A 56,210-nucleotide genomic window follows, 5' to 3' on the forward strand; every position below is an offset into this window, starting at 1 on the left:
GCGCGCCCGCGTTACCGGTTCGGGGCGGATTCCGCCGGTCGGGGCGAGAAATTCCCGCCCCAACCGGCCGCACTCGCCCCAAACCCGGTGCCGACCCCGCCCCGCCCCAATCGGGGCGCGGAATGTGCACCGGGGCGGACGCCGGCCGCCCCACCGCACGAATCCCGCCCCGCGCGCCATGGCATCCGCTCCGGTCGCTGCGCCCGCGCGCCCGCGTTACCGGTTCGGGGCGGATTCCGCCGGTCGGGGCGAGAAATTCCCGCCCCAACCGGCCGCACTCGCCCCAAACCCGGTGCCGACCTTGCCCCGCCCCAATCGGGGCGCGGAATGTGCACCGGGGCGGACGCCGGCCGCCCCACCGCACGAAACCCGCCCCGAACGCCAGACCCCGACCACACCGGCCGAGCCACCCCGCGCCCGGCCGAGCCACCCCACCCGCGGCGGAGCCACCGCAGCCAAGGCACCCCACCCCCGGCCGAGCCACCCCGGCGGAGCTGCGCCTCACCGCACGACGAGACGCGGCTCCACCAGCACGTGCGCCGTGCCCGCGGCCGCCGCCCGCGGCGCGACGACCGTGCCGTCGCCCATCAGCAGGTCGAGGGCTCCGGATGCCACCCGCTCGGGCAACTGCTCGACGCTCGAGAGTCCGAGGGCCTCGGCGGCGGGGGTGTTGTCGAACCCGACGACGGTGATGTCGGGGCGCCCGGCGAGCGAGGTCGCGAGGTGCGCGCCGATGGCGAGGGAGTCGCTCGCGCAGACGATGCCGGTGACGCCCGGGTCGGCGACGAGGCCGGCCGCCACGACGTCGCGCGCCGCCGACACGTTCTCTTCGACGACCCAACGCGGTCCCGCGCTCGCCGTCTCGCGCCAGCCGCGCTCGCGCTCGTCCCCCGTGCCCGACCCCGAGGGCCAGCCGAGGAAAGCCACGTGTCCGCGGCCGTGCGCGAGCGCGTGCGCGGTCGCGGCCCGCGTCCCCGCCGCACCGTCGACGTCGACCCACAGGTGCGCCGGCGCTTCGACGTCGTCTTCGCCCCACGGCCGACCGAACGACACGAACGGCAGGTTCCGCGCCGTCAGCCACCCGGTGCGGGGGTCGCCGTGGAAGGTGCCGGTGACGACGACGGCATCCACTTCTCCCCCTTCCAGCAGGTCGCCGAGGCGGGAGATCTCCTCCTCGGGTGTGCGGGCGGCGTACAGCAGCACGCGCATGTCGCGCTCGCCGGCGCGTTCGGTGAGGGCGTGCACGAACCGGTCGAGCACGACGCCCGAGATGCCGCCGGCGTACGGATCGAGGTGGATGCCGATGGTGGAGCTGCGGCGCATCCGGAGTCGACGCGCCGCGGCGTGCGGGCGATAGCCGAGCTCGGCGATCGCGGCCTCCACCCGCTGCCGTGTGGCCTCGCGGACGATGTCGGGGGTGTTCACCACGTTCGACACGGTCTGCCGAGAGACACCGGCGATACGGGCGACGTCGTCGACGGTGGGCGCCTTCGCCATGTCGTCCCCTCCCGTCTCGATGCGCGCGAGCCGGTGACGAGCACCGGGTCGACGGGCCGGCCCGACGGGGTCCGGCGCGCGCGTCCAGATCGTCAGCCTAGGCCGGGCGACAACCTCTTGACATCCGGCGCAACGTGTTCGTACCGTGGTGGAACCGTTATTTGAACGTTCAAACTGACGGCCCTCCGACCACATGCGGAGGGGTCGCATGCCTCATCGAAGGAGAGAGACACATGACACGGCACACGCCCGTACCCCGCACACGCACGGCGCTCGCCGCCGGCGCGCTGCTGGCCACCGGAGCCCTCACGCTCACCGCCTGCGGCTCGGGCTTCAGCGACACCCCCGGCGACGGCGAGGCCTCCGGCAGCGGCAGCCTCAGCATCCTCATCGGCTCCTCGGGCGACGCCGAGACGCAGGCCGTCACCGACGCCGTCGCCGCCTGGAGCGAGCAGTCGGGCGTCGCGGCCGAGGTGCAGACCGCCAACGACCTGCCCCAGCAGCTCTCGCAGGGCTTCGCCGCCGGCTCCCCGCCCGACGTGTTCTACCTCGCGCCCGAGGCCCTCGCGGGCTACGCGGCGAACGGATCGATCGCCGCGTACGGCGACGACCTCGCGAACAAGGACGACTTCTACCCCTCCCTCGTCGACAACTTCACCGTCGACGGGTCCTTTTACTGCGCCCCCAAGGACTTCTCGACCCTGGCGCTGATCATCAACGCCGACCTCTGGACGGCCGCCGGACTCACGGATGCCGACCTCCCCACGACGTGGGACCAGCTGGCATCCGTCGCCCAGCGTCTGACGGCCGACGGGCGCGTCGGACTCGCGTTCGGCGCCGAGTACCAGCGCGTCGGCGCCTTCATGGCCCAGGCGGGCGGCGGTCTCGTGACCGACGGGCAGGCCACGGCCGACAGCCCCGAGAACGTCGAGGCGCTGAACTACGTCAAGACCCACCTGAACGACGGCTCGTTCGCCTTCGCGTCCGATGTGGGCGCGGGATGGGGTGGAGAAGCGCTCGGCACGCAGAAGGCCGCGATGGTCATCGAAGGCAACTGGATCACCGGCGCGATGTCGGCCGACTACCCCGACGTGAACTACACCGTCGCCGAACTCCCGGCCGGCCCCGGTGGCAAGGGCACACTGCAGTTCACCAACTGCTGGGGCCTCGCAGCCGACGGCGGCAACCAGGAGCAGGCACGCTCGCTCGTGGAGTACCTCACGAGCACCGACCAGCAGCTGGCGTTCTCGGAGGCCTTCGGTCCGATGCCCTCGATCCAGTCCGCGGCCGACGCGTGGACCAGCGCCAACCCCGACCTGGGCGCCTTCCTCGCCGGGGCCGAGTACGCGCAGTTCCCGCCGAACATGGCCGGCGCCGCCGACGTCATCACCGACTTCAACGCACAGCTCGAGTCGCTGAAGACCGGCGACCCGCAGGCGCTGCTGCAGACGGCGCAGTCCAACCTCGAGGCGATCGTCGGCTAATCGTGAGCGCTCTCACCACCGCGCCGCGTCGCGCCGGGTCCCCCCCCTCGGGGATCCGGCGCGGCGAGGCCGCCGCCGGCTGGCTCTTCACCGCACCCGTCCTCGTCATCCTGGGTGTGTTCCTGCTCGTCCCCGTGCTCATGGCGCTGTGGGTGAGCTTCTCCGATTGGACCGGTCGCGGCAGCCCCTTCGCGTCGAACGTGAACTTCGTCGGCGTCGAAAACTACGCCGCCGTCACGACCGGCGGCGGACTCGCCGAACGCGACTTCGGCACGGCGCTCCGCAACAACGGGTGGTACGTGCTGCTGGTGGTGCCGCTGCAGACGGCGCTCTCGCTCTTCCTCGCGCTGCTGGTCAACCGCGCGGTCCTGCGTGGCCGCGGGTTCTTCCGCACCGCCTTCTACTTCCCATCCGTCACCAGTTCCGTGGCGATCACCGTGCTGTGGCTGTTCCTCTTCTCGGCATCCGGTGCCGTCAACGAGGTGCTGTCGTGGCTGGGCATCAACGGACCCAACTGGTTCAGCGATCCCTCGGGGGTCGTCCACAACCTCCTGGGCGCGGTCGGCATCACCAGCGGGCCGGCGTTGCTCACCGGCAACACCCTGCTGGGCGTCTCGTGGTGGGACTGGCTGGCAGGTCCCTCGGTCGCCATGTCGGCGTTCATCCTCATGGCCGTGTTCACCACGTCGGGAACGTTCATGCTGCTGTTCATCGCGGGCCTGCAGAACATCGGCGGCGACGTGCAGGAGGCCGCCATGATGGACGGCGCCACCGGCTGGCAGCGCTTCTGGCGGGTCACCCTGCCGCAGCTCAAGCCCGTGCTGTTCACGGTGCTGACCCTGGGCCTCATCGGCACGTGGCAGGTGTTCGACCAGATCTACACCGGTACGCAGGGCGGGCCCGGCAAGACCACACTGACCCCGGCGTACCTCAGCTACTCCTCGGCGTTCCTGTCGCAGCAGTGGGGTCAGGGTGCGGCGATCGCGTTCGTGCTCTTCCTCATCATCGTCGTGCTGACGATCCTGCAGCGCTTCGTGCTGCGCGATCGACCGGTCTCGCGCCGGCGCATCCGCGAGTACGAAGTGCGCGGCACGGCAGCGACCCCCACCGGCCCCGAACGCCCTGGCACGGGCTCGATGGGAGGTTCGCGATGACCGCCACGGCATCCCCCCAGACCACCGTTCTGGCCGAGCAGCGTCTCGACGGGCCCGGCCGCCGCCGAGCGAAGCACCGCATGTCGCGCAAGGCGCTCGGATGGCAGATCGGCCTGTACGCCCTGCTGATCGTGCTCGCGCTGATCTACATCTATCCGTTCCTCGTGCAGGTGGCGACCTCCTTCAAGACGGATGCCGCAGCCGCGGCCGATCCCATCTCCCTCCTGCCGCAGACCTTCACGTGGGCGGCCTACGAGCGGCTCTTCGTCAACTCCGACTTCCCGGTGTGGTTCGCCAACTCCGCGGTGGTGACGGTGTTCGTGACGGCGGGCCGGGTGTTCTTCAACTCCCTGGCCGGATACGCCCTCGCGCGCCTGCAGTTCCGGGGGCGCGGTCTGGTGTTCGCGGGCCTCATCGCGGTGATGGCCGTGCCGACGGTCGTGCTGTTGATCCCGAAGTTCCTCGTCATCAACCAGCTCGGCATCTACGACTCCTACGCGGGCATGATCCTGCCGCTCCTCGTCGATGCCGCGGGCGTGTTCATCATGAAGAACTTCTTCGAGTCGATCCCGCCGTCCGTCGAGGAGCAGGCGCGTATCGACGGCGCCGGCACCTTCCGCATCTTCTGGTCGGTCGTCCTGCCGATGGCGCGCCCCGCCCTCATCACGATCGTGATCCTGTCGTTCCAGGGATCGTGGAACGAGCTGAGCCACTTCGTCGTCTCCACGCAGTCCCCCGAGCTCACCACCCTGACCAAGGGCGTCGCGGCGCTTGCGAGCGGACAGCTCAGTCAGGGCAGCCAATTCCCCCTCAAACTCGCGGCCGCAGCCATCATGACGATTCCGGTCGCCGTGGTGTTCTTCATCTTTCAACGCCGCATCATGAACGCCAGTGAAGGAGCCGTCAAAGAATGACCACCGCCCCCACCGCCTCTCCGGCGGCCGTGACGGATGCCGTGACCGCCCCGCTCCAACCCCTCTTGAACGACGCGGTCATCGTGCTGCGCGCCCCCACGCAGGTGTGGTCCGACGCCACGGGCGACATGGGCACGGCCTCCGTCCACGGCGTGTACCACGGTGACGTCCGACACGTGCGTACCCTCGCACTCGTCTGCGACGGCTCGCCCGTCGAGTGGATCTCAACCGCACCCGACGGCGCGTCGCGTCTCGTGCTCGGGGGCCTGCTGCGCGGACTCGACGACACCACGCCCGACCCGAAGGTGCGGGTGCTGCGCGACCGGCGCGTCGCCGACGGGGTGGTCAGCGAGACCTGGACGCTGCACTCGCGCGTCGACCGGCCGATCTCGACGACCCTGCGGCTGGCGTTGTCGCCCGAGTTCGCGCAGCTGCACGAGGTGAAGTCCGGCCACTCACATCCCCGGGAGATCACGACCGACGTCGACGGCGACCGCGCGATCGTGGATGCCGGGGCTCAGGGCCTCGAACTCGTCGCTCCCGGCGCCCGGGTGGCATTCGGAGCCGACGGGCTCGAGGCGAGCTGGAGCGTCGAGGTCCCCGCCACCGGCTGCGTCGAGGTCGCCTGGACGCTGACGTTGCGTGACGACACCCTCGTCGTCGGATCGGCCGCGGCGGCTCCGCGGTGGGATGCCGCCGCCCTCGCCGCCCAGGCACCCGATCCGCGCCTCGCGCGCTGGCTGCGCACCGCCCTCGACGATCTCGACGCGCTCCGCCTCGTGCTGCCCGAGCACCCCGACGACGAGTTCTTCGCCGCCGGCGCGCCCTGGTTCTTCACGCTGTTCGGGCGCGACTCGATCTGGGCCGCGCGCCTGGCCCTTCCGCTGGACCGCGAGATCGCGGCATCCACTCTCCGCGTGCTCGCGCGGCTGCAGGGTGTCGACGACGACGCGCAGACCGCGCAGGAGCCGGGCAAGATCCTGCATGAGCTGCGGGCCTCAGCGCTCGAGATCCCCGGCGAGGGCATCGTGCTGCCGCCGAAGTACTACGGCAGCGTCGACTCGACACCGCTGTGGATCTGCCTGCTCGCCGACGCCTGGCGCGCGGGAATGCCCGAGGCCGAGGTGCGCGAGCTCCTGCCCACGCTGCGCGCCGCGCTCGGCTGGATCCGCGACAGCGGCGACAGCGACGGCGACGGCTTCCTCGACTACATCGACCGCCTGGGCACCGGGCTGTCGAACCAGGGGTGGAAGGATTCCGGCGACTCGATCCAGTGGCGCGACGGCCGCCTCGCCGAGGGCCCGATCGCCCTCTGCGAGGTGCAGGCGTACGCCTACGAGGCCGCCCTCGCCGGTGCCGAGCTGCTCGAGGAGTTCGGCACGGTCACGGATGCCGCCGACATCGTCTTCTGGCGCGCCTGGGCCGACGACCTCCGCACGCGCTTCGCCGAGACCTACTGGGTCGAGACGCCGGAGGGCCGCTACCCCGCGGTGGCGCTCGACAACGCCAAGCGTCCCGTCGACACGCTCACGAGCAACATCGGGCACCTGCTCGGCACCGGTCTGCTCACCGGCGACGAGGAGGCGCACGTCGCGTCGCTGCTGCTCGGTGAGAGCATGTCGAGCGGATACGGCATCCGCACGATGTCGACCGGGGCGGCGGGGTATTGGCCGCTGTCGTACCACGGCGGGAGCGTCTGGGTGCACGACACCGCGATCGCGGTGCACGGCATGCTGCGCGCGGGCCTGGGCGAGCAGGCGCGCAGGGTCGTCGCCGGACTCCTGGATGCCGCCGAGGGCTTCGCCTACCGCGTGCCCGAGCTGCACGCCGGCGATCCGCGCACCCACTCGTCGGTGCCGACGCCCTACCCCGCCGCCTGCCGGCCCCAGGCCTGGTCGGCCGCCGCCGCGGTGGTCTGCCTGACCGCGCTCACGCCCTGAGCCGCCGCGCCCTTCCCCGATTCACGCGTGCGGGACGGTCCCCGCCGTTGGGGGCCGTTCCCGCCGTTCAGGCACTCGGGGCCGTTCGGGGCGTTCACGGCGTTCGGGGCGGATCTTGCCGTTCGGGGCGCGATTCTCCCGCCCCAACGCGCAGATCCCGCCCCGAACCCTGTACGCCGGCGTCCGGTGGCAGCGCCCGCTCACGCCACGCGCACGACCGCGCCGCTGGTCAGGCGCACCAGCTCGTCGAAGGTCAGCGGAAAGACCGTGTGCGGCGTGCCCCCCGCGGCCCAGATCTCGTCGAACGCCGCGAGGTCCTCGTCGACGATCGTCGTCAGAGGCGCCGGGTGCCCGGTCGGCGCCACTCCCCCGATGGGCTGTCCGGTCGCGGCCAGCACCTGATCCGGCGTGGCCCGTCGGATGCCGCCGCGCCCGAGCCGCTCGGCCAGAGCCGCCGTGTCCACGCGGTGCGCGCCGCTGGTCATCACCAGCAGCGGCTCGTCGTCGCTCCAGAACACGAGGCTGTTCGCGATGGCCCCGACCTCGATGCCGAGGGCCGCCGCCGCGAGCGCGGCCGTCGACGCGGCATCCGGAAGCACGACGATCCCGCCGTCGATACCGGCCTCCCGGAGGGAGGCGGCGACGAGACGACTACGGGCGGGCAGGGCGTCGGTCATGCCCGCCAGCCTAGAACGACGCCGCGCCGACCCGCCTTTATCTCCGCGATGCGCCCAACCTCCGCCCGAGACCCGCCACCGCGACCGACCCCGCGTGCATCGCTGGGGTGGCGCGACCCCGCCCCGGACACGCGCCACCGATCGCGGGGTCCGCGCGACCCCGACCCGACCGGCCACCCCCCACGGCTCATCGAGACCATGCCGCGCGCCCCTCGCGTCCGTCGACGACGCGCGTCACAATGGGGGTGGATGCCACGACGCTGCGGCATCCGAGAAGTGCCGCTCACAAGGCGGCCGACGACAAGGAACGCGATGACCAACGCCCTGCCCCTGCCCGATTTCACGCACGAGCGCGTGGAGGTGATCACGGGGCGGCGCAGCGGTCTGCTCGTCGCCGTGGCGCTTCACTCCTCCGTGCTCGGCTCCGCCCTCGGCGGCGCCCGCCTGTGGACCTACCCGTCGTGGACCGATGCCCTCGGCGATGCCCTGCGCCTGTCGGCGGCGATGACGCTGAAGAACGCCGCCGCCGGACTCGACGCGGGTGGAGGCAAGAGCGTCATCGGCCTGCCCGAGGGCACCGTCCTCGACGCCGACCGTCGCCGCGCGGCGTTCCTCGACCTCGGCGATGCCGTCGAGAGCCTCGGCGGGCTGTACCGCACCGCCGAAGACGTGGGCTCGACGACCGACGACATGCTGGTCGTGAGCGAGCGCACCGCGCACGTGGTCGGACTCCCCGACTCAGTGGGTGGCTCCGGCGAACCCGCGGGCCCCACCAGCCTCGGCGTCTACGCCTCGCTCGTCGCGACGCTCGAGCGCGCCGTCGGCACCGGCGACGTCGCCGGGCGCCGCATCACCGTCGCCGGTCTCGGCCAGGTCGGCGGTCGTCTCGCCGAACGTCTGGCATCCGAGCACGCCGTCCTGACCGTCACCGACGTCAACCCGGCGAAGCGGGCAGTGGCCGACGAGCTCGGCGCCGCGTGGGTCGAGCCGAGCGAGGCGCACCTCATCCCCGCCGATGTGTTCGTCCCCGCCGGCATCGGTGGCGTGCTCACCGATGAGATCATCGACGCCCTCGACGCGCGGGCGGTCTGCGGGCCGGCCAACAACCCGCTGGCCGAGCGGAGCGGCGCCGAACGTCTGGCGCAGCGCGGCATCCTGTACGCCCCCGACTTCGTCGTCAACGCCGGCGGCGTGATCTACCTCGACCTGGTCGCCAAACAGCGCGGGACGATGGATCAGATCATGGGCCGTGTCGCCGGAATCGGCGACACGATCCGCCGCGTCTTCGACGAAGCGGCCGCGCGGGGCGTCACCCCGCTCGCCGCGGCCGAGGGCTTGGCCGCCGAGCGGCTCTCCGCCGGTGCGCGGAGCACCGCCCTCGTCTGACCCGCTCCGTCGCGAACGCCGGAAGACCCGAGCTCGCCGTCGGGTCTGACCCCGCCGCGCGATGCAGACAGAACCGGATGCCACGAGCTCGTGGCATCCGGTTCTGTCGTCGGGTGATCAGTGAGCGGCGTCGTAGGCGTCGAGGACCGAGGAAGAGATGCGTCCGCGCGTGTTGATCGCGTGACCGTTCTTCACGGCCCAGGAGCGCACGTCGGCGAGGTCTCTCGTGGGGATCGCTCGACCGCGGGGAGTTCGTCGTGGCGAGGAGTGCGGAGAATTCGCCGCGCGGCTCGCGGAAATGTACGGCCGGAGCGCATCGCGCATCTTCTCGGCATTGTGTACCGACAGATCGATCTCGTACGCACGTCCCTCGAAGGAGAACTGCACGGTCGTACCGTCGTCGATCACCGAACCGTCGAGATCATCGATCACCTGTGTGATGTGCTTTTTCGCCATGCGCCGACCCTAAACCGCCGATGTCCGCCGTTTCGGCGAATGCAATACGAATTCACCCGCATGTTCGCCCCAATTGCGACCAATGGCCGCATCTTTCACGATGTGGAAGACGAGATGCCGCGACTCTCGACGGTGACGATTCGATGGTCGTCATCGTGGGTGAGCTCGGTCGAGAGGAATCTCCCGTCGTGGGGAAGCCGCAGGCGGAAATCGGCGAATGCCGACATACGCAGTCCGCCCTCACGCACACGGGCGTCCAGGACATGGCCCCCGACCGACCGATCGTCGCTGAGGAAATGCAGGTGGAGACCCGCCACCGTGATGCCCTGATAGATGCGGGGCATCCAGAAGCCCACGAGCGTACCCGCGCATTCACGCGTCGTGGTCTCGATCTGTTCCGCGGCGACCTCGGCGAGAGGACGCAACGGCGGCTCCTGTCGGCGCGTGACGCGCGTGAGAACGTGCGCGAGGACGCCGTCGACCCGCACCGCGTGGAAGAGGTTCCTGCTCAGCAGCCGATCCTCCACCGCCGACTCCAGGCCCGGCAGATCGAGGTCGACGACGGCGGACGCGGTGGCCTCCCCCAGAGAGCAGACGTCGACGAACGGCAACGACTCGTCGTCCGTCATCACCCGCGGGGGCCCGTCGGAGGTGCACTCGTAGAGCTCGCCGTCGAGGATGACGACCTCTCCGCCGAGCCCCTCGCAGCACCCCACGCCGGTGTCGCCCGACGCGCGCACGGCATTGACCGACGCACCCTGCGAATACACGCCCGCCAGCAGGGCGTCCAGGACGGCGAACTGCGTCACCGCACCGGGTGCCAGGAGCGCAGTCACGTCTACGCTCCGCCGCCTCGCCGCTCGATCAGGACGTCGCTTCGGTGTAGGCGTCGAGGATCGTCGCGGGCACGCGACCGCGGTCGCTCACGGTGTGCCCGTTGGCGCGCGCCCATTCGCGCACGGCGCCCAGGTCCACGTCGTTCGACCGGCGTGCCGGACGCCCGCGACGCGCCGCGGTGTTGCCGCGCGAGACCGAGCGGGCGGCATCGACGAAGGGGGCGATGGCCGAATAGAACTTGTCGGCATTGCGGTCGGAAAGGTCGATCTCATACGCTCGACCCTCCACCGAGAAAGTGATCTGCTTTCCCTGGCCGTCTTCGAGGACGGTACCGTCGAGGTCATCGACGAGGTGCGTGATGTGCTTCATAGCCATAATGCGTAAAGAATACACCCGCGAGAATTGATTTACATGACACCTCAATTCCGTGTCATGATGCGCTTCGCCCGTCCGAGGACGGATAGTCAGCGAGCGCGGATGGGACTATCCTCCCTGGGTGGTGTCCGCTCCCTGGGCATCGCCTGAGACAGAGGAAGCACAGCGTGAGCCTTTTCCGCACCAAGTCGGTGGAGCAGTCCATCGCAGACACCGACGAACCGGAGTTTCGACTCAAGAAGTCCTTGACCGCGGTCGACCTGACCGTCTTCGGCGTCGGCGTCGTCATCGGCGCCGGTATCTTCACGTTGACCGGCCGCGCCGCCCACGACGTCGCCGGACCCGCCGTCGTGATCAGCTTCATCATCGCGGCCATCGCGTGCGGTCTCGCCGCCATGTGTTACGCCGAATTCGCCTCGACCGTGCCCGTTTCCGGCTCGGCCTACACCTTCTCCTATGCCTCGCTCGGCGAGCTGTTCGCGTGGATCATCGGATGGGATCTCATCCTCGAGATGTTCCTCGGCGCCAGCGTCGTCGCGCAGGGGTGGAGCGCCTACCTCGGTACCTTCCTGCAACAGATCGGCATCGTGCTGCCGGAGGCGATCTCGTACGGCGGCGTGGTCGATCTGCCCGCGATCCTGCTGGTGCTCGTGCTCGGCGGTCTGATGACCCTCGGCATCAAGGAATCGCTGCGCGTCAACCTCGTGCTCGTGGCGGTGAAGCTGTTCATCGTCCTGTTCGTCATCATCGCCGGCATCCTGTTCATCAACCCCGCCAACTACTCGCCGTTCGTGCCCGAATCGGTCCCCACCGAGTCGGCATCCGGTCTCACCCAGCCGCTGCTGCAGTTCCTGTCGGGCCTCGAACCCGCCACGTTCGGCGTCGGCGGCATCCTCGCGGGAGCGGCGCTGGTGTTCTTCGCCTACATCGGCTTCGACGTCGTCGCCACCACCGCGGAGGAGACGAAGAACCCGCAGCGCGACCTGCCGATCGGCATCATCGCCTCGCTCGTCATCTGCACGATCCTCTACTGCGCCGTCGCGATCGTCGTCACCGGCATGGTGCCGTACGGCGAGCTGAACCCCTCGGCGGCGCTCGCGAACGCCTTCGCCTTCCACGGTCAGACCTGGATGGCCACGGTCATCGCCGCCGGCGCCGTCGCCGGTCTGACGACGGTGGTCCTCACCCTCATGATCGGCGCGACCCGCATCATCTTCGCGATGTCGCGCGACCGGCTCCTGCCGGGGACCCTCGCCAAGGTGCACCCGCGGCTTCGCACCCCGTGGGTCATCTCGATCCTCGTCACCGCGATCGTCGCGGTCGTCGCCGGCTTCACCCCCATCGGCGTGCTCGAGGAGATGGTCAACATCGGCACCCTCTCGGCGTTCGTGCTCGTCTCGGTGGGCGTGCTCGTGCTGCGACGCAAGCGCCCCGACCTCAAGCGCGGCTTCCGCGTGCCGTGGAGCCCGGTGCTGCCGATCCTCTCGGCCCTGATCTGCACGTATCTGATGCTCAACCTCTCGGTCGAGACGTGGCTGCGCTTCCTGATCTGGCTGGCCCTCGGCTTCGCCATCTACTTCGCCTACTCGCGCCGCCATTCGCGGGTCGGCACGGGTGACTTCATCGCCCCGACGGTGGTCGCTCCCCCGAAGAAGTAACCTGCGCACCGGATGCCACGACCTCGCCGCCCCGCGCGGCCGGGCCGTGGCATCCGTCGTTCCCGGATGCCACGGCGACCCGCTTCACCCGGCCGGGCGATGCGGGGAGCGTCATCCGACCCCCCTAGGGTGGAAATCGTTCGATGACGACGATTTCCGTTCCGGGGGGGTTTCATGGGGATCGCACGCACGTGGGTCTTTCCGATTCTGCGTATTCTTCTGGTCGCCCTCGTGGCGGCCGCACTCATCAAGCTCGCGTTCTTTCCCGACCGCCCTGTCGACGCCTCGCCGGCCGTGCCCACGGGCGCGATCGTCGAGCCGCGCACGGTCGCGACGCTGGGCACCATCACGAACGACGTCGTGCTGACGGCCTCCGTCTCGGCCGACGCCGCCGTTCCGATGAAGTCGACGGCCGCGGGCACGGTGAACAAGATCTTCGTGGCCCAGGGCGCCACGGTCGCGCAGGGCGACGTGGTCTTCGACGTGAAGGTGCCGATCGAGCGGGACCCCGCCGACAGCGTGGATGCCGAGGGCAAGCCCAAGCCGGCGATCTTCCGCTACGTGGAGGTTTCCGCACCCGCCGCGGGCACGCTCAGCTCCCTCTCGGTGATCGCGGACCAGGACGTCACGATCGGCGCGACCACCGGCACCGTGGCACCGCCCACCTTCTCGGTGACGGGCACGCTCGAACCGTCCCAGCAGTACCGTCTGCTCGATCGCCCCACCGAGGCGACGGTGACGATCACCGGGGGGCCCGCGGCCTTCACGTGCGGCGACCTGCGCATCACCACACCGCTCGCCGGCAGCACCGGTGGCGACACCGCCGGCACCGGTGCCGTCGACGGGGGCGGGGGCGGCACGGCCGCGGGCGCCGCCGGCTCGGGCACGACCGCCACCTGCGTGGTACCGGGCGAGGTCACCGTCTTCGCCGGCCTCGCCGCGGAGATGACGATCGCCGGCGGACGAGCGGAGAACGTGCTGGTCGTGCCGACGACCGCCGTGCGCGGGGCCGCGCAGAGCGGCACCGTGTGGGTGACGACAGCCGACGGATCCACCGAGGAGCGTGCCGTCGCCCTCGGTCTCACCGACGGCACGCAGGTGCAGGTCACCGAGGGCCTCGCCGAGGGCGAGGAGATCCTGGAGTTCGCCCCGGGTGCCATGTCGGTGCCCGACGACGGATGCACCGTCTACCCCGACGGCGGGATGTACTGCGAACAGGCTCCCGCGCCGTGAGCCTGCTCACCCTGAGCGAGGTCACCCGCACGGTGATCCCGCCGGACCAACCTGCGCTGACGATCCTCTCGGGGGTCGATCTGACGATCGAGCCCGGCGACCACGTGTCGATCGTGGGCCGCTCCGGCTCGGGCAAATCGACGCTGCTCAACATGCTCGGCTTGCTCGATCTGCCCACCAGCGGCGAGATCACCTTCGACGATCGACCGGTGAAGGCGTACTCCGCGGCGAAGCGCGACCGTCTGCGCGGTGCCGCCATCGGCTTCGTCTTCCAGCAGTTCAACCTGCTGCCGGGACGCACGGCGCTCGAGAACGTCACGATGCCGCTGCTGTACTCGACGGGGCGCACGTTCTGGCACCGCAAGAGGATCGCCGCCGAGATGCTCGAGCTCGTGGGTCTCGAACACCGCCTGAGCAGCATGCCCGACCGTCTGTCCGGCGGCGAGCAGCAGCGCGTCGCGATCGCGCGCTCCCTGGTGCGAGGACCGCGCCTGATCCTCGCCGACGAACCCACGGGCGCGCTCGACCTCGACACCGGACAGAGTGTGATGGAGCTCATCGACGAGGTCGCCGTCCGCACGGGGGCAGCGCAAGTGACGATCACGCACGACCCCACGATCGCCCGGCGTGCGCGCCGCCACTTTCGACTCGACCGCGGCGTGCTGACACCCGTCGACGACCCGAGCCTCGAACCGCTCACGCGCCGCGACCGGCGTGAGATGGCCCCGGATGCCGAGCCGGCCGCGGCCACCGACTCTCGCGACGCGGACTCCGACTCCACCCTCGAGCGCCTTGGTCTGCGCGAGCCGTCGACCTCGCCCCACGGCGCGGCTCCCGTGAGCACCGAGCGGACGGACCCCTGATGCGCGCCCTGACCGCCCTCGTCGGCGCCCTGCTCGAGGCGTGGCAGGAGGTGCGGGTGCACCGCACCCGCGTGCTCCTCTCGCTCGTCGGCGTCGCCGTCGCCGTCTGCTCGCTCACCACCGTCGTCGCCCTGGGCGCGATCGTGCAGCAGTCGAACCAGGAGCTCAGCGAGCGCAGCTCGGGCCGCCCCGCCACGCTGTTCGTCTCGGCCTTTCCGAGCGGGGGCGAACCGCTGGATTCCGAGCGAATGGATGCCGCGTGGGCCGAGGTCGTGGAGCGCTACGACGTGACCTACGCCAGCCGCCTGCAGAACACGACGAACCTCGTGCCGTTCGCCGACGGAAACGTGGAGGTGGGCACCCAGGCGGTGGACCAACCGTACGGCGAGATGCATCGCGTGCAGATGAGCGAGGGTGAGTGGTTCACCGCCCTCGACGCGCAGCAGCTCGCGCCGCAGGTCATCGTCAACGAGATCTTCTGGGACCGGATGGGCCGACCGCCGCTGGAGAGCCACCCGGTCGTCGCACTGGGTGGACAGGGCGTGCCGAACTCGGCATCCGGAATCCCGTCCGGCGGCGTGCGCGCTGTCGTGGTCGGTGTCACCCCGTCGTCGACGTGGGATACCGCCCCGTCGATGTTCATGCTCGTCGATCACGTGACCGCGATGCAGGACGCGGCCGCCGGCGAGCGCGGAGCGAGCGCGGCGGCCCCGGTCGATCCGTACGGGGGCGGCGCCCCCCAGACGCAGTACGAGATGTGGGTGCCGCCGGAGCTGTCCGACCAGCTGGCCACGCTCGTCGAGCGCGACCTCGCCGGGGCCCTCGGCGACGGCGTCGAAGTCAGTATCAACCGACAGGACTGGGCGACCTCTGGTGAGGACCCGTTCGCCGTCACCCGCACCGTCGTCACCGGCATCGCGGTACTCGTGCTGCTGCTCGGCGCCCTGGGGCTGGTGAACATCGCCCTCGTCACGGTGAAGCAGCGCGTGCGCGAGATCGGGATCCGCCGGAGCTTCGGTGCGACGGCGAGCCGGGTGTTCTTCGCGGTGATGATGGAGAGCGTCGTCGCCACGGTCGTGGCGGGCGGGGTGGGCGTGATCATCTCGATCCTGGTCGTGCAGTCCCCCGCGGTGCGCGATCTCATCGGCCAGGGCATGGTCAGCGACTTCCCACCCTTCCCCGCGGATGCCGCCATCACCGGCCTCGTCGCCGCGACCGCCGTCGGCGCCCTCGCAGGCCTTCTCCCTGCACTCGTCGCGGTGCGGGTCAAGGTGATCGACGCGATCCGCTATTGAGCACGGCCGATTCCCGCGCGGGTCTGGGAATGACCCGCACCACCCACATAGGTTGAAAACCGTGACCGACGCCCCCCGCGAGACACCTCCGCCGCCCGTGCTCCCCGAGACCGTCGCCCCGCCGACGTCACTCCCCGATGCGGTGGTTCCCACCGCGGGCACCGACCACCTGCCCGCGATGCAGCTGAACGGCCTGATCAAACGCTTCGGCGAGAAGGCCGCCGTCGCGGGTCTCGACCTGACCGTGCCGACCGGGTCGTTCTACGGTCTCGTCGGACCCAACGGTGCGGGCAAGACCACGACGCTGTCCGTGGCCACCGGGCTGCTGCGTCCCGACGCGGGAACCGCTCGTATCCACGGAGTCGACGTCTGGGCGCAGCCCGTCGAGGCCAAGAGACTGATCGGCAATCTCGCCGACGGTGTGCGTCTGTTCGACCGGCTCACCGGTGAGCAGCTGGTGACCTACACCGGCATGATGTTCGGTCTCCCCCGCGACGAAGTCGTCTCCCGCACCGCCGACCTCCTGCGCATCATGGATCTCGGCGACGCCGCCGGGACGCCCGTGGTGGACTACTCAGCCGGCATGACGAAGAAGGTCGCCCTGGCCTGCGCCCTCGTGCACGCCCCGCGCGTGCTCGTGCTCGACGAGCCGTTCGAATCGGTCGATCCCGTCTCGGCGGCCAACATCGACGACATCCTGCGCGGCTACACCGCCTCGGGCGGCACCGTCATCGTGTCGAGCCACTCGATGGATCTCGTGCAGCGCATGTGCGACCACGTCGCGGTCATCGCGCAGGGGCGGCTGCTGGCATCCGGAACCGTCGACGAGGTGCGCGGCACGCGGACCCTCCAGGACCGCTTCGTCGACCTGGTGGGCGGTCGTCACCACTCGGAGGGACCGCAGTGGTTGCGACAGTCCTGAGGATCCGGTTCCGCGTGCTGGGCAACACCCTCATGCGGAGTCCGATGCAGCTCGTCGGCTTCATCTTCGGCGTGCTCGGCGCGCTGTGGATGCTCCTGCTGGTGGGGGTGGGGCTGTTCTTCGTCGGCACCCTCGATGTCGACATCGCACGCGCCGCGGTGACGGCCGCGGGGGCGATTCTGACCCTCGGGTGGGTCATCGGGCCCGTGTTCGCCGCGGGGATCGACACCACCCTCGACCCGGCGAAACTCGCACCCTTCCCGATGACGACGCGCCAGATGATGATCGCGATCACCGCCGGAGGACTCACCGGCGTGCCCGGCATCGTCACCACCCTCGGCGCGCTCGCGACGTTCCTCGTGTGGGCGCGCCATCCGGTGGCCGCGATCGCGGCCATCGTCTGCGTCCCGCTCGGTGTGCTCATCTGCGTCGTGGCGTCGCGAGCCGTCGCCGCCCTGGCCGGAGGGTTGGGCAGCGGGCGTCGAACACGCGAGATCGTGGGGCTCGTCGGCTTCCTCGCGCTGATCTTCGCCAGTCCCCTTCTGATCGGCATCATGAACGGGCTGCGCGTCGCCACCGACCAGGGCGTGCAGCTGCAGACCATCGTCGAGGCCCTGTCGTGGACACCGATCGGTGCCGCGTGGGCCGTGCCCGGCGACCTCGCCACGGGCGCGTGGCTCACGGGCAGCCTCCGCCTGCTCATCGCCGCGGCCACCCTGGCGCTGCTGTGGCTCCTGTGGTGGCGGAGCCTGTCGGCATCCGTCGTCGCTCCGCCCTCCCGCTCGGCCTCGCGGAGCCGCACCGGCTCGCTCGGGTGGTTCGGCGTCATGCCCTCGAGCCCCGTCGGCGCGACGTGGGCGCGTTCGCTCACGTCGTGGACGCGCGACATGCGCTATCTGCGTCAGCTGCTGATCCTGCCTCTGCTTCCCGTGCTGATGCTGGTGTACTCCGGCGGTGACGTGACGGGTCCCCTGTTCGCGATCTCGGGCCTGTTGGTCGGCTTCTTCGCCGGTGTACTGGCGTACTCCGACGTCTCCTACGACGGCACCGCGTTCGCGACCGTGCTGCAGACCGGCATCCGGGGTCGCGACGACCGACTCGGGCGCATGCTCGGCGCGGGAACGGTGATCGTCCCCCTCGTCGTGCTGGTCGACGTCGCCACGCTCGCGATCGCCGACCGGTGGGACGCCCTCCCCGCCGTGCTGGGCGCCTCTCTCGCGCTGGTCCTCGTGGGTCTCGGGGTGAGCGCGGTGAGCTCGGCTCTTCTGGTCATCCCGACGCCGGCGCCGGGCGATTCGCCGTTCAAGCGCGTGCCGGGCTCCTCGTTCGTGATGTTCCTCGCGTTCCTGCTGTGCTGGGTACTCGTCGCCGTGCTGTCCCTTCCTGCGGTCATCCCCGCGGCGATCGCAATGATCACCGGCCCGGGGCTCGCGGGATGGCTCGCCCTCGCCATCGGCCCGGTGTGGGGGGTCCTCGTCTTCGCTATCGGAGTGATCGTGGGTGGCCGACGCTTCGACGCCGGAGCGCCCGCCCTTCTCGCGCAGCTGCGCTCGTTCAGGGGCGCCTGAGCCGGGCCTTCCCCCTCATCGCCGCCGGGTCTAGGGTGAGGGCCACTCACTCAGGAGAGGAAGGATGCCGCATGGCCACCTCACTCGTCGTGTACATCTCGTTCGCCGGCGCCGCCCGTGAGGCGATGGCGTTCTACCAGTCGGTGTTCGGCGGCGACCTGACGATCACCACGTTCGCTGAGTTCGGCATCCCGGACGCCCCCGCCGACGGCGTGATGCACTCGGAGTTGCGCGCTGAGGGATTCACCGTGATGGGCGCCGACGGGTTCGATGAGCCCGCGCAGGGACGGGGCACCAGCCGCACCCATGCCGCGTTCATGAGTGACGAGTTCGACCGCGTGCGGGGCTTCTACAACCGTTTCGTCGAGGGCGGTTCCGAGGTGACGCAGCCACTCGAGAAGCAGGTCTGGGGCGACTTCTACGGCGAGCTCACCGACCCGTGGGGCGTGGCATGGATGTTCAACGTCGCAGCCCCGGGCGGCTGGGCCGAAGGCGGCGGGGCCGGCTGACTTCGTCGGGCACCGGCTCCCGCGGAGTTCGTGTGCCCGAAGAGCTCGTCGATCGTATGCTCTCGGAGCGCTGCGCCTCCGATTCAGATCGGCTCACACAGAAGTGCAGCCACAGCTCTCCCGTACGAGCAGTCGAGTCGGAAGAACGATCGCTTCGTTGGGCAGGTCGATGTCCGCGCTTCGAGCGATCAGAAGGTCGGCGGCTATCCGGCCGATCTCGCTCATGGGTTGTCGGACGGTAGTGAGTCGGGGTCGTGAAATGGCGCCGGCGAGGATGCCGTCGAAGCCGGCGACGGCGATGTCTTGCGGTACGTCGAGCCCGAGTCGGTGGAGGATGTCGAGGGCTTCGAGTGCGACTTGATCGGAGGCGCACACGAGAGCGTCGGGGAGATCGCCGTTCTCGTGGAGTGCGGTCAGTTGTCCGGCGAAGTCAGTGGACTGCCGCAGCGGCGGCAGGGCGGGGAGACCGGCCCGTTCGATCGCGGCGTCGTAGGCGAGGGAGCGAGCGGCACTGTCGGCGTTGTCGTCGGATACGACGAACCGGAGGGTGCGGTGGCCGTGCTCCTGATGGAGGTGCTCGACGAGTAGGGCGATACCGCCCGCGTTATCGACGTCGATTCTGCTGCACACATCGGTAGCTCCGCGGGAGGCGAGTTCCACGACGGGTATGCGGCGGGCGATGTGGTGAAGGGTGGGGGAAGTGACTCGGCGTGGGAACACGGCGAGTCCGTCGACTCGTCCTGCGAATTCGTTGATCGCGGAGTCTTCGGCGGCGCCTCGCCGTCCGCTGATGATGATCTCGAAGCCTCGGCGCCAGCATTCGAGTTCGAACCCGCGCTGGACTTCATCGAGGTAGACGGGGAACAGACGGAACTCGTCGTACGGCTCTCCCGACGGCTCGGAGCCGTCGGGAAGGGCCCCTTCGACGGTAGTGCGTCGATCGGGCGCCTCCCACAGGAAGTCGTACGCGAAGAGGCCCAGAACGCCCGTGCGGCCCCGTGCGAGGTTGCGGGCGCTGGCGTTCGGGACGTACCCCAGGCGTTGCGCCACACCGAGGACGAGCTCGCGCGTCGATTCCTTCACCCGGGAGGGGTTGCGGAACGTGTACGAGACGGTCGCCGTCGACACCCCTGCGGCGTGCGCGACGTCGTAGACGGTGGGGATCCTGGTCATCGGTCTGACTCCTCGGGTGGTGCGCCGATGTCGTCGATCGTGGCGAGAACGCCGGCGGCACCGTCGTCCTCCACGCTACCGCCGGTCTCCGTGGCCACCGCGCGGAGCTCGTCGGGTGCATGCGCCAGGGCTACCCCTCGCCCCTGCTCACCAGCCCAGAGGAGCATCTCGATGTCGTTGAGGCCGTCCCCGACCGCCACGACTCGGGAACGCTTCACCCCGAGGAGTGTCCGCACGCGTTCGAGCGCTCGTGCCTTGTGAATCCCCTCCGGCGCGATGTCCAACCACATGGTGTTCTCCACGGCGTACAGCACGGGTTTCAGGCCCAGGATCGGCAGCTGATCGAAGAGGGCCGTGGATCTGATCTCGTCGGAGACGATGATGATGCGCAGGGCTCGCGTCGTCAGCAAGTCATCGAAGGGGACCACCCGGGAGGTGCTCTGCGTGCCGAAATCGGCCACGCGTCGGGTCAGCAGGAAGTCACCCCCCTCCTCCTCGACCGCGAACATCGCCTCGGGGGCGGCGAGGCGTAAGAGACGCAGAGCCGCCGCAGGAGAGAACACCTCAGCCGAATGGACGTCGTAACCTCCGCCCGAAGCCCGCCGGACGATGACGGCTCCGTTGCTGCAGACCGCGTACTCGGGGCTCAGTCCGAGATCGTGCAGGAGTGCGATCACGCTCGCGGCGGGTCGCCCGGTCGCGAGCGTGATCGTGTGGCCTCGACTTTGCAACCGGAGTATCTGCTCCCGCACTGTCGGGCTGATGGTCCCGTCGTCGCGCATGAGCGTCCCATCGACGTCGAGTGCGATGAGATGAGAGGGCGAGAGCGAGGGCATCGGGGTGGTCTGTTACAGGGTCGACGCGCCGTTGTAGGCCTTGGTGATATAGCTCAGGTCGACGATGCCGTCGACGTCCGCGGGCACCGGTTCCTGTCCAGCCGCCTTCATCGCGGGGAGCATCTTCGCGGTCAGCAACTCGGTGTCCATGTTCAAGAGGCCATGGGTCGCGGTGAAGTCGCTCTGAAGGAGGGGGATCTGCAACTCGTTCTGGCGGATCTGCTGATCGAGGTCGAGGCCGAGATCTGCACCGTACTTCTCGACGCAGAGTTTCGCGGCGATGGTCGGGTCGCTGACGTTGTCCTGCCACCCGCGGATGCTCGCTCGCAGGAACTTGACGATCGTCTCCTCGTTCGCCTTCGCGAAGGCCCCGGTGGTGACGATGACGTCGGCATACGACGGGAGGCCCAGTTCGCTGTAGGTGACCGTCACGTAGTCCTTGCCTTTCACCAGCCCGAATTTGGCCTCGAGAGTGGTGGGCTGGTTCGTGACGTAGCAGGTGTAGGCGTCGCCCTGCCCGTCGACGAGGGGGGACGGGTCGAAGCCGGCCGGAACGAAGTCGTAGGTGGCGGGTGGCAGGTCTGCGAGCTCGAGGATCGCATCGAGGTACGGCTGCGTGCCGGTCTGACCGAGCACCTTGGCGCTGGCCAGTTTCTGCGGTGTGGTGATGGGCTTCTTCGTGAGTGAGACGATGCCGCCGGGGCTGTCCTGGAAGACCGCTCCCAGGATCTTGAGGTCGTTGCCCTTGGCCGCGGCGACGATGGTGTCGCTCATGGACGGAGACAGGCCGATGTCAGCGTTTCCGGCCGCCAGGCTCTGCGAGGCGGACGGTGCGTTCGCACCCCCGGGGAGGAATTCGATCTCGAGTCCTTCTTCTGCGTAGTAGCCGCGGGCGTCGGCGATGAAATATCCGCCGAACTCGACGTTCGAGATCCAACCGAGGGTGATTCTGAGCTTCGTCGTCGTCCCGGTCGCCGAGGAGGTGCCGGGGCCCGGCGCGCACGAGGTGAGAACGCCGGATGCGAGAACACCGAGGCTGAGGCCGGCGCCCGCGAGCAGGGTGCGGCGGGAGATGGGGGCAGAACTGATCATGGTCGGGCTCCGATTCGGATGGGGTGGGACTGACAAGTCAAAGGAACCGCGTGCTGACGCGGTCTTCGAGCATCTTCGTGAGAGCGAAGACGAGGATCGCGACAAATGTGGTGATGCAGGCGATGGCCCACACGGCGACCGTGTCGCTACGGACCACCGAGTCGGTGATCAGCTGCCCGAGCCCGCCGATCGCAAGGAGGTACTGAGCGAGGATCACGGCCCCGATGGAGAACGGGGCTGTCATACGGATCGCCGCCATCAGTCCGGGTACCGCTTGGGGCAGGAGGAGCCTCACGAGTGTCGTGCGACGATCGGCACCGAAGACGCGGAAGACGTCTTCGGTGGACCCGTTGGGCTGGCGCAGGCGGCCCAGCACCAACACGAAAGTCGGGAAGAACGACAAGAGCATCACGACGACGATGATGGTGATCTCGTTGTAGCCGACCAGGCGACCGATCACCGGGAGCATCGCGACGACGGGGATGGCCTGCAGGACGTTCGTCGTGGGAGTGATGAGGCCGTCGAGAACGCTGGAGTACCAGACCAGGATGGCCAGACCCGAACCCAGGGCGAGTCCGAGGAGCGCCCCGGGAACGGCGAGCGCGATGGTCGTCAGGGTAGGTCCCGCGTACTTGTCGAGATGGAGCAGGATCTCCATCGCGACGACGCCGGGACGAGGGAGGAGGAGGTCGGTGTAGCCGTTGACGGCGACGACGAGCTCCCACGCGACCAGGATCACGACGACGGGCCAGACGAGGGAGGCGATCCGACGGGTGAGGACGGAGGCGTTGGACGAGACCATCAGACGAACCTCTTTCCGATCACGGCCTGGAGGGCGACCATGCTGTAGAACGCGGCGAGGGAGACCAGGGCCGCGGTGAGGGCGACGACGAAGAGGAGCTCGACCTGGAAGTTCTGCATCGAGCTGATCATCAAGACCCCGAGACCGACCGGGGCGCCGAACCACTCCCCGAGCACCGCTCCGAGCACCGCACCGGATGCAGCGAGCGTGAGCCCGTTGAGCAGGCTGGGCACGGCACTGGGGAGACTGAGGCGCAGGATGCGCTGGGGCCGAGAGGCTCCCGCGACGCTGAAGAGGTCGGCGAGGGCGGGTGGTGTCGAAACGAGGCCGGACGCGGTCGCGACGAACATCGCGAACCCCGCACCGAGGGAAGCGGTCAAGGTCGCCATCCCCTGGGGGCCGACGAGGGCGATCAGCAGCGGAGCGAGGGCGATCAGCGGAACCGTGTTCAGGATCGACGCCGTCTGGTCCAGGCCCGCTCGGAGTGCGGGGATCAAGAATCCGAGGAAACCGACCGCGATGCCGACGAGTGAGCCGAGGACGAGCCCGGTCCCGGCTGACACCAGAGTGGCACCCAGAGCGCGCAGGAGGAGAGAGCGGGAAAGCTCGGTCTGCAAAACGGTGGCGAACGCCTCGATGGGCGCCGGCCAGGCCCGACCTGCGAGTCCCAGCCTGCCGATGACCTCCGCCACGCCCAGCAGGACGGCAGCACCGAGAAGGCCCAGGAGCATCTTCTTCGTGCGCGGGCTCATCAGGCGTCCAGCATCCGGGTGAGGCGGTCGACCACGTGGTGGAATTCATCGCTGCGGTCGAGGCCGTCGGCGCGGTCCACCGAGAACGTCAGAGCCTCCTCGTGCCGCACCCGGCCGGGGTTCGCCGCGAGCACGATGACGCGCTGGGCGAGGAAGACCGCCTCCTCGACGTCGTGGGTCACCAGGACGGTCGTGGTGCGCTCCTCCTCCCAGATGCGGGCGAGTTCGAGGTTCATCCGCCGTCTGGTGACCGCGTCGAGTGCTCCGAAGGGCTCGTCGAGCAGGAGCACTTCCGGACGCAGCGCGAGCGCCCGGGCGATGGAGGCGCGCTGCCGCATGCCGCCGGAGAGCTGTCGCGGGTGAGCGTCGCGGAACGCCGCTAGCCCGACCAGTTCGATCAGCTCGCTGATTCGGGATCTGTCGACCGGGCGCTTCGCAAGCTGGAACGGTAGCGCGATGTTTTGAGCGACCGTCAGCCAGGGCAGGAGCGCGTGATCCTGGAACGCGACGCCGAGTCGATGATCGCTCACGAGATCGGCGGGCTTTCGTCCGTTCACCTGCAGCGTTCCCGCTGTCGGCAGCTCCAGTCCCGCGATCATCCGCAGGATGGTGGACTTGCCGCAGCCGGAGGGGCCGAGGAGAGCGACGAACTCGCCCGCTCCGACCTCGAGGCTGACGTCCTGCAGCGCAGTGAAGGACGCGCGCCTCTTTATGGCGAAGGTCTTTTCGACGCGGTCGAGCGTGATGCCGTTTGCACTCATGACCGGGGCCTTTCGAGCGGGGTTGGAAGAACTTGTTATGCGCTTCACACGCTACCGACGAGCTGTTTCCTGCGAGTTACGGAAATCGGACGACCTTGTTATGCGCTTCACACGCCGCGTCTCGGGACGCGTCGGCGCAGGCGGTTGCTATGCAGCTGGGAGGGACCTCCGGCCGGACGGCGCATCGCGGCGATCGCGTCCCACCGCACTTCCGGCGATCTGGCGGACCGCTGCGCCGCACCGCCACGATGCGCTCACGATCCCGCCGCCTCGATGAGCGCAGCGAACGCGAGAGCCGACTGCTTCGGCGTCCGCTCGAATGTCTCGTAGTCGACGTGGATGATGCCGAAGCGCTTGTCGTAGCCCCACGCCCATTCGAAGTTGTCCAATAACGACCAGACGAAGTAGCCGCGGACGTCCGCTCCGCCGTCGATGGCGTCGGCGACAGCCGCGACGTGGTCGAGGAGGAAGTCCGTGCGCTCGTCGTCCTGGACAGCACCGTCGACGAGAACATCGTCGAAGGCAGCGCCGTTCTCGGTCAGATAGAGCGGTGGGAGCATCGGATACTTCGCCGTCAGACGAAGCAGGAGTGCGCGCAATCCATCGGGATGGATCTCCCAATCCATGCCGGTCCGCGGCAACCCGCGACCTCGGAACGTGACGTGTTCGGAACCGACATAGGGAGATGCGATGAGTCGATCGGTCGCAGCAGCGAACTGTGCGTCGGCAACCGGATGCCCGGACACGACGTCGTCGTGGTAGTAGTTCACGCCGAGGAAGTCCAGTGGGGCGGAGATCACTTCGAGATCGCCGTCCTGGATCAGGTCCTCGAACCGCAGAGGAGCGACGTCCTCGAGGAAGTCCGCCGGGTAGCTTCCCCGAACGAGCGGTTCGAGGAAGATGCGATTGGCCAATGCATCGAATCGCCGCGCCGCATCCTGATCGACCGCGTCCTCCGGGTCGGCGGGGAGCGCGGTAGTGAGGTTCAGGGTTATCCCGAGCTGCTCGACGCCCCGGGAGCGCAGAGCCGAGACAGCACGGCCATGAGCGACATGCTGGTGGTGCACGGCAGCGAGTGCCGCCCGCGGCTCCCGCCGACCGGGTGCGTGCAGGCCTGCAGCATAGGAGAGGAGCGACGAGCAGAAGGGTTCGTTGAACGTCGTCCAATGGTCCACCCGGTCGCCCACCACATCGTGCACCGCCTCGGCGTAGTCGACGAAACGATGTGCGGTGTCGCGAGCGGCCCATCCGCCCCCGTCTTCGAGCGCCTGGGGGAGGTCCCAATGGTACAGAGTCAGCCATGGGAGGATCCCTGCTTGGAGCAGTTCGTCGACCAGGCGAGAGTAGAAATCGAGACCGCGGCTGTTCGTCGAACGGCCGTCGGGTACGACACGTGCCCAGCTCGTCGAAAACCGGTATGACGTGAGACCCAGGTCCTTCATCAGCCGAACGTCCGCCGGCACGCGGTGGTAGTGGTCGACGGCACGCTCCGGGGTGTCACCGTGAGCGACCGCGCCGGGAATGCGCGCGAATGCATCCCAGATACTGTCGCCCTTCCCGTCGGCCCGGGCGGCACCCTCGATCTGCAGGGCCGCGGTCGCGCTCCCCCACAGAAACTCAGACGGCCATCGGCGCTTGCCGAGCCCGTCAATTCGTTCGAGCAGTCGTGAGTGCAACGGCATCGGGGCCTCCTCGTCAATTGTTATGCGGTTAACATACGGTGCCGACATTTCCGGGGAATTACGGCGCACGACACCACCGGACGGGAGTGGGGTCTGCGTACGGAGGGGCTCACAGAACGCGCAGAATCGTCCGCCACTCTGATTGCCACGGCGAATACAGACAACGGCGCCCCACCCGAAGGTGAGGCGCCGTTGTCATGGCTCTCGCAACATCATGTGTTCTCGCGAGACCGGTGTTTGGTGGACCTGAGGGGATTCGAACCCCTGACCTCCTCGATGCGAACGAGGCGCGCTACCAACTGCGCCACAGGCCCGGAAACCTCGTAAACACTATCACGGCACCCCAGCGCCACCGGACGCGCCCACACGTCGGGCGCGTCGCGCCGCGGGAGCTCGGCCGCCGAACGCCATCCCCACGGCAGCCGCCGCCGCGAGCGGCATGTACGGCGGAATGTCGGGAGCGAGCGTCAGCGCCGAAGCGCCGCGTCGCGGCCGCGCCGAGGCAATCCCTTACTGACCCGACGCCCGACGTTCGAGAAGGTGGCGCACGTGGTTCTCGATCTCGGTGTCGTCGACGTAGCCCATCGCCGCGTAGGGCGAGGGAGCGACGGCGGCGGGACGCACTGTCTCGATCGGGGTCGGCGCCTGCTCGGCGGCGATCTCACGAGCTGCTTCCTCACGGGCGGCTGCGCGCAGCGCCTCGCGCGCCATCTGCTCGTCGACGACGGCGGCGGCACGTGAGCCGGCGGAGGCGACGAGCGGTCGGGGCAGTTCTCGGGGCGTCCACGTGGGGCGCGGCGTCGGCACGAGCGGGACATCCTGCAGTTCGGAGGCGACGGCGCGCGTGACGGAAGCCTCGGCGGGGCGCACCGTGCCGCGCGCGGCGACGACCGTGACCCGCCGGAGGACGACGAGGGATGCCACGACGACCGCGGCACCCGTCACGAGGAGCAGCGGGGCTGCTCCCCCGACGACCTGCGCGATGCCGATCACGGCCGCGACGAGTCCGACGAGAGCGACGGAAGCGACGAAGAGGCGGAAGCGGCGGCGAGCCTGCGCGCGCCGGGACTCCGGCCGGACCTCGACCGCCTGACGTTTCGCGTGAGCACGTTCGAGCGCGGCGGCCTTCTGCGCCCGCGTCTTCTCGATGGCCGCGGCCTGCTCGGCGCGGGCGACCTCCAGGGCCGCGGCACGCTCGGCGCGAGCGACCTCGACCGCAGCGGCCCGCTCGACGCGGGCCACCTCGAGCGCCGCAGCGCGCTGCTCCTTGACCAGATCGCGCTCGCGCGCGCCCTCGAGGCGGGCGACCTCGAGACGTGCTTTCGCCGCCACGAGTTCCGTGCGCGCCTTGTCGGCCTGCACCTGCCGGGCGAGCTTCTGCTGCTGATGGGCCGTGCGGGCGGTCAGCTCGAGCTGCACCTCACGCGGCGTCTCGGCCGTCTCGGCGAGCACGCGCAGAGCCTGGTTCAGGCGGACGGCGTTGCGCTCGGCGGACGTGAAACGATGACGGCTCTGCCAGGACGGGAGCAGGTACACCAACCACAGCGCGACCGCGACGAAGACGATCACGCCACCGCTCAGAACCTGCCCACCCATGGGTCAAAGGTAGGTCACCGAGAGATCACACTGCGGCATCCCTCCGCGTGTCGTCGCGACGTTCGGCCGCAATCGCCCAGGGACGCTCAGATGCGGTCAGCCGGGGGCACGCGCGCCGCGTCGGGCGGCACCTGGCCACGGTGCCAACGATCGAGCACGCCATAGGGCACTTCGTCGCGCACGAGCGCGAACGAGTAGTGATCGCGCCAGTCCCCGTCGATGTGGATGTACTTGCGACGCAGACCCTCGTACCGGAAACCGAGCTTCTCGACCACGCGAAGACTCGCGTGGTTCTCGGGCCGGATGCAGATCTCGACCCGATGCAGGTTGAGGGCGGTGAAGCAGACGTCCGTCGCCATCGCGACGGAGACCGTGGTGATGCCGCGTCCGGCGTACGCCTCGGCCACCCAGTAACCGATCGTGGCCGAGGCGAGGGATCCGCGCGAGACCCCCCAGACGTTCAGCTGACCGGCGACCTCGTCGTCCCACTCCATGACGAAGGGGACGCCGAGGCCGTCTCGGTACTGCTGCAGAAGCCGCCGGATCCCGAGGCGCATGTCGAACGACACCGGGCCGTCGGGGCTGGTCGCCTCCCACCGACGCAACCACGAGCGGTTGTCGATCAGCTGCTGCTGAAGGACGCGCGCGTCGCGGTTGCGGATGAGGCGTATCGACACCTCGCCGTGCCGCCGTGGGACGGAGAGATCCATGGAAGCCGGCGGGGTCACAGACCCTGCGCGAACTCCTTGAACCACGGACGCAAAGCGGGCCCGAGGTCGTCGCGGTCGGCCGCGAGCTGGACGATCGCCTTGATGTAGTCGACGCGGTCACCCGTGTCGTAGCGACGGCCGCGGAACACGACGCCGTAGACGCCGCCACCGTCGCCGCCGCCGGTCGCGAGCTCTTCGAGGGCGTCGGTCAGCTGAATCTCGCCGCCCTTGCCGGGCTCGGTGTGCTCCAGGATGCCGAACACGTCGGGGCCGAGCACGTAGCGACCGATGATCGCGAGGTTGGAGGGGGCTTCTTCGGCCTTGGGCTTCTCGACGAGCTTCGTGACCCTGACCACACCGTCTTCGTCGGTGGGCTCGACCGCGGCGACACCGTAGAGGTGGATGTGCTCGGGGTCGACCTCCATCAGCGCGATGACGGTGGCGCCGCGCTTGTCGTACTCCTCCATCATCTTGGTGAGGAGGGGGTCGCGCTCGTCGATGAGGTCGTCGCCGAGGAGCACGGCGAACGGGTGATCGCCGACGTGGCTGCGCGCACGGAGCACGGCGTGACCGAGACCGCGCGGCTCACCCTGACGGACCAGGTGGATGTCGGCCAGGTCGGACGAGTGCTCGACCTTGGCGAGCTTGTCGTCGTCGCCCTTCTCGCGCAGTTTCGCCTCGAGCTCCGGCATGGAGTCGAAGTGGTTGGCGATGTTGTTCTTGTTGCGGCCGATGATGATCAGGACATCATCGATGCCGGCAGCGGTGGCCTCTTCGACGACGTACTGGATCGCCGGCTTGTCGACGACCGGGAGCATCTCTTTGGGCATTGCCTTCGTGGCGGGAAGGAAGCGAGTACCGAGACCGGCGGCCGGGATGACGGCCTTGAAGGGCTTATGAGGCATGGGCATACCTTAGCGGGGACCGATGACGCTGCTGTAACACGCGCGCACGTAGACTGAGCGGCATGGCGGACCGCATCGAGCAGGCCAAGCGCGCGCTTCGCGCCGACCTGCGCGAACGTCGGCAAGCGGTCTCCGCACACGCCCGTGAGGTTGCCGAGGCAGGAGTGAAAGCTCAGCTCGACGCCCTCGTCGGCCGTCTCGGCGCCCGCAGCATCTCCTGCTTCCTCTCGACGCCGACCGAGCCCGGCACCCACGCCTTCGTCGCCGGCGCGGTCGCCCGCGGCATCCGGGTGCTCCTTCCCATCACGCGCGAGGACGGCCTGCTCGACTGGACCGTGGCCACCCCCGAGGCCGAGATCGCCGAGGGCCTGTTCGGCCTGCCCGAACCCGTCGGCGACGTGCTCGGGCCCATCGCGGTGAACGACGTCGATCTGCTCGTCATCCCCGCCGCCGCCGTCGACCAGCGCGGGATGCGACTGGGCTGGGGACGCGGCTACTTCGACAAGACCCTCGGCTCGATGGAGAAGTGCCCGCCGGTCTACGCCGTCATCTTCGATTCCGAGTACATCGACGACGTGCCCCGCGACGTGCACGACCAGCCCGTGACGGGTGTGGTCACCCCCACGCGGACGCTGGCGATCGCCGCCCCCACCGCCTGAACACCCGAAGGAACCCGATGCCCACCTACTCCTATGCCTGCAAGCAGTGCGGTCACCGCTTCGACACCGTGCAGTCCTTCTCGGACGCCGCTCTCACCGAGTGCCCGGAATGCGGCGGCGAGGTGCGCAAGCAGTACGGATCGATCGGGGTCACCTTCAACGGGTCGGGCTTCTACCGCACCGACTCGCGCACGTCGTCGTCGTCGAGCGCGTCGGGCGCAAGCGGTGGCGACTCGTCCTCATCCACGACATCATCGAAGTCGGAAACGAAGACGTCCGCCCCGTCCTCGGCCTCCTGAGCCGCGGTCGGCGCGGCAGAAGGAGAGCCAGCGCATGATCAAAGGATTCAAGGAGTTCATTCTCCGCGGGAACGTCATCGACCTCGCGGTCGCGGTCGTCATCGGCGCCGCGTTCACCGCGGTCGTCAACGCGATCGTCACGGCGCTCATCAACCCGTTGATCGAGATCTTCTACGTGCCGAACGAGAACGGTGAGTTCGGACCGAGCTTCACCGGCATCTACGGCCAAGAGGTGGTGTTCCCGCTCGGCGGTCTGCTCACCGCCGTCATCAGCTTCCTCGCCGTTGCGGTGGTGGTCTACTTCGTGTTCGTCTACCCGATGAACCACTGGAAGGCCCGCGCCGCCGCACGCGCCGGGGTGGCCGCCGCGGCATCCGATGAGCCCAAGCTGCCGACCGAGCAGGAACTGCTGGTGCAGATCCGCGATCTGCTGGAGCGCCAGAACAAGCAGTGATGTCGACGGCGTCCGCGGCCGGAGTCCTCTCCACCGCGGGCGCCGTCGCTCCGTGACGCCTCAGTAGTGGGGCGGGACGTCGCCGAGCATGCGGTCGTCGTTCGGACCGGATGCCGCGGGCTTCGACCCCCGACCCCGTTCGCGGTCGTCGGCGGGCGCAGGCTCGGCCGTCGTTCCCGGCGCGGGAAGCAGCCGAGCGCGCCGCGATCCGCGCACGCGGACGACGGGCTGACGCGCGGGCGACGCCGTGGGGGTACTTGAGGCGTCGATCGGCTCAGCCATCTGAGGCGTACCCGGGGTGCCGGCGGCGTCGACGAACTCCTTCTTCCCCGACGCGGGCACGGCAACGGCCTCTGAGCCCGTCGACGGGACCGGGACGACACGTTGGACGTCGCCCCCGGCGGCATCCGGAGTATCGGTCATCGGGCGATCAACCGGGCAGGTCGAGGGGCTCGGTCGTCGACTCGGGCGCACCGGCTTCGGGCACCGCTCCCAGCAGTTCGGCGATCCGCGACGCGACCCCCGCGGGGTCGCTGTACAGGTCGAACGCGTGCACGCGGACGTAGTGCCAGCCCAGGCGTCGGAGGATCTGCGGGCGCAGCCGGAGCGTCTCGCGCAGCGACTCCCCGATCGTCTCGGGATCGCTCTCGGCGACGACGGCCTTGCCCTTGTAGCGCGCGACGAGCGGCAGCAGACCGCGGTAATCGACGTCGACCTCGACACCGAGGCGGCGGAGCTCGCGCGCCAGGGCGCGGGTGAGGGGGTCGGCGAGGTCTTCGAGGCGGCTCTCGCGGCCGCGCGACGCGACGTTGCCGAGGATGCCCATGAGGGTGGCCGCACCGTGCTCGAGGCGGCCGTCGTCGAACGCCGACGGCCGGATCGACGACACGATCACCATCGAGCGGCGCGCGCGGGTCATGCCGACCGTCAGCAGGCGCTCCCCGTCGGGCGTGGACAGGTCGCCGAAGTCGCTGAGCACGCGGCCATGGCGGGTGAGGCCGAAGCCGAGCGAGAACACCACGCGGTCGCGGCTCTCGGCCACCGACTCTTCGAGGGTGAGCACGGCGAAGGGCTCCGCGGCATCCCGCGAGACGAACTCCGCCACGTCGGACCGGCCCGCCAGCGCGGCCACGACCGAGGCGCGCACGCGCTCGGCGTGGCGACGGCTGGCGGTGACGACCATGAGCGACTCGGACGCGCGGTTGACCGCGTGCTCCACGACGAGCGTGACGACGCGGGCGACTTCGGCGTCGGGACTCTCGACCGCACCGCTCACGGGATCGGGTGCACCGACGCCACCCTCGACGTAGTCGACGCTGAGGCTGCCGCGTCCGAGGTACGAACCGGCCCACGGCAGCGACACGATCTCGCCGCCGTAGAACGCGTCGTTCACCAGCTGCGAGAGGTCTTCGCCACCGGCGCGGTAGCTGCGGGTGAGCGTCTCGACCGGCAGCAGCTCGGCGATGCGCTCGAAGACGGAGATCTCGTCGAACGGCACCTCGTCGGTGTCCTCGGGTGCCGGGGCGATCGACGCACTCACGCGGAACGGCGTGGGCTTCTGCACCACGGGGTCGCCGAAGAGCACGACCTGGCGCGCCCGACGCAGGGCCGGCGCCGCTTCGGCGAGGCAGAGGGCCGCGGCATCCGCGATGACCACCACGTCGAAGGCCAGATCCTGCGGCACGTCGGGGACCTCGTAGGGCGAGGCGAGCCACACGGGCGCCAGCGTGCGCAGCAAGATGGGCGCGGCATCCGAAATCTCGTGCGCGGTGTGGAGTCCGTCCTTGAGGGCGCGCTTGAGGGCGGCGGCCTCGTCGGCGTGATCGACGATGCCGATGCGCCACTGCGTCGCCAGGTGCGCGGCGAGCAGCGGCCCCGCAGCCGCGGCGTGCGCCTCGTCGACGAGGCGGAAGTCGCGCTCGAGGCGGTCGACCACGCTCGTGTTCGCGCCCAGCAGCGCGCGATCGGTGCGCAGCAGGTGCTCGAGCGCGGACTGCCACCACGCGAACTCCAGCTCGGCTCCGACCCGCTCCTCGGGCACGTGGCGCACCGAGAGCTCGACGAGCAGCTGCTCGAGGCCGAGACGGGCGAGCTCGGAGCGCAACTGCGCGCGCTCGACGAGGTTGTCGAAGAAGGTGGACTCGGCGGCGAGTCCCGCCAGCGTCCGCACGAGGCGCTGCACCGGCAGCGTCGCCAGGCGCTCGGAGCCCTGACGGCCGAGGATCTGGTCGAGTTCGCCGAGGAGGGCGTCGGTGCGCTGCCACGCGACGTGGACGTCGGCCAGCCCCAGGGGCACCTCCGGCGCGACACCGGCTTCGACCACGCGCTGCCACTCGGTGCGCTGCTGCTGGATGCGCACGAGCGCCTCGTACATGTCGGGCACGTGCACGCCGGGGCGCACATACTCTTTCGACAGGCGCTTGAGGCGACGGCGGTTGGGCCCGCTCATCGGCGACGCGTCGCGGCGCGGCGAGTGCGCGTCGATCAGCTCGCCGAGCGGACGCTCGAAGACCGTGGGACTGAAGCGGTCGAGCGACTCGCGGATGCCCTGCAGAAGCTTCAGATAGGCGCCCAGCTCCGACACGGTCTGGAAGGGACGCATCCGCGTCTTGGCGATCAACTCGTATCCGCGCTCGAGCAGACGCGGCACCTCGTGGGCGTGGAGCTTTCCGGCGAGGTCGTGCGCCGCACGCGCATCTTCGGTGCGTGTGAAGCTGACGCCGTACCAGGGCGAATCGTCGGGCCCGAAGCGGAACTCCCCGAGACGAGCGGCCATCGCGAGGGCCCGGGCCGCCGCATCGCGCCGCCCGGCGAGCTTCTCGAGCGTGGCGAGATCGAACCGCGCCTCGGTCGAGGGGGCGGGAGAGACGGATGCCAGCGAGGTGAGGGCGCGCAGCACGTCGAGAGCCGAGACGCCCAGGGCCAGGTGCGGCTCGGTCACCGCCGAGCGGTAGTCGCGAAGCACCGTGCGCAGCCGTACCAGCGCGTCGTCGATCTCGGCGACCTTCGGCTGCTCGGCCTTCTCGTTGCGGCTGATGGCACGGATGAGATCCCGGCGCACGTGGTTCGGCGAGACGGCGAGACCGGTGAGGCCGACCCCGGCGAGGCGGTGGCGGATGCCGTCGAGCGTCGACCGGCGCGCACTCACGACGAGAACGCGCTTGTTGTCGCGGACGAGCTGGCCGACGGCATTGATCACGGTCTGGGTGCCGCCCGTGCCGGGCAGGGTGTGCACGGCGAGCGAGTGACCGGCACCGATGCGGGCGAGCACGCGCTCCTGCTCGGCGTCGGCATCGAGCAGCAGCGTGTCGGCCGCGGGGGTCCGCTCATCGGGGCTGACGATCACGGGGTCGTCGCGGCGCACCGTGACCCGCGCCCGGTCGTCGTGGTGCCCGGCGAGAGCGTTCAACAGCGGGTCGTCCAGGTGCTGGGTGTCGCGGGCCATGCCCGACGCGACATCGGCGAACGACGAGATCACCAGGCGCGGGTGCACGACGAAGGTCGGCACGTGCGTGGTCAGACGGCGGATGTGGTCGATGACCGGCTGCGGCTTGAAGACGCCCTGGTCGTAGGCGAGGCCGGCCAGGGCCGCGCTGTCGATCTGGATGCCGAGGTGCGTACGGAATGCGCGGGCGAGCTCGGGGTTCATCACGAACGCGCCGTGCAGCTTCAACTCGAAGTCGCCGTGGTGGCGACGGATGGCGAGCGGGCGCAGCAGCACGGGGGCCGACCACTCCACTCCCCCGATCTTCCAGGCCGACAGACCCACGGCCAGGTGCACCGGCTCGAGACCGCGCGCGGTGCGCAACTCGACGTTCTTCGCGGTGATGCGCTCGGCTGCCAGGCGCGCCGTGCGCAACGCCACCTCGTCGCGGAAGAGATTGGACAGCATGGTGGCGCGCCCCGTGATGAACTGCGGGAGCGAGCCCGGGTGCGCCTTGGTGATGTCGATCCCGGCGTCGCGCGCGTCGTCGAAACGCAGCAGGGTCGACCGTCCCCCCAGGGCCGCCGCCTCCGCCCGGATGCGGTCGCGCTCGGGGTCGGCGACGTGGCGGACCACGATGCCGGGCTCCGACAATCGCAGCTCGCCCGGATCGACGGATGAACCCGTCTCGTCTCCGTCGGTACCGCTCACGGCACCGTCCTCAGCTCGCCACACACCTGCCAGACTAAGCCGGGCACCTGTGGATCGCTTGCAGTGGGGGCGAGTTTCGCGGTAATCAGCGACACGCCGCCCCACCGGCGGTTCCTCCCCAGTGGGCAGGTCACCGGCATCCTCCCCCGATTGCCCGGACGCCCCGGGCGTCGGCGTTCGCGCCTCGTGAAGATGGGCCCATGAACAGAGTCACCAGCACCGAATACGACAGCCCCGTCGGGCCGGTCCTCCTCACCTTCGTCGACGACGCCCTCGTGCGCCTGCACGTCGCCCACGACGGCATCGACATCGCCCGTGCGGAGATCGCCCAGCGACTGGGGGTGCTGCCCGACCCCGACCCCTCTCCCGGCTCCCACCTCGCCCGTCAACTCGACGAGTACTTCGACGGCGCGCGTCGGTCGTTCGAGGTGCCGCTCGATTGGCGTCTGGTGCGCGGGTTCACGCGCGACGCGCTCGAAGCGTCGCAACAGATCCCGTACGGAGAGGTCGCCTCGTACGGGGAGGTCGCCGCCCTCGCCGGGGCGCCGCGCGCGGCCCGGGCCGTGGGCACCGCGTGCGCGTCGAGTCCGTTCTCGATCGTCGTGCCGGTGCATCGGGTGGTGCGTGCCGACGGATCCATCGGAGAGTACGGCGGTCATCCCGAGGTGAAGGATTTCCTGCTCTCGCTCGAGAACGACACCGTGCTCGGAGAAGGGCTGCGGATCGGCGCGGGGACGTGAAGGTGCCCGGCCCCGCGGACGCGGAGCCGGGCACCGGGTGTCGTCAGTGGTTCGACGCCTTCTCCGCACCGAACCCGGTGAGCGAGCGCACCTCCATCTCGGCGGCCTTGCGCGGGTCCTCCGCGGTGCGAGAGGTGACCGAGCCGAGCCAGCCGAGGAAGAACCCGAGCGGGATCGACACGATCCCGGGGTTGTTCAGCGGCCAGATCGCCACCCCCGTGTCGGCGAACACGCTCGTGGGCGTGCCCCAGAACACGGGCGAGAGGAAGATGAGCACGAGGGCCGAACCGAGGCCGCCGTACATGCTCCAGACCGCGCCGCGGGTGGTGAACTTGCGCCAGAACAGCGAGAACAGGATGGTCGGGAGGTTCGCCGATGCCGCCACCGCGAAGGCGAGGGCCACGAGGAACGCCACGTTCTGCCCCTGCACGCCGATGCCGCCGAGGATCGCCAGCACACCGATGACGATCACCGTGCGACGGGCGACCTTGACCTCTCCGTCGGGCGGGACGTCGCCCTTCTTCACCACGTTGGCGTAGATGTCGTGCGCGAAGGAGGCCGCGGCGGTGATCGTGAGACCCGCCACCACCGCGAGGATGGTCGCGAAAGCCACCGCCGAGATGAAGCCGAGCAGCAGCGGACCGCCGAGGGCGAGGGCGAGCAGGGGTGCCGCCGCGTTGACGCCGCCGGGAGCGGCGAGGATCGTCTCCGACCCCACGAGGGCACCGGCACCGTAGCCCAGCACCAGGGTGAGGATGTAGAAGAGCCCGATGAGCCAGATCGCCCACACGACCGAGCGACGCGCCTCCTTGGCGGTCGGGACGGTGTAGAAGCGCATCAGCACGTGCGGAAGACCCGCAGTGCCGAGCACGAGCGCGAGGGCGAGCGAGATGAAGTCCCACGGATTCTTGCCGTACTGCAGTCCCGGCGCCAGAATGGCATCCCCCTTCGGCGATGCCGCGACCGCGCTCTCGAGGAGCGTGTTGAGGTTGAAGCCGTTGATGGCCAGCACCCAGACCGTCATGACCAGCGCGCCGCCGATGAGCAGGAACGCCTTGACGATCTGCACCCAGGTCGTCCCCTTCATGCCGCCGATGAGCACGTACACGATCATCAGGATGCCGACCACGCCGACGACGATCGACTGACCCACGCGTTCGGTGATGCCCAGGAGCAGCGACACCAGACCACCGGCACCGGCCATCTGCGCGAGGAGATAGAAGAAGCACACCGCCAGGGTCGTGATGGCGGCGGCCATGCGCACCGGCCGCTCCTTGAGGCGGAACGACAGCACATCGGCCATCGTGAACTTGCCGGTGTTACGCATGAGCTCCGCCACCAGCAGCAGCGCGACCAGCCACGCCACCAGGAACCCGATGGAGTACAGGAACCCGTCGTAGCCGTTGATCGCGATCGCCCCGACGATGCCGAGGAACGACGCCGCCGAAAGGTAGTCTCCGGCGATCGCGAAGCCGTTCTGCGGACCGGTGAACGACCGGCCGGCGGCGTAGTAGTCGGCGGCGGTCTTACTGTTGCGGCTGGCCCGGATGACTATGAACAACGTCACGGCGACGAACGCGCCGAAGATCGAGATGTTCAGCACCGGGTTGTTCTCGACCGTCTGCGCGGCCGCGTCGAGCTGGGCGAGGACGTCGTTCACGACCGACCCCCCTCAGTGCGCTCGAGCTCCTCGCGCAGCTGCTCGGCTCCGGGGTCGAGGCGCCGGTTGGCGTACGCGACGTAGCCCATGGTGATGGCGAAGGTCGTGACGAACTGCCCGAGCCCGAGCAGCAGCCCGACGGTGATCGCGCCCGACACCGGCTGGGCCATGAATTCCGGCGCGAACGACGAGAGCAGAACGTAGACGAAGTACCAGACGAGGAACGCCACCGCCAACGGGAAGACGAAGCTGCGCTGCCGCCGCTTCAACTCCCGGAACGGGGCGGACTCCTCGACCGCGATGTAGTCGACGCCGCCCGTGGGGGCGTCGTCGATGCGACGATCCGTCATGTGGCCTCCTTGCCTCATGAGTCCGGCGCTGCACTGCGCCGAAGGGGGATGTGACCGGGCTGTGGAAACGCTCCCGGTGATAAGGTCGACGCTACGAAACGCGGCGACGAGGCCGTCACCCCCGGAAGTAGGTAGTGCGTGGGAGCACCATCCGCTCTTCGAGACGACACGAGCCTGATCTCGCACGCCGTGGTCGAGCTCGCCCGACGCACGCACTTCCCCGTCGCCTTCGGCGGCCTCGAGCACGACGGCGCCGTTCACGTCACGACCATCGTGGGTGCGCGCACGCGGAGCATCGAGGGTCTCGTGGTGCACGAGTCCCGCGGCCTCGGGGGGCGCGCGCTGATCGAACGTCGTCCGCGGATGACGCTGGACTACCGCACCTCGCGCACGATCACGCACGACTACGACCGCGCCATCCTCGGCGAGGGCATCGCGACGCTGTTCGCCGTCCCCGTGCTCGTCGGAGGGGCGGCCCGCGGCGTGCTCTACTGCGGGTCGTGGGCGCAGACGCCGATCGGCGACGCGCAGGCGCGTCCGGCGTTCGACGTCGCCGGCGAGCTCGGCACCGAGCTGCGCGTGCGCGCGGAGGTGGAACGACGGCTCTCGGCGGCTCCGACCGTCGAGGGCGGCCTCGGCGCCGGAGCGCGCGAGGAGATCCGCGAGAGCTACGCTCAGCTGCGCAGCGTCGCCGCGACCGTCGGCGACGCGGACGTCCGCCGCCGCCTCGAAGACATCGAGGCGCGTCTCGCCGCGCTCACGGGCGACGCACCCGCTGCCGCCGTGGATTCCGATCTGCACCTCTCCCGACGGGAGATCGACGTGCTGGCGTGCGCGGCGGTCGGCTCGACGAACGGTGAGATCGCGGCGTCCCTGGGTCTTCGTGAGACCACGGTGAAGTCGTACCTGGCCTCGGCGATGTCGAAGCTCGACGCCTCCACCCGACACGCCGCGGTGACTCGCGCGCGGCGTGCGGGTCTGCTTCCCTGACGCCTGAACGGCCGGTGGGAAGCCCCTGACAATGACCGCGAGAAGTTGAGAGCCGCCGCGATTCTCGGCATCGTGGCTGACTCCTGTCGTCGATCAGAGAAGGAGAGTCACCCATGCTGACACTCACCGAAGAGGCCACGACCGCCGTCAAGACCATCACCGCGCAGTTCCCGGATGCCGCCGAGGGCGGCGTGCGCATCGCCGGAGCCGGATCGCCCGAGTCGCAGTTCGCGCTCTCGGTCGTCGGTGCACCCGAGCCCGCCGACACCGTCGTGGAGAACGCCGGCGCGCGCGTCTTCCTCGACACCGATGCCGCGGCCGTCCTCGACGATCGCGTGCTGGACGCGCAGATCGATCCCCAGGGCTCCGTGCAGTTCGCGGTGACGAACACCGCCTGACGCCCTCGCTGTGCCGACCGATGCCCCGGCCGCGTGCCGGGGCATCGTCGTGTCTCCGGGGTCTCCGCACCGCGACAAGTCATCTCGCCGACGAGTCGGTTGCACGCGGCGATCGAGGTGTCAGCCGGGCGCAGCCGCGGAGGCATCGGGCGAACGGCCGCGGGGCGGGCGAGCACCAGCGGAGCGGGCGAGAACCCGCGGGGCGGGCGAGAACCCGCGGGGCGGGCGAGAACCAGCGGAGCGGGCGAGCACCAGCGGAGCGGGCGAGAACCCGCGGGGCGGGCGAACGGCAGCGGAGCGGCACGCACCCTCGCGGCCGGCGAACGGCTGCGGGCGAGCGGCCGCAGGGCGAGCAGCCCCAAGGCGAGCGACGGGGTCAGCCGCGGAAGACGACGATCTCGTCGTTCTGCTCGTCGTACACGAACTGCAGGGCGGTGCCCGCAGGGAAGCTCGTCTGCTCGCGCTCGGGTGATTCCTCACGAAGCAGCATCGTCGAGGTCGGCGGAAAGACACCGGCGCCACAGACGCTCAGCACGGGGTAATCCCCGGTGTAGGAGAAGCCGACCCCGCCGCTCGTGTCGAGCAGCGCGGGCTGCCAGAGGGTCATGCAGCGCGCCGTGCCCCCCGGATCCTGATACGAGGGCAGAGTCAGCGCCCGGAAACCCTCGAACTCCTCATAGGCGGTGACCTCGCCGATGACGCCCCGCGCCAGCGTCGAGGGGACGTCGAAAGCCGGATCGGCCGACAGCCGTGCGATCTGCGTCGCACCGGTCTGCAGGGGATCGGTCTGCACCCGTTGGACGAGGGTGAGCGCCGTGGCCAGGGTTGCGACGACGAGGGCCGCCGCTCCCAGGAGCAGCACCGTCGATCGACGCGGGTGCGGCAGGGAGAATCGCGGCGGAGCGGGAGCGGCATCCGGTGCCGGCTCACTCGTGGGGATGAGGGGTTCTCTCTCGACGGGAGCGGGTTCCGTTTCCGCCAAGACCGGCCGCGCCTCGAGCTCGATCAGTCGTCGCAGGGCGTTCGGGTCTGACGCGATGTCAGCCGTCGGAGAATAGGCCCGGCGACGCAACTGAGCGAGTTCGTCTTGTTCATCGATCGGCATGAGGCGATCTCACCATCAACAACGGCCGGGGGTCGTGCGGCGAACCGGGCCTCGCGCAGATCGGAGGGCCGGTCGGCTCGTGTCCCGCGCCGCGCACCCCCGACGTTGCTCTGCCGCACGACTCGGGACCGGAACCGATGGGGGCGGTGCGACGACGTGTCCCCGTTCGTGCGGCCCCCGTACCGATCTGCCGCACGAAGTGGGACCTGGGCTGAGGGGGACGGTACGACATGTCCCCGTTCGTGCAGCCCCGGCCCCCGGAATCCGCACGCCAGGGGGACATGTCCCGCGCCGTCGACCTCACCGCCCCGTGAAGTCCGGCGCGCGCTTCGCCTGGAACGCCGCGAACCCCTCGCGGTAGTCGTCGGTGCCGGCGAGGGCCGCTTGCGCGCGGTTCTCGAGCGCCATCGCCTCCCAGAGCCCCAGCCGCTCGTCACGCACAGCCGTCACGATGCGCTTGCTGGCACGGAACGCCTCGGTGGGCCCGGCCGCCGCGCGACGGGCGGCGAGCGCGGTGGCATCCCGGATCTCGGATGCCGGAACCGTCCGCGAGAAGAGCCCGGCGCGTACCGCCTCCTCACCGGTCAGCATGCGGCCGGTGTAGATGAGATCGAGCGTGGCGTGCGTGCCGAGGCGCTCGACGAACAATGCGTGGCCACCGGAGTCGAGGGTCGCGCCGAGGGCGGCGAAGGGTGAGCCGATCTTGGCGTCGTCGGCGACATAGACCACGTCGGTGGCGATGAGCAGGCCGAGGCCCACGCCGAGGCACGCCCCGTGGGCGGCGGCGAAGGTCGGCGCCGGGAATGCCGACATGCGACGGAGCAGGGGCGCGAGTGTGTCGTCGAGGTACCCCGCGACGTCGTCGGTGGCCGGATCGACGTCCGAGATGTCGCGCCCGGCGCAGAACGAGGGTCCCTCGCCGCGCAGGAGCAGGGCGCGCGCTCCGTCGGCCTCGGCGCGGTCGTAGGCCTCGGCGAGCGCGCGCAGGTCGTCGATACCGAGGGCGTTTCGGCGCGACGGCGCGTTCAGGGTGATCTCGGCGAGACCGTCGGCGACGGTGTAGTCGATCACGGCATCCCTCTCATCCGTCGTAATCGACGCGGACGACGTCGGTGCGCGGGTGCGACTGGCAGGTGAGGACATAGCCGCGCTCGATCTCGTCGGGCTCGAGCGCGTAGTTCTCCGTCATCGACACCGCCCCCTCGATCACGCGGGCGCGGCAGGTGCCGCACACACCCCCGGCGCAGGCGAAGGGCACGTCGGGGCGCACGCGGAGGGCGGCGGCGAGGATCGTCTCGTTCGCGGCGACCGGGCTCTCGACCGCGGCGGACTGCCCGTCGAGTGTGAACGCGATGCGGCGCACCGCCTCGTCGGCGCGCACGCGCACGGGGCGCGCGCCGCCGGTCTGCGCGGGCGCGTCGCCGGAGCCTGCGGTGAACATCTCGAACCGCACGCGCTCCCGCGGCACGCCCATCTCGCCCAGCACCCCGCGGCACAGCTCGACCAGCGCGTACGGTCCGCAGAGGAACCACTCGTCGACGGAAGCCGTATCGATGAGCCGCGACAGGATCACGCGCAGACGCTCCTCGTCGATGCGACCCGAGAACACCGGTGCGGTGCGCTGCTCGCGCGAGAGCACGTGGTGAAGGGTCAGCCGAGCCGGGTAGCGGTCCTTCAGGTCGGCGAGCTCGTCGACGAACATCACGTCGGTCGACGAGCGATTGGCGTACACGATCGTCATGCGCGTCTCGGCGGATCGTTCGAGCACGCCCGCGGCGAGCGCCATGATCGGAGTGATCCCCGATCCCGCGGCGATCGCGACGACGTGGCCGGTGGCCGTCGAGGCCCGGGAGACGAAGGTGCCCTGGGGGCTCATCACGTCGATCTCGTCGCCGGGGCGCAGGCCGTCGTGCGCCCAGGATGAGAATCGACCCTCGGGGTCGCGTTTGATGCCCACGCTGAGGGAGCCGTGCGCGGGCGGGCGGCACAGGGAGTAGGAACGACGAAGCTCCTCCCCGTCGACGCGGGCACGCAGCGCGACGTATTGACCCGGGGCGTAGTCGAACGCGTCGTCGAGATCGTCGGGAACGGTGAAGGTCACCTCGATCGCCGTCGGCGTGAGCGGGCGCACGTCGGCGACGCGAAGGGTGTGGAATCGGGCGCGGGCGGTGTCGGCACGCGCATCGGCGGCGACTCCCGCGGGGCCCGGGGGCACGGCATCCATCGTCGTCATCAGAGCGCCTTGAAGTGGTCGAACGGCTCGAGGCACGCGCGGCACTCCCAGTGCGCCTTGCACGAGGTGGAGCCGAAGCGGGAGACTTCGCGCGTGTCGAGGGAGCCGCAGCGCGGGCAGGCGACGCTGAGCGTGAGGCGGATGGGTCCGGCGGGTGCGCGTCCGGTGGGCGGGGCGATGCCGTAGGCGATGAGTTTGCGCTTCCCGGCGTCGCTCATCCAGTCGGTCGTCCACGCGGGCGCGAGGGTGGTCTTCACCACGACACGCTCGAAGCCGGCCGAGGTGAGCGCCAGCACGATGTCGTCGCGGATGGCGTCGACGGCGGGGCACCCCGAGTACGTGGGCGTGATCGTGACCGTGACCGTGTCGTCGTCGAGGCGCACGTCGCGGAGCACTCCCAGGTCGTCGATCGTGAGCACCGGGACCTCGGGATCGACGACCGCAGCGACCACCTCGCGCGCACGATCGAGCGTGGCGATCACCAGGTCGCCCCCGGGTGGCGGCGGGCCAGCACCTGCATCTCGGCGAGGAGCGGCCCGAAGGCGGGGTGGTGGATGCCGCGGCGTCCGCCGGCCGACGATGCGGGGATCGTGGGAACCGGCACGTCCTCCTCTGCGAGCACCGCCGCCAGCACGTCGTCGACGCGCCCGCGCAGCGTCGAGGGACGCACCGCCACGTCGCCGAGACGGTCGTGCAGGGGCTCGTCACGGAAGAGCTCGTCGAGGAACGGCCAGGTGTCGTCGAGCGCGACGAGGAAGCGCCGTCGTGACTCGTCGGTTCCCCCGGCCAGACGCAGCGTCCACTGCACGGCGTGGTCGCGGTGGTAGTCCACCTCTTTCTCCGCCTTGGCCGCGACGGCGGCGAGAACGGGATCGGTGGAGGCCGTGAGCTCGCGGTACAGCTCGAGAAGGTGGGCCGAGGCGAGGAGCTGGCGCACGATCGTGTGCGCGAAGTCGCCGCTCGGGAGCTCGAACAGCCAGGCGCAGCGGAACTCGTGCTCGTCGCGCCCGTAGGCGAGGTCGTCTTCGCTGCGACCGTCGTGGCTGCCGGCGTAGCGCAGGAGCGGACGGGCGTGGCCGAGCAGATCGAGGGCGATGTTCGCGAGGGCCACGTCCTCTTCGAGCTCGGGCGCACGGGCGACCCAGCCGCACAGGTTCTGCGCGAGCACGAGCGCGTCGTCGCCGAGGCGCATCGCGTAGGCGGCGACGTCGGGGCCCGCGGCGCGCTCCTGCCCCCCGGCGAACTCGGCGGAGAGCTCGCGTGCGTCGAGCGAGACGTCGCCGTGCGGGTCGTCGACGTGATGTCCCGCGTCGACGCCAGGTCGCTGAGCCCGTCGAAAGGACCGGGAGTCGCGGTCGGTCGCGGTGCTCACAGGTGAGGCACCCCCTCGGATGCGGTGTAGTACACCGCATGGCGGTAGTTCTTCCCCGCCGGCGACTCGAAGAAGGCGCCCTTCGCTCCCGGGTCGCTGGTGGTCACGGCATCCGAGGGCACGACCCACACCGACACGCCCTCTCCGCGGCGGGTGTACAGGTCGCGGGCGTTGCGCACGGCGAGCTCGGCGTCGGGCGCGTGGAGCGAGCCGACGTGAACGTGGCTGAGGCCGCGGCTGGCGCGCACGAACACCTCCCACAGGGGCCAGGTCTCGTCGGGGCTTCCCCCGGGCGTGACCATCAGGCGGCCTCTCCCGCGGTGCGACGCTGCTTCTTCAGCGCGTACGCCGCGGCGGCTTCGCGTACCCATGCGCCCTCTTCGTGGGCGTCGCGGCGGTGCCGGCGACGGGTGGTGTTGAGCGGTCCACGCCCGGCGAGCACCTCGTGGAACTCGGTCCAGTCGATCTCGCCCGTCTCGTACCGCCCGGTCTCGTCGTCGAAGCGCAGCTCCGGATCGGGAAGAGTGACGCCCAGCACGGCTGCCTGCGGAACCAGCATCGACACGAACCGCTGGCGCAGTTCGTCGTTGCTGAACCGCTTGATGTTCCACGCCATCGACTGCGCCGAGTTGGGCGAGTCGTCGTCGGGCGGCCCGAACATCATGAGGCTCGGCCAGTACCAGCGGTCCACGGCATCCTGAGCCATCTCCCGCTGCGCCTCGGTGCCCTGCATCAGGGTGAGCAGGATCTCGAAACCCTGCCGCTGGTGGAACGACTCCTCCTTGCAGATGCGCACCATGGCGCGGCCGTAGGGTCCGTAGGACGCCCGGCACAGTGGCACCTGGTTGCAGATCGCGGCGCCGTCGACGAGCCACCCGATCGCGCCCATGTCGGCCCAGGTCGGGGCGGGGTAGTTGAAGATCGACGAGTAGCGCGCCTTCCCGTCGACGAGCTGCTGCGTCATCTCGTCGCGGGTGATGCCGAGGGTCTGCGCGGCGGAGTAGAGGTAGAGACCGTGGCCGGCTTCGTCCTGCACCTTGGCGAGAAGGATCGCCTTGCGCGCGAGGCTCGGGGCGCGGGTGATCCACGCCCCCTCGGGCTGCATACCGATGATCTCGGAGTGCGCGTGCTGCGAGATCTGGCGGATGAGCGTGCGGCGGTAGCCGTCCGGCATCCAGTCGCGGGGTTCGATGCGGCCGTCGGCTTCGATGAGCGCGTCGAACATCGCCTCGCCGTCGTGGACGTCGGGTGCGGTCATCGTCATCGTCGACTCCTTTAACAGACCGATCGTTCAGTAAAGTGTATCCCCGGGGTTGTCGCTCCGCAACGGCCGCACGCTCACGCCGGCATCGGCTGCCAGGTCTTCGCCACGAGCGTCAGCACGTCGTACTGCGCGACGATCTCGTCGTCCTGATTCCGGATCACGGCATCCCACCGCACCTCGCCGTACTCGTCGGTCTCGCGCGGGGTGATCTGCTTGGCCGTGAGGGCGACGCGAATGCGATCGCCGGGTGAGACAGGGGTGACGAACCGGAGGTTCTCCAGGCCCGAATTCGCCAGCACCGGCCCCGGCGCGGGGTCGACGAAGAGCCCTGCCGCCCACGACACGAGCAGGTATCCGTGCGCGACGCGCCCCGGGAAGAAGGGGTTCGCCGCGGCCGACTCCTCGTCCATGTGGGCGTAGAAGGTGTCACCGGTGAAGGTCGCGAACACCTCGATGTCGTCGAGGGCGACTTCGCGTTCGCCCGACTCCACGGCATCCCCGATCTTCAGATCCGAGAGGGCTTTGCGGAAGGGATGGATGCCGCCGGTATCGGTGTCGGCACCCGGATGCCACACTCCGGTGAGCGCGGTGAGCATGCGGGGAGAGCCTTGGATCGCCGTCCGCTGCATGTGATGAAGCACGGAGCGGATGCCGCCGAGCTCCTCGCCGCCGCCGGCGCGTCCGGGGCCGCCGTGCACGAGATGCGGCACGGGGGCGCCGTGGCCGGTCGAGGTGCGGGCGTCGTCGCGGTCGAGGAAGAGTACGCGTCCGTTCATCGCCCCCATGCGCGTGAGCAGCTCGGTCGCGACGTCGGGGTCGTGGGTGGCGACGCTGGTGACGAGCGAGCCGCCGCCCCGGCTGACGATGGTCGCCGCGTCGGCGACGTCGGTGTACTCCACGATGCTGGCGACGGGTCCGAAGGCCTCGACGTCGTTGACCGCCGGGGTCGCGGCATCCGCGAAGGCGAGCAGCATGGGCTGGAGGAAGGCGCCGTTGGCGGACACCCCCGGCGGCGTCTCGGCCGAGCCGACCACGAACCGCCCGCCGGCTTCTTCGAGGACGCGCACCTGCCGCAGTACGTCGTCGCGCTGCGCGAGGGAGACGACCGGGCCCATCGTCACGCCCTCGGCACGCGGGTCGCCGATGACGACGCGCTCCGCGATCTTGCGCCGCAGCGCCTCGGCCACGGCGTCCGTCATCCCCGCCGGGACGATCGCACGGCGGATCGCGGTGCACTTCTGCCCCGCCTTGGTGGTGAGCTCGACGAGCAGCTGCTTCACGTACGCGTCGAATTCCGGGGTGCCGGGCACAGCGTCGGGGCCGAGGATCGAGGCGTTGATCGAGTCGGTCTCGCTCGTGAAACGGACGCCCGGTTTCGCCCGGGCGCGCAGCCGCTCGGCGGTGGAGGCGCTGCCGGTGAAGCCGACGGTGTCGCCGAGATCGAGCAGGTCGAACAGGCCGGGAACGCTTCCGCTGACCAACTGCAGCGAGCCCTCGGGCAGCAGCCCCGACTCGACGACGATGCGCACCCACGCCTCGGCGACGTACGAGGTGGGGGTCGCCGGCTTGACGATGGTGGGGAGTCCGGCGAGAAAGGCCGGCGCGAACTTCTCGAGCGCGCCCCACATCGGGAAGTTGAAGGCGTTGATCTGCACCGCAACGCCCGTCAGGCGCGTGTACACGTGCCGGCCGAGGAAGGATCCGTCCTTCGACAGCGGCTCGATCGGTCCATCGAGCACGACCGTGCCCGCGGGAAGCTCGCGGCGCGCCTTCGACGAGAAGGTGAACAGCACGCCGATGCCGCCGTCGACGTCGCTCAGCGAATCGCGGCGCGTCGAGCCGGAGCGCTCCGACAGGGCGTAGAGCTCTTCGCGGCGGTCGTTCAAGGCGATCGCGAGGTTCTTCAGCACCATCGCGCGCTGGGGGAAGGCGAGTGCGCCGAGGCTCTTCCGCCCCGCGGTGCGGGCGTGGGAGACGGCGCCCGCGAGGTCGAGGTCCCGTGTGCTGACCCGGACGATCTCGTCGCCCGTCGACGCGTCGCGCACGATCGCGGCATCCGGATCGCTCTCCGGCGTCCACCAGGCGCCGTTCACGTAACTCGGCAGATACGTCATCGATCGCTCCATTCGTAGAAGCCGCGGCCGGTCTTCCGACCCAGATGCCCCTCGGCGACGAGCTGCCTCAGCAGCGCGGGCGGGGTGAAGCGCGCGCCGAACGCACGCTCGAGCTCTTCGGCGATGCCCAGTCGCACGTCCAGTCCCACGATGTCGGTCGTGCGGAGGGGACCCATCGGATGCCGATACCCCCGCTCCATCGCCGTGTCGATGTCGTGCGCCGAGGCGACCCCCTCCTCGAGCATGCGGATCGCCTCGAGCCCCAGCGCCACCCCGAGTCGGCTCGACGCGAACCCCGGCGCATCGCGCACGACGACGGCGGTCTTGCCGATGGCGCCCACCCAATTCAGGGCTGCCTGCACGACCTCCGGAACGGTGGCGGCGCCGGTCACGACTTCGACCAGCGCCGATGCCGGCACGGGGTTGAAGAAATGCAGGCCGAGGAAGCGCTCGGGGCGACGCAGAGAGGCGGCGAGCGCGTCGATCGAGATCGAGGAGGTGTTGGATGCCACCACCGCGGCGTCGTCGACGACCTCCTCGATCCGCGCGAGGGCGTCGACCTTCACGACGCGGTCCTCCGGGACGGCCTCGACGACCAGCCCCGCACCGGCGAAAGCGGTGAGGTCGGTGCCGGCGGTGAGCGTGTCGGCATCCGGGACCGTCCTCCCCCGCGCCGCGGACCGCTCCAGGTCGGCGTCGACCCGGGCCCGGGCGTGGCCGGCGGCGGCGTCGTCGCGCTCGACGATGTGCACGCGGCAGCCGGCGAGCAGGAAGGCATGCGCGATGCCGGCGCCCATGCGACCCCCGCCGAGCACGCCGACGGTGGCGGGAAGGGATGCCGGAGGTGCGGATCGGGTCGTTGCGCCGGCGCTCGGGTCGGCGGGGTGGGTGGTCGTGACGGCGCGGGTGCCGGGAGGGGTCACGGCTTCTTCCTCTCCAGGAACGCGGTCATGCGCCGGCGCTTGTCGACGCTGTCGAAGAGTTCGGCCTGCAACTCGCCGTCGATGGCGGGGTGCGCCGCGCGCGGCGCCCGCAGAGCGCGTTTGGTGAGCACCGTGGCGCGGGCGGAGTTCGCCGCGATCCGGTCGGCGATCGCGTGCGCGGCGGCGAGCAGGTCGTCGGGCTCGTGCACGCTCGACACCAGCCCCCAGGCGAGAGCCTCGTCGGCGTCGATGACGCGCCCGGTGAGCAGCAGCGCGCTCGCGCGCGCGTGCCCCACGATCTCGGGCAGGCGCCATGATGCTCCCGCCGCGGCGATGATGCCCAGCCCCGGCTCGGGGTTGCCGAAGCGCGCGCGGGGCGTTCCGATGCGGATGTCGGCCGCGTACGCGAGCTCGGCGCCACCGCCCAGGGCGAAGCCGTCGACGGCGGCGATCACGGGCATCGGCAGGTGGCGGATGCGGTCGAACACGGCGGCATTGATGCCGCGGCGGGCGTCGTCGCCGGTGCGTTCGCGCAGTTCGGCGATGTCTGCTCCGGCGGCGAAGATCCCGTCCGTCCCCGTCACGATGAGGGTACGGGGCTGCTCCTCGAGCAGCGCGCACAGGGCGTGCAGCTCGTCGACCATCGCCTGGTCGATCGCATTTCGCCGGTCGGGGCGGTCGAGGGTCGCGATGACGCGGTCGTCCGTCGGCTCGATCCGCAGGCGCGGCGTCTCCTGCTCTACGGGTGTGCGCGCTCCGCCGGCGAGAATCGCGTCCGACATCGCCATCCTCTCCCCCGCCTGCTCTGGCGGGGTTGCCAGGCCTCGACTCCGAGGTTTTACGACCGATCGTTCAGTAATCATGCCAGGCGAACACGCCGACGGCAATGCGCACCTGGAATCCCCCGACCGTGCCGAGCGCACGCGGCTCGAAGATGTCGGGTCACCGGTCTCGTCAGACGTGCGGTCTCGCGAGGGTGGCGCCGACGGTCGCTCGCGGCGCCGCCGGCGATGACGAAAGGAGAAGGGTGCCCCCGACAGGATTCGAACCTGCGACGCCCGCGTTAGGAGTGCGGCGCTCTATCCCCTGAGCTACGAAGGCGGGATGCGACCAGTTTAGTGCGCGGCGATCGGCGGATCGGATGCGTGTCCACGGGCCGCCTCGGTCGGGATGCCAGGGGCGGGGACGCGGCGGCCGGGACGGTGTGCTATCGGTGCCGGGCGTCGCGACGCTCCGGTCGGGGACGGTGGTCGGGAACGCCGCAGTCACGACACCGCGGTCGGCATGCGGTGGTCGAGACGTCTCAGCCGGCGACGTCCGGGGCGGCGATGCGACGGCGCAGCCCCGGGATGAGCCCGTCATCCCAGCGGCCGGGCTCGGCGGGGGCCGCCTGACGCACGTCGACTCCCTCCGATCCGATGCTCGCGACGCACACCAGCAACGACTCGAGCACGTGACCGTCGTGGGCGTCTCGCCGTAGCACCGACGCCGATGGAACGCCGGTGGCGTGCGCGACGACGTCGAGCCACGGCATCCACCAGTCCTCCCCCGGGCCGATGCCGGCACGACGGAAGTCCTCGAGCCACCGCCCGATGCGCGGGGTGACCGGGTCGTCGATCGCGTGGTGAGCGATCATGTGGGTGCCGGGCGCGATCCGTGAGCGACGCACGACGAGGCCGTCCCATTCCACGAGGTGGGCACCGTCGGCATCCACCTCCACGAGATTGAACCCCCGCGTGGTCGGACGGGCCGCGATGCCGGCCCCCACCGCGTCGAGCGGAATGCCACCGCGGCTGACGACCTCGTCGTCGGAGCGGTCGGACAGGTCCTCCCTGTTGAGCAGCACGGCCAGTCGTCGCGCGTCAGGGTCGACGGCCAGCCAGGCACCGCCCGCGCGATCGTCGCGAACGCCCAGGACACCACCGCGCTCCGGCCACCACGGCCCGAGGCCGCGCCAGGGTCGGTCGCGCTCCTCATCACGGACGGCGAGCAGGCGAACGGGCTCGCCCGCGGTCTCCGGAACGTCGATCACGACCGTGCACATTCCGTCCACGCTACCGGCGCGCGGTGCGGTGGGGTCTCCCCTTCTCGCGACACCTTCTCGCTCCGATGGGACTGACCGCCCCGCTTCGGCAGCCGACCTGGAAGACTGGGGCGATGTTCGTCGTCGTGGGAGTGACCGGGGGCATCGCGGCCTACAAGACCGTCAGCCTCGTGCGACTGCTGGTGAAGGCGGGGCACGATGTCCACGTCGTGCCGACAGACGACGCGTTGCGGTTCGTCGGTCTGCCGACGTGGGAGTCGCTCAGCCGCAACCCCGTCACGACATCGGTGCACGACGACGTCGCCAGCGTGCGCCACGTCGCCCTGGGACAATCCGCCGACCTCGTCATCGTCGCCCCGGCCACCGCCAACACCCTCGCCGCCATGGCCGCGGGCCTGGCATCCGACCTCCTCGGTACGACGCTGCTCGCCACGACCGCGCCGGTGGTCGTCGCCCCGGCGATGCACACCGAGATGTGGCGGCATCCCGCGACCACGCACAACATGGAGGTGCTCCGCACTCGCGGGGTGCACGTGGTCGGTCCCGCCGACGGCGTGCTGACGGGCGGGGACTCCGGGCCCGGGCGCATGTCGGAGCCCGAAGAGATCGCCGCCGCCGCCCTCGCCCTCGTCGAGCGCCCGCAAGACCTTCGGGGTCTGTCGATCGTCGTGAGCGCCGGTGGCACCCGTGAGCCGATCGATCCGGTGCGCTACCTCGGCAACCGTTCCAGCGGACGGCAGGGAGTCGCCATCGCCCGAGCCGCCGCCGACCGCGGCGCCGACGTCACCCTGGTCGCCGCGCACCTCGACGCCGACGTACGGCCGGATCCGCGGGTCGACGTCATCGCCGTCGGTACGGCCGAGGAGCTCGGACGGACGATGGATGCCGTCGCCGCCGGCGCGGACGTCATCGTCATGGCCGCGGCGGTCGCTGATTACTCGGTTGCGTCGATCGCCGAGGGCAAGCTCCGCAAACAGGACTTCCCCGGCGCGCTGACGCTGGAGCTCGTCGAGAACCGTGACATCGTCGCGGGCCTCGTGGGGCGTCGCCGCCCGGGGCAGACCATCGTCGCCTTCGCCGCCGAGACGGTCAGCGGCGAAGACGAACTGCGCGAGCGTGCCCGCGCGAAGGTGATCCGCAAGGGCGTCGACCTTCTCGCCGCGAACGCGGTCGGGTGGACGCAGGGCTTCGAAGTCGTCGACAATTCGCTCACGATCGTCGACCGGGAGGGGGAGGTCGTGGCCACGGCATCCGGCTCGAAGGACGACACCGCGCACGCGCTGCTCGACGCGGTCGTGGCGGCGCGGCGAACGACCGCGACGTGAACGTGCGACGAGGCGACTCTCGTCGGCGACGCGCGACGGAACCGCGCGCCTGAGCTACCGACCGCGGAGCCGGTCGAGGACGTCGACGATCTGTTCGGGCTCGGTGCGGGAGGTGTAGTCGACGTGCACGTCGGCGAAGCGCACGACACCCGCCTCGTCGATGACGTAGACGGACGGGAATGGCACCCGTGCGGTGGCGTCGGCGTTGCTGTCGGCCACGTCGAATCCGAGGTCGGTGTGGGCCGCCCGCGCGGCGACGCTGGGCTCGGTGACGATACCGAACTGTTCCGCGAGGCGGTTGGCGGGATCGGACCGCACCGTGAATTCGAGGGACCCGTTCGTCGCGCTCTGCGACGACCCGTCGGGCGTCTGCGGCGACACGGCGATCAGCCTCATGCCGCGCTCGCGCAGCGCCGGAAGGAGCTTCTCCTGGTACGAGCGCAAGGTGATGTTGCAGTACGGGCACCACGCGCCGCGATAGAACACGACGACGGATACCTCTTCACCCCGCGCCGACGAGAACGACGACGCCGTCCCGTCGACCTCGACGAGGACGGCATCGGGAGCCGCATCGCCGATGCCGAGAGCCGCGTCCGGCACCCCGGCGTTGCGCAGATCGGCCTGCTCACCGGCGAAGACACCGGCGAGGCGATCGCCGATCTGCGCCTCGAAACCCGACGTGAAGTCGGTGACCTGCTGAGCGATGGACGGTGCGGACATGAGGGGCCTCCCCGGGCGTCGTCGGCGTCGGGCGCCGGTCCCAGGAGCGTACGTTCGCCCGCGGACGACACGGCCGATTCTGTCACGCAGGGAGACACGGCGTCACCGGACGTCACGTCAGGCCAACCCCCTGGCGCCGCGCGCCGAACCCCGCAGCGAAGGGACGAGGTGCCCCTCGGCCGCAGGCCTCGGCGCGCTGCGCTCAGTAGCCGTAGGTGTACTGCAGCTCCTGCACGAGAGAGAAGACCTGCGTCAGCAGCAAGACGATCCACACGATCGCGATGATCCACGTCACCACGGTCACACCGATCGCCGCCCAGAGCGGGGCGAGCCCCTTACCGGTGTGACGGCGCACGATCACGCTGCGCCCGATGATGTAGACGAGGCCGCTCCCGATCGCGAGCACGAAGAAGCTCCACGCCCAGTGGAAGGGCCGCGCGATTCCGCGGGCACGCAACTGCCGCCAGTCCAGGAACGCGAACAGCACGGTGGCGGCCGCCAGCACGAGGCTCAGGATCGACGACACCACCGTGAGGAGCGTGCCGGCCATCGACGGGCCCGCCAGGGACTCGGAGTACAGGTCGTTGTACACGGACTCGCGCATGAACGAACCCCAGTCGAACGCGAACAGACTCAGGACGCCCACCAGCGGCAGAGCGACCAGAAGCCAGATCCACACGGTGTTCGTGTTGATGTCACGCTGTGGCGCGGCGCCGTATCCGACCGGCGGCGCTGAGGCGTACCCCGTGGTGCCCGCGGTGGGCGCTCCCGGGTACGTCGGTGCGCCGGCGGAGGCGGCTCCCGGGTACGCGGGCGCTCCCGGGTATGCGGGCGCCTCCGGATACGTCGACGCCGCGGGGAAGGCGGGAGCCGGAGCGACGGGAGGGGTGATCGACGATGCCGCGGGAGCAGCCGCGGCGGCCGCGGCAGCGACGGCGCCGGCGCCCGCGGCGGGAGCGGCGTGCGGGTCGTGGGCAGCGGGCGGGTCCTGGGCTGCGGGCGGGTCCTGAGCGGCGAGCGGCTCGTGCGCGTCGGGCGGATCCGGGACCGCGAGCGACTCTCGGGCAGCGGGCGGCTCCTGCACGGTGGGCGAATCAATCGCCGCGGTCGACTCACCCGACGTCGACGGGGTGACAGCGGGGGTGTCGTCGTGCCAGGTGGGATCGTCTTCGGTCGAGCCGTGATCCTCGTGCGGGGCGACCGCGTCGGAGGCGAACGGTGAGGATCCACCCTCTCCGTCGGAGGACTCGCTCGACGTCTCTTCGGCGGCGCGGTGGTCGTCGGACGTCGTGGTGACCGCGTCGGGGTCGGAGGCGGCGACACGCGACGCGTCGTCATCGGTCGGCCCCGTGGCATCCTCTCCCCCTCCGGAAGCGGACGGGGTGCTCCCGTCGACCGCGCGCACCTCGTCGGTCCACGACGCGCCGTTCCAGCGGCGGAGGCCGCCACCACCGGCGGGATCGGGGTGCCAGCCGTCGGGCGGAGTGGGTGTGTCGGTCATGGCGCTCCCTGTCTGATGCGGAACCGGCGGGATGGCCCGAGTCTAGTGAGGGCACGAGGATGCTGTGAGGTCTGTTCCCAGGGCCGCGCGCGTCGAGGGCGGGGCGAGGTCGTGCGTCCGTCGGATCCTGGCGTTCCGTCCGAGATCGCTCCCCCGCGGTCTTCGGCGGGGGCGTGCGACGCGAGCACGGCCGGACACCCGTTCGTCAGGGCACGGCGCGACGCCGGCGCGCGGCGCGAGCAGGGACTCCCGTTCGTCAGGGCGGGGCGGGGCTGCGGTGTGCGGCGCGATCAGGTACGACACCGTCAGGGCACGACCGGGCGCTCCTTCTCGTACAGGGCTCGCACCTGTTCGGCGGTCAGAGCGCGGTCCCAGACACGGACGCGCGCGAAAGTGCCTTCGGCGTAGTTGCCGACGGTCGAGGCCATCTGCACCGCGCCGACGGTGAACTCCGCGGGCGTCGGATTCAAACCGTCCGGATAGGGGTAGGGGTTCTTCATCGAGGTGTTGCCGAACTTGTCCTTCACCGGTCCGAAGGGGACGGAGAGGCCATCGAGGTAGGACACGGCTTCCCTACCGTCGTACGTGCCGACGTGCAGTTGCCAGACGCGACGGGTGAAGGTCTGTCCGGATGCGGAGTAGTCGATCGAGAACGGGTGACCGGCCGTGGGTCCTCCCGTCCGCGACACATGGAAGTTGCCGCGTTCGTCTCCGCCGTACGTGGAGAGGTCGTAGAAGAGTCCGTACGACCTGCGCGGATCCCCACTCGACTCCGACCACATGCCCGCGACGAACCCGGCGTTGTCATCGGTCATCAGGACCCAGGCCGCAACGGTGACCGTTCCCCCGCCCGCTCCGACGTTCAGTCGCCCGACGGCGTCACGATGCAGTCGCAGGAAGCTCTTGCCGGGCAGGTTCACTCCCCGCCCGAACGGCGTGGCGACGGTGGTCGCGCGTGCGGCGCCCGCCTGTTGGAGCGGAAGGTCGCCGACGGTCGTGCGGAACGGAGGGCCGGCTTCGTCGAACCGCCACTCGGCGATCGGCGCGGGCACGTCGACCGGACCGGACGACGGAGTCGGCGCGGGGGTCGGGCTCGCCGTCGGAGTCACCGTCGGCGCGGGCGACGCGGTCGCGGTCGGTGAGGGTGCAGCGGTCGGCGACGGTGAGGGCGTGGCGGTGGCGCTCGGCGTCGCGGTCGGGGCCGGTGAGGGTGTGGCCGTGGCGCTCGGCGTCGGCGTCGGCGTCGGCGTCGGCGTTGGCGTCGGCGTCGGCGTCGGCGTCGGCGAGGGTGAGGGCGCCGCAGTCGTCGTCGGCGACGGTGTCGGTGTCGGTGTCGGTGTCGGTGCAGGCGTGATCGTGGCGCTCGGCGTCGCGGTCGGCACGACGGGGGGACTCGACGTCGGACTCGCGCCGACCGAGATCACGGTCAGGGCGTCCAACGTCACGTTGGAGTTCTGTGCCGCGTCGGATTTCTGGCCGGTCGCGGTCACGGTGAGCGTGTGCGCGCCGGGAGAGAGGTCGATCCGTTCGTACAGGACCGCGTTGAACACGTTCGAGGGCGCGTAGGCGTCGATGCGCCCCACGAGGATGCCGTCGACACGGATCTCGCTGATTCCGCTGAGCGGCGTTCTCCGTCCGTGGATCCGGATGCCGGTGCCCTCGAAGTTGTACGAGTAGGAGGCCTGGGCGGCGTTCGCGTATTGCACGGAGCCGTTGTGGTCGGCCTTGTTCGAGGTCTTGCGCCACGAGCCGCTGTAGGCGATGGACGCGTCGAGTCCGTCGATGGTCCGCACGGTCGGTGCGGAGGTCGCCGCGAACGACGGCACGCTGGCCACCGAGGCGGGAGCGATGATCGCGAGCGCGGTGAGCACGGCGATCGCTCGTGAACGCCACTTCTTCGTCGATGACATCGTGCGGCTCCTCCGTCGCGAGACGTGCGCGGCCGCGGAAGACGGAAGGCGCCCCCCAGGCCTGTCACCCCATCATGCCGCTCGCCCTGCCCGCGTCGATGGGCGAGCCCCTGAAGTTGCGCACACCGGCCGGACGCTGCGCCACGCCTCTGCCTACTCACCGGAAGTCTCGCGACGCGTGGGCCACTCCCACACGCAGATCGGTGAATCCGTCGGCGACCACGTTGGTCACGCCCTCGATCGAACGTTCGAGCATGCCGCGCACGATCAGCGCGGGCGACTCGCGGGCGACCCGGCGATACCTGTTCCACACCCCGACCGAACAGATGATGTTCATGAGTCCGTGCTCGTCTTCGAGGTTGAGGAACGTGATGCCGGATGCCGTGGCCGGTCGCTGCCGATGGGTGACGAGCCCCGCCACCTCGATGCGCCGGTCGGTCTCGAACGTGCGGAGTTCGCGCGAGGTCAGCACGCCGCGCGCATCGAGCGCCGACCGGAAGTGGGTGAGCGGGTGGTCGTCGGCCGAGAGACCCGTCGCCCAGAGGTCGGATGCGAGGATCTCGTAGCTCGACGGGTCGGTGAACAACGGTGGCTGCACGGCGACGAGGGAATCGGGAAGGAATTCGGCGCGGTCCAGTGCCGCCGAACCCGACAACCAGATCGCCTCGCGCCGCGTGTGCCCGAAGCACTCGAACGCCCCCGCCGTCGCGAGCGCCTCGAGCTGCGCCGTGACCAGTCCGGTGCGACGCACCAGGTCGCGGAGGTCGCGGTATGTGCCGCCGCGCTCGCGTTCGGAGACGATGCGCGCAGCCACTTTCGTGCCGATACCGGTGACTCCGGCGAGGCCGAGGCGCACGGCGAACCCGCCGTCACGACGGTGCGCCAGGGTCTCGTCGGGCTCCGACGGGTCGAAGTCGCCGGTCGGAGGCTGCCGTGC

The 56,210-nt window shown here is 70.2% G+C and carries 53 protein-coding genes and 2 tRNA genes (1 of these 55 running past the window's edge); 19 read left to right on the forward strand and 36 right to left on the reverse strand.

All coding sequences use genetic code 11. The features are described from left to right. Window positions 1–501: 501 nt before the first annotated feature. Window positions 502–1,497 carry a LacI family DNA-binding transcriptional regulator gene (locus tag FHS07_RS12710; protein ID WP_183420294.1) on the reverse strand — a complete coding sequence of 332 codons (996 nt, stop codon included), beginning with the start codon at window positions 1,495–1,497 and terminating at the stop codon, window positions 502–504. 233 nt (window positions 1,498–1,730) lie between these two features. Between FHS07_RS12710 and FHS07_RS12715 the strand changes: the two genes are divergently transcribed. From FHS07_RS12715 to FHS07_RS12730, 4 genes are all read left to right on the forward strand, one after another. Continuing rightward, window positions 1,731–2,981 carry a sugar ABC transporter substrate-binding protein gene (locus FHS07_RS12715; protein WP_183420295.1) on the forward strand — a complete coding sequence of 417 codons (1,251 nt, stop codon included), beginning with the start codon at window positions 1,731–1,733 and terminating at the stop codon, window positions 2,979–2,981. 2 nt (window positions 2,982–2,983) lie between these two features. Continuing rightward, window positions 2,984–4,135, forward strand: a complete 1,152-nt coding sequence (locus FHS07_RS12720) for an ABC transporter permease subunit (protein ID WP_183420296.1) — start codon at window positions 2,984–2,986, stop codon at window positions 4,133–4,135. An 80-nt stretch (window positions 4,136–4,215) separates the two neighbouring features. Continuing rightward, entirely contained in the window at window positions 4,216–5,049 is an 834-nt protein-coding gene (locus tag FHS07_RS12725; protein WP_425488163.1) for a carbohydrate ABC transporter permease, read from the forward strand. Beyond that, entirely contained in the window at window positions 5,046–6,989 is a 1,944-nt protein-coding gene (locus FHS07_RS12730) for a glycogen debranching N-terminal domain-containing protein (protein ID WP_183420298.1), read from the forward strand. Before FHS07_RS12725 ends, FHS07_RS12730 begins: the two co-directional genes overlap by 4 nt. 200 nt (window positions 6,990–7,189) lie before the next feature. On the opposite strand, the gene FHS07_RS12735 is transcribed toward FHS07_RS12730, so the two are convergent. Further along, a complete protein-coding gene (locus tag FHS07_RS12735; RefSeq protein ID WP_183420299.1) occupies window positions 7,190–7,666 on the reverse strand; it encodes a YbaK/EbsC family protein in 477 nt (158 codons plus the stop codon). 312 nt (window positions 7,667–7,978) lie between these two features. Here FHS07_RS12735 and FHS07_RS12740 point away from each other — a divergent pair, with 312 nt between their 5' ends. Further along, window positions 7,979–9,052, forward strand: a complete 1,074-nt coding sequence (locus tag FHS07_RS12740; RefSeq protein ID WP_183420300.1) for a Glu/Leu/Phe/Val dehydrogenase family protein — start codon at window positions 7,979–7,981, stop codon at window positions 9,050–9,052. A gap of 117 nt (window positions 9,053–9,169) precedes the next feature. Here the strand turns inward: FHS07_RS12740 and FHS07_RS12745 are convergent, their stop codons facing one another. From FHS07_RS12745 to FHS07_RS12755, 3 genes are all read right to left on the reverse strand, one after another. Continuing rightward, window positions 9,170–9,508 (reverse strand): histone-like nucleoid-structuring protein Lsr2, encoded by a 339-nt coding sequence (locus FHS07_RS12745; protein ID WP_183420301.1) that lies wholly within the window; start codon window positions 9,506–9,508, stop codon window positions 9,170–9,172. Between the two features lie 95 nt (window positions 9,509–9,603). Next, window positions 9,604–10,344: an acetolactate decarboxylase gene (locus tag FHS07_RS12750; protein ID WP_183420302.1), complete on the reverse strand. Its 741-nt coding sequence runs from the start codon at window positions 10,342–10,344 to the stop codon at window positions 9,604–9,606. Window positions 10,345–10,372: 28 nt separating this feature from the next. Next, window positions 10,373–10,720, reverse strand: coding sequence for a histone-like nucleoid-structuring protein Lsr2 (locus tag FHS07_RS12755; protein WP_183420303.1), 348 nt, complete (start codon window positions 10,718–10,720; stop codon window positions 10,373–10,375). A gap of 167 nt (window positions 10,721–10,887) precedes the next feature. On the opposite strand from FHS07_RS12755, the gene FHS07_RS12760 reads away from it, so the two are divergent. The 7 genes from FHS07_RS12760 to FHS07_RS12790 all read left to right on the forward strand — a co-directional run bounded on the left by FHS07_RS12760 (window position 10,888) and on the right by FHS07_RS12790 (window position 18,768). Further along, window positions 10,888–12,378: an amino acid permease gene (locus tag FHS07_RS12760; protein WP_183420304.1), complete on the forward strand. Its 1,491-nt coding sequence runs from the start codon at window positions 10,888–10,890 to the stop codon at window positions 12,376–12,378. Between the two features lie 174 nt (window positions 12,379–12,552). Continuing rightward, entirely contained in the window at window positions 12,553–13,611 is a 1,059-nt protein-coding gene (locus tag FHS07_RS12765) for a permuted SH3 domain-containing protein (protein ID WP_183420305.1), read from the forward strand. Continuing rightward, window positions 13,608–14,474: an ATP-binding cassette domain-containing protein gene (locus FHS07_RS12770; RefSeq protein ID WP_183420306.1), complete on the forward strand. Its 867-nt coding sequence runs from the start codon at window positions 13,608–13,610 to the stop codon at window positions 14,472–14,474. Before FHS07_RS12765 ends, FHS07_RS12770 begins: the two co-directional genes overlap by 4 nt. Beyond that, window positions 14,474–15,769: an ABC transporter permease gene (locus FHS07_RS12775; RefSeq protein WP_183420307.1), complete on the forward strand. Its 1,296-nt coding sequence runs from the start codon at window positions 14,474–14,476 to the stop codon at window positions 15,767–15,769. Before FHS07_RS12770 ends, FHS07_RS12775 begins: the two co-directional genes overlap by 1 nt. A gap of 178 nt (window positions 15,770–15,947) precedes the next feature. Then, on the forward strand, window positions 15,948–16,691 hold the full coding sequence (locus FHS07_RS12780) for an ABC transporter ATP-binding protein (RefSeq protein ID WP_183420778.1): 744 nt from the start codon (window positions 15,948–15,950) through the stop codon (window positions 16,689–16,691). A gap of 14 nt (window positions 16,692–16,705) precedes the next feature. After that, complete coding sequence (locus tag FHS07_RS12785; protein WP_343054715.1) at window positions 16,706–18,259, forward strand: hypothetical protein; 1,554 nt, start codon at window positions 16,706–16,708, stop codon at window positions 18,257–18,259. A gap of 71 nt (window positions 18,260–18,330) precedes the next feature. Then, window positions 18,331–18,768 carry a VOC family protein gene (locus FHS07_RS12790; RefSeq protein WP_183420309.1) on the forward strand — a complete coding sequence of 146 codons (438 nt, stop codon included), beginning with the start codon at window positions 18,331–18,333 and terminating at the stop codon, window positions 18,766–18,768. Between the two features lie 93 nt (window positions 18,769–18,861). On the opposite strand, the gene FHS07_RS12795 is transcribed toward FHS07_RS12790, so the two are convergent. From FHS07_RS12795 to galU, 11 genes are all read right to left on the reverse strand, one after another. After that, a complete protein-coding gene (locus FHS07_RS12795) occupies window positions 18,862–19,941 on the reverse strand; it encodes a LacI family DNA-binding transcriptional regulator (protein WP_183420310.1) in 1,080 nt (359 codons plus the stop codon). Then, window positions 19,938–20,777, reverse strand: a complete 840-nt coding sequence (locus FHS07_RS12800; RefSeq protein ID WP_183420311.1) for an HAD family hydrolase — start codon at window positions 20,775–20,777, stop codon at window positions 19,938–19,940. The genes FHS07_RS12795 and FHS07_RS12800 overlap by 4 nt, the downstream gene beginning before the upstream one ends. A 12-nt stretch (window positions 20,778–20,789) precedes the next feature. Continuing rightward, a complete protein-coding gene (locus tag FHS07_RS12805) occupies window positions 20,790–21,869 on the reverse strand; it encodes an ABC transporter substrate-binding protein (protein ID WP_183420312.1) in 1,080 nt (359 codons plus the stop codon). A 37-nt stretch (window positions 21,870–21,906) separates the two neighbouring features. Then, window positions 21,907–22,671: an ABC transporter permease gene (locus FHS07_RS12810; protein ID WP_183420313.1), complete on the reverse strand. Its 765-nt coding sequence runs from the start codon at window positions 22,669–22,671 to the stop codon at window positions 21,907–21,909. Then, the gene (locus FHS07_RS12815; RefSeq protein WP_183420314.1) at window positions 22,671–23,423 is read right to left on the reverse strand and encodes an ABC transporter permease; all 753 of its coding nucleotides are present in this window, start codon (window positions 23,421–23,423) and stop codon (window positions 22,671–22,673) included. The genes FHS07_RS12810 and FHS07_RS12815 overlap by 1 nt, the downstream gene beginning before the upstream one ends. Further along, window positions 23,423–24,184, reverse strand: a complete 762-nt coding sequence (locus FHS07_RS12820) for an ABC transporter ATP-binding protein (RefSeq protein ID WP_183420315.1) — start codon at window positions 24,182–24,184, stop codon at window positions 23,423–23,425. The genes FHS07_RS12815 and FHS07_RS12820 overlap by 1 nt, the downstream gene beginning before the upstream one ends. Before the next feature lie 254 nt (window positions 24,185–24,438). After that, window positions 24,439–25,866: a GH1 family beta-glucosidase gene (locus FHS07_RS12825; RefSeq protein WP_183420316.1), complete on the reverse strand. Its 1,428-nt coding sequence runs from the start codon at window positions 25,864–25,866 to the stop codon at window positions 24,439–24,441. 238 nt (window positions 25,867–26,104) lie between these two features. After that, window positions 26,105–26,180: transfer RNA gene (locus FHS07_RS12830), tRNA-Ala, on the reverse strand. Between the two features lie 196 nt (window positions 26,181–26,376). Beyond that, on the reverse strand, window positions 26,377–27,462 hold the full coding sequence (locus FHS07_RS12835) for a large exoprotein (RefSeq protein WP_183420317.1): 1,086 nt from the start codon (window positions 27,460–27,462) through the stop codon (window positions 26,377–26,379). 86 nt (window positions 27,463–27,548) lie between these two features. Further along, window positions 27,549–28,172 carry a GNAT family N-acetyltransferase gene (locus FHS07_RS12840; RefSeq protein ID WP_183420318.1) on the reverse strand — a complete coding sequence of 208 codons (624 nt, stop codon included), beginning with the start codon at window positions 28,170–28,172 and terminating at the stop codon, window positions 27,549–27,551. A gap of 14 nt (window positions 28,173–28,186) precedes the next feature. Beyond that, window positions 28,187–29,077: a UTP--glucose-1-phosphate uridylyltransferase GalU gene (galU, locus tag FHS07_RS12845; protein WP_183420319.1), complete on the reverse strand. Its 891-nt coding sequence runs from the start codon at window positions 29,075–29,077 to the stop codon at window positions 28,187–28,189. A 62-nt stretch (window positions 29,078–29,139) separates the two neighbouring features. Between galU and FHS07_RS12850 the strand changes: the two genes are divergently transcribed. From FHS07_RS12850 to mscL, 3 genes are read left to right on the forward strand one after another with little or no spacing between them, the layout of a single operon-like run. Beyond that, window positions 29,140–29,736 carry a 5-formyltetrahydrofolate cyclo-ligase gene (locus FHS07_RS12850; RefSeq protein WP_183420320.1) on the forward strand — a complete coding sequence of 199 codons (597 nt, stop codon included), beginning with the start codon at window positions 29,140–29,142 and terminating at the stop codon, window positions 29,734–29,736. A gap of 17 nt (window positions 29,737–29,753) precedes the next feature. After that, entirely contained in the window at window positions 29,754–30,035 is a 282-nt protein-coding gene (locus tag FHS07_RS12855; protein ID WP_183420321.1) for an FmdB family zinc ribbon protein, read from the forward strand. A gap of 34 nt (window positions 30,036–30,069) precedes the next feature. Further along, a complete protein-coding gene (mscL, locus tag FHS07_RS12860; protein ID WP_183420322.1) occupies window positions 30,070–30,489 on the forward strand; it encodes a large conductance mechanosensitive channel protein MscL in 420 nt (139 codons plus the stop codon). Between the two features lie 60 nt (window positions 30,490–30,549). Here the strand turns inward: mscL and FHS07_RS16535 are convergent, their stop codons facing one another. Further along, complete coding sequence (locus FHS07_RS16535) at window positions 30,550–30,912, reverse strand: hypothetical protein (RefSeq protein ID WP_246383582.1); 363 nt, start codon at window positions 30,910–30,912, stop codon at window positions 30,550–30,552. A gap of 7 nt (window positions 30,913–30,919) precedes the next feature. Then, complete coding sequence (locus FHS07_RS12870; protein ID WP_183420323.1) at window positions 30,920–34,624, reverse strand: AAA family ATPase; 3,705 nt, start codon at window positions 34,622–34,624, stop codon at window positions 30,920–30,922. Window positions 34,625–34,824: 200 nt separating this feature from the next. Here FHS07_RS12870 and FHS07_RS12875 point away from each other — a divergent pair, with 200 nt between their 5' ends. Further along, the gene (locus FHS07_RS12875) at window positions 34,825–35,364 is read left to right on the forward strand and encodes a methylated-DNA--[protein]-cysteine S-methyltransferase (RefSeq protein WP_183420324.1); all 540 of its coding nucleotides are present in this window, start codon (window positions 34,825–34,827) and stop codon (window positions 35,362–35,364) included. A gap of 43 nt (window positions 35,365–35,407) precedes the next feature. Here the strand turns inward: FHS07_RS12875 and FHS07_RS12880 are convergent, their stop codons facing one another. Beyond that, a complete protein-coding gene (locus FHS07_RS12880; protein WP_183420325.1) occupies window positions 35,408–37,024 on the reverse strand; it encodes a sodium:solute symporter family transporter in 1,617 nt (538 codons plus the stop codon). Then, complete coding sequence (locus tag FHS07_RS12885; RefSeq protein ID WP_183420326.1) at window positions 37,021–37,374, reverse strand: DUF485 domain-containing protein; 354 nt, start codon at window positions 37,372–37,374, stop codon at window positions 37,021–37,023. The genes FHS07_RS12880 and FHS07_RS12885 overlap by 4 nt, the downstream gene beginning before the upstream one ends. Window positions 37,375–37,512: 138 nt before the next feature. Here FHS07_RS12885 and FHS07_RS12890 point away from each other — a divergent pair, with 138 nt between their 5' ends. Both FHS07_RS12890 and FHS07_RS12895 read left to right on the forward strand, forming a co-directional pair. Then, entirely contained in the window at window positions 37,513–38,364 is an 852-nt protein-coding gene (locus FHS07_RS12890; protein ID WP_183420327.1) for a LuxR C-terminal-related transcriptional regulator, read from the forward strand. Window positions 38,365–38,477: 113 nt separating this feature from the next. After that, entirely contained in the window at window positions 38,478–38,762 is a 285-nt protein-coding gene (locus tag FHS07_RS12895) for a Fe-S cluster assembly protein HesB (protein ID WP_183420328.1), read from the forward strand. A 376-nt stretch (window positions 38,763–39,138) separates the two neighbouring features. On the opposite strand, the gene FHS07_RS12900 is transcribed toward FHS07_RS12895, so the two are convergent. The 12 genes from FHS07_RS12900 to FHS07_RS12955 form a co-directional block, all read right to left on the reverse strand. After that, window positions 39,139–39,867: a hypothetical protein gene (locus FHS07_RS12900; protein ID WP_183420329.1), complete on the reverse strand. Its 729-nt coding sequence runs from the start codon at window positions 39,865–39,867 to the stop codon at window positions 39,139–39,141. Window positions 39,868–40,167: 300 nt separating this feature from the next. Continuing rightward, a complete protein-coding gene (locus FHS07_RS12905) occupies window positions 40,168–40,938 on the reverse strand; it encodes an enoyl-CoA hydratase-related protein (RefSeq protein ID WP_183420330.1) in 771 nt (256 codons plus the stop codon). A 10-nt stretch (window positions 40,939–40,948) separates the two neighbouring features. After that, window positions 40,949–42,091 (reverse strand): 1,2-phenylacetyl-CoA epoxidase subunit PaaE, encoded by a 1,143-nt coding sequence (paaE, locus tag FHS07_RS12910; protein WP_246383642.1) that lies wholly within the window; start codon window positions 42,089–42,091, stop codon window positions 40,949–40,951. 8 nt (window positions 42,092–42,099) lie between these two features. After that, the gene (paaD, locus tag FHS07_RS12915; protein WP_343054717.1) at window positions 42,100–42,582 is read right to left on the reverse strand and encodes a 1,2-phenylacetyl-CoA epoxidase subunit PaaD; all 483 of its coding nucleotides are present in this window, start codon (window positions 42,580–42,582) and stop codon (window positions 42,100–42,102) included. Beyond that, a complete protein-coding gene (gene paaC / locus FHS07_RS12920; protein WP_183420332.1) occupies window positions 42,579–43,472 on the reverse strand; it encodes a 1,2-phenylacetyl-CoA epoxidase subunit PaaC in 894 nt (297 codons plus the stop codon). Before paaC ends, paaD begins: the two co-directional genes overlap by 4 nt. Beyond that, window positions 43,469–43,774, reverse strand: a complete 306-nt coding sequence (paaB, locus tag FHS07_RS12925; RefSeq protein ID WP_183420333.1) for a 1,2-phenylacetyl-CoA epoxidase subunit PaaB — start codon at window positions 43,772–43,774, stop codon at window positions 43,469–43,471. Before paaB ends, paaC begins: the two co-directional genes overlap by 4 nt. Further along, window positions 43,774–44,736 carry a 1,2-phenylacetyl-CoA epoxidase subunit PaaA gene (gene paaA, locus FHS07_RS12930; protein ID WP_183420334.1) on the reverse strand — a complete coding sequence of 321 codons (963 nt, stop codon included), beginning with the start codon at window positions 44,734–44,736 and terminating at the stop codon, window positions 43,774–43,776. The genes paaB and paaA overlap by 1 nt, the downstream gene beginning before the upstream one ends. A gap of 74 nt (window positions 44,737–44,810) precedes the next feature. After that, a complete protein-coding gene (gene paaZ / locus FHS07_RS12935; protein WP_183420335.1) occupies window positions 44,811–46,850 on the reverse strand; it encodes a phenylacetic acid degradation bifunctional protein PaaZ in 2,040 nt (679 codons plus the stop codon). Then, entirely contained in the window at window positions 46,847–47,665 is an 819-nt protein-coding gene (locus tag FHS07_RS12940; protein WP_343054738.1) for a 3-hydroxyacyl-CoA dehydrogenase family protein, read from the reverse strand. Before FHS07_RS12940 ends, paaZ begins: the two co-directional genes overlap by 4 nt. Window positions 47,666–47,769: 104 nt before the next feature. Further along, on the reverse strand, window positions 47,770–48,555 hold the full coding sequence (locus FHS07_RS12945; RefSeq protein ID WP_183420336.1) for an enoyl-CoA hydratase/isomerase family protein: 786 nt from the start codon (window positions 48,553–48,555) through the stop codon (window positions 47,770–47,772). A gap of 246 nt (window positions 48,556–48,801) precedes the next feature. Continuing rightward, window positions 48,802–48,874: transfer RNA gene (locus FHS07_RS12950), tRNA-Arg, on the reverse strand. A gap of 202 nt (window positions 48,875–49,076) precedes the next feature. After that, on the reverse strand, window positions 49,077–49,817 hold the full coding sequence (locus FHS07_RS12955) for an NRDE family protein (RefSeq protein WP_183420337.1): 741 nt from the start codon (window positions 49,815–49,817) through the stop codon (window positions 49,077–49,079). 113 nt (window positions 49,818–49,930) lie between these two features. Between FHS07_RS12955 and coaBC the strand changes: the two genes are divergently transcribed. Next, window positions 49,931–51,142 carry a bifunctional phosphopantothenoylcysteine decarboxylase/phosphopantothenate--cysteine ligase CoaBC gene (gene coaBC / locus FHS07_RS12960; protein WP_183420338.1) on the forward strand — a complete coding sequence of 404 codons (1,212 nt, stop codon included), beginning with the start codon at window positions 49,931–49,933 and terminating at the stop codon, window positions 51,140–51,142. A gap of 54 nt (window positions 51,143–51,196) precedes the next feature. Here coaBC and FHS07_RS12965 read toward each other — a convergent pair whose 3' ends face one another. The 4 genes from FHS07_RS12965 to FHS07_RS12980 form a co-directional block, all read right to left on the reverse strand. Beyond that, window positions 51,197–51,862, reverse strand: coding sequence for a peroxiredoxin-like family protein (locus tag FHS07_RS12965; protein WP_183420339.1), 666 nt, complete (start codon window positions 51,860–51,862; stop codon window positions 51,197–51,199). Between the two features lie 202 nt (window positions 51,863–52,064). Then, the gene (locus tag FHS07_RS12970; protein WP_183420340.1) at window positions 52,065–53,363 is read right to left on the reverse strand and encodes a DUF2510 domain-containing protein; all 1,299 of its coding nucleotides are present in this window, start codon (window positions 53,361–53,363) and stop codon (window positions 52,065–52,067) included. A 305-nt stretch (window positions 53,364–53,668) separates the two neighbouring features. Further along, the gene (locus FHS07_RS12975; RefSeq protein ID WP_183420341.1) at window positions 53,669–55,273 is read right to left on the reverse strand and encodes a LamG-like jellyroll fold domain-containing protein; all 1,605 of its coding nucleotides are present in this window, start codon (window positions 55,271–55,273) and stop codon (window positions 53,669–53,671) included. A gap of 157 nt (window positions 55,274–55,430) precedes the next feature. Beyond that, window positions 55,431–56,210: the 3' end of an error-prone DNA polymerase gene (locus FHS07_RS12980; protein ID WP_183420342.1), read on the reverse strand. Its footprint extends 2,817 nt past the window's final position; the window shows 780 of its 3,597 coding nt (coding positions 2,818–3,597); the start codon falls outside the window, past its right edge — the gene reads right to left on this strand; the stop codon is at window positions 55,431–55,433.

The organism is Microbacterium proteolyticum (genome assembly GCF_014192415.1).
Classification (GTDB): domain Bacteria; phylum Actinomycetota; class Actinomycetes; order Actinomycetales; family Microbacteriaceae; genus Microbacterium; species Microbacterium proteolyticum.

Excerpts from the sequence above, each read along its gene's own strand:
- FHS07_RS12775 (WP_183420307.1), top strand. The coding sequence starts at position 14,474 with ATGCGCGCCCTGACCGCCCTCGTCGGCGCCCTGCTCGAGGCGTGGCAG.
- FHS07_RS12780 (WP_183420778.1), top strand. The coding sequence starts at position 15,948 with ATGCAGCTGAACGGCCTGATCAAACGCTTCGGCGAGAAGGCCGCCGTC.
- FHS07_RS16535 (WP_246383582.1), bottom strand. The coding sequence starts at position 30,912 with ATGACCGATACTCCGGATGCCGCCGGGGGCGACGTCCAACGTGTCGTC.
- FHS07_RS12855 (WP_183420321.1), top strand. The coding sequence starts at position 29,754 with ATGCCCACCTACTCCTATGCCTGCAAGCAGTGCGGTCACCGCTTCGAC.
- FHS07_RS12810 (WP_183420313.1), bottom strand. The coding sequence starts at position 22,671 with ATGGTCTCGTCCAACGCCTCCGTCCTCACCCGTCGGATCGCCTCCCTC.
- paaB (WP_183420333.1), bottom strand. The coding sequence starts at position 43,774 with ATGGTCACGCCCGGGGGAAGCCCCGACGAGACCTGGCCCCTGTGGGAG.
- galU (WP_183420319.1), bottom strand. The coding sequence starts at position 29,077 with ATGCCTCATAAGCCCTTCAAGGCCGTCATCCCGGCCGCCGGTCTCGGT.
- FHS07_RS12965 (WP_183420339.1), bottom strand. The coding sequence starts at position 51,862 with ATGTCCGCACCGTCCATCGCTCAGCAGGTCACCGACTTCACGTCGGGT.
- FHS07_RS12795 (WP_183420310.1), bottom strand. The coding sequence starts at position 19,941 with ATGACCAGGATCCCCACCGTCTACGACGTCGCGCACGCCGCAGGGGTG.
- FHS07_RS12945 (WP_183420336.1), bottom strand. The coding sequence starts at position 48,555 with ATGTCGGACGCGATTCTCGCCGGCGGAGCGCGCACACCCGTAGAGCAG.
- FHS07_RS12900 (WP_183420329.1), bottom strand. The coding sequence starts at position 39,867 with ATGCCGATCGATGAACAAGACGAACTCGCTCAGTTGCGTCGCCGGGCC.
- coaBC (WP_183420338.1), top strand. The coding sequence starts at position 49,931 with ATGTTCGTCGTCGTGGGAGTGACCGGGGGCATCGCGGCCTACAAGACC.
- FHS07_RS12825 (WP_183420316.1), bottom strand. The coding sequence starts at position 25,866 with ATGCCGTTGCACTCACGACTGCTCGAACGAATTGACGGGCTCGGCAAG.
- FHS07_RS12970 (WP_183420340.1), bottom strand. The coding sequence starts at position 53,363 with ATGACCGACACACCCACTCCGCCCGACGGCTGGCACCCCGATCCCGCC.
- FHS07_RS12820 (WP_183420315.1), bottom strand. The coding sequence starts at position 24,184 with ATGAGTGCAAACGGCATCACGCTCGACCGCGTCGAAAAGACCTTCGCC.
- mscL (WP_183420322.1), top strand. The coding sequence starts at position 30,070 with ATGATCAAAGGATTCAAGGAGTTCATTCTCCGCGGGAACGTCATCGAC.
- FHS07_RS12755 (WP_183420303.1), bottom strand. The coding sequence starts at position 10,720 with ATGGCTATGAAGCACATCACGCACCTCGTCGATGACCTCGACGGTACC.
- FHS07_RS12725 (WP_425488163.1), top strand. The coding sequence starts at position 4,216 with ATGTCGCGCAAGGCGCTCGGATGGCAGATCGGCCTGTACGCCCTGCTG.
- FHS07_RS12710 (WP_183420294.1), bottom strand. The coding sequence starts at position 1,497 with ATGGCGAAGGCGCCCACCGTCGACGACGTCGCCCGTATCGCCGGTGTC.
- FHS07_RS12800 (WP_183420311.1), bottom strand. The coding sequence starts at position 20,777 with ATGCCCTCGCTCTCGCCCTCTCATCTCATCGCACTCGACGTCGATGGG.
- FHS07_RS12805 (WP_183420312.1), bottom strand. The coding sequence starts at position 21,869 with ATGATCAGTTCTGCCCCCATCTCCCGCCGCACCCTGCTCGCGGGCGCC.
- FHS07_RS12715 (WP_183420295.1), top strand. The coding sequence starts at position 1,731 with ATGACACGGCACACGCCCGTACCCCGCACACGCACGGCGCTCGCCGCC.
- FHS07_RS12875 (WP_183420324.1), top strand. The coding sequence starts at position 34,825 with ATGAACAGAGTCACCAGCACCGAATACGACAGCCCCGTCGGGCCGGTC.
- FHS07_RS12840 (WP_183420318.1), bottom strand. The coding sequence starts at position 28,172 with ATGGATCTCTCCGTCCCACGGCGGCACGGCGAGGTGTCGATACGCCTC.
- FHS07_RS12735 (WP_183420299.1), bottom strand. The coding sequence starts at position 7,666 with ATGACCGACGCCCTGCCCGCCCGTAGTCGTCTCGTCGCCGCCTCCCTC.
- paaA (WP_183420334.1), bottom strand. The coding sequence starts at position 44,736 with ATGACGATGACCGCACCCGACGTCCACGACGGCGAGGCGATGTTCGAC.
- paaE (WP_246383642.1), bottom strand. The coding sequence starts at position 42,091 with ATGGATGCCGTGCCCCCGGGCCCCGCGGGAGTCGCCGCCGATGCGCGT.
- FHS07_RS12850 (WP_183420320.1), top strand. The coding sequence starts at position 29,140 with ATGGCGGACCGCATCGAGCAGGCCAAGCGCGCGCTTCGCGCCGACCTG.
- FHS07_RS12730 (WP_183420298.1), top strand. The coding sequence starts at position 5,046 with ATGACCACCGCCCCCACCGCCTCTCCGGCGGCCGTGACGGATGCCGTG.
- FHS07_RS12835 (WP_183420317.1), bottom strand. The coding sequence starts at position 27,462 with ATGGGTGGGCAGGTTCTGAGCGGTGGCGTGATCGTCTTCGTCGCGGTC.
- FHS07_RS12815 (WP_183420314.1), bottom strand. The coding sequence starts at position 23,423 with ATGAGCCCGCGCACGAAGAAGATGCTCCTGGGCCTTCTCGGTGCTGCC.
- paaZ (WP_183420335.1), bottom strand. The coding sequence starts at position 46,850 with ATGACGTATCTGCCGAGTTACGTGAACGGCGCCTGGTGGACGCCGGAG.
- FHS07_RS12790 (WP_183420309.1), top strand. The coding sequence starts at position 18,331 with ATGGCCACCTCACTCGTCGTGTACATCTCGTTCGCCGGCGCCGCCCGT.
- FHS07_RS12745 (WP_183420301.1), bottom strand. The coding sequence starts at position 9,508 with ATGGCGAAAAAGCACATCACACAGGTGATCGATGATCTCGACGGTTCG.
- FHS07_RS12740 (WP_183420300.1), top strand. The coding sequence starts at position 7,979 with ATGACCAACGCCCTGCCCCTGCCCGATTTCACGCACGAGCGCGTGGAG.
- FHS07_RS12975 (WP_183420341.1), bottom strand. The coding sequence starts at position 55,273 with ATGTCATCGACGAAGAAGTGGCGTTCACGAGCGATCGCCGTGCTCACC.
- FHS07_RS12885 (WP_183420326.1), bottom strand. The coding sequence starts at position 37,374 with ATGACGGATCGTCGCATCGACGACGCCCCCACGGGCGGCGTCGACTAC.
- FHS07_RS12765 (WP_183420305.1), top strand. The coding sequence starts at position 12,553 with ATGGGGATCGCACGCACGTGGGTCTTTCCGATTCTGCGTATTCTTCTG.
- FHS07_RS12955 (WP_183420337.1), bottom strand. The coding sequence starts at position 49,817 with ATGTGCACGGTCGTGATCGACGTTCCGGAGACCGCGGGCGAGCCCGTT.
- FHS07_RS12895 (WP_183420328.1), top strand. The coding sequence starts at position 38,478 with ATGCTGACACTCACCGAAGAGGCCACGACCGCCGTCAAGACCATCACC.